54 protein-coding genes, 1 tRNA gene and 1 other RNA gene (1 of these 56 running past the window's edge) are annotated in these 55,273 nt (G+C 67.3%); 33 read left to right on the forward strand and 23 right to left on the reverse strand.

Going from position 1 to position 55,273, the window contains the following annotated elements:
• Nucleotides 1-230: 230 nt before the first annotated feature.
• The 5 genes from recG to gmk form a co-directional block, all read right to left on the reverse strand.
• Complete coding sequence (gene recG / locus ACM0PK_RS04245; RefSeq protein WP_414607403.1) at nucleotides 231-2,342, reverse strand: ATP-dependent DNA helicase RecG; 2,112 nt, start codon at nucleotides 2,340-2,342, stop codon at nucleotides 231-233.
• A gap of 7 nt (nucleotides 2,343-2,349) precedes the next feature.
• Entirely contained in the window at nucleotides 2,350-2,736 is a 387-nt protein-coding gene (locus ACM0PK_RS04250; RefSeq protein WP_005418954.1) for a RidA family protein, read from the reverse strand.
• Nucleotides 2,737-2,916: 180 nt separating this feature from the next.
• Complete coding sequence (locus tag ACM0PK_RS04255; RefSeq protein ID WP_414607404.1) at nucleotides 2,917-5,079, reverse strand: RelA/SpoT family protein; 2,163 nt, start codon at nucleotides 5,077-5,079, stop codon at nucleotides 2,917-2,919.
• Between the two features lie 106 nt (nucleotides 5,080-5,185).
• Nucleotides 5,186-5,485 carry a DNA-directed RNA polymerase subunit omega gene (gene rpoZ / locus ACM0PK_RS04260; protein WP_005410877.1) on the reverse strand — a complete coding sequence of 100 codons (300 nt, stop codon included), beginning with the start codon at nucleotides 5,483-5,485 and terminating at the stop codon, nucleotides 5,186-5,188.
• 110 nt (nucleotides 5,486-5,595) lie between these two features.
• Nucleotides 5,596-6,261, reverse strand: a complete 666-nt coding sequence (gene gmk / locus ACM0PK_RS04265) for a guanylate kinase (RefSeq protein WP_005410878.1) — start codon at nucleotides 6,259-6,261, stop codon at nucleotides 5,596-5,598.
• Between the two features lie 290 nt (nucleotides 6,262-6,551).
• Between gmk and fdnG the strand changes: the two genes are divergently transcribed.
• The 8 genes from fdnG to selD all read left to right on the forward strand — a co-directional run bounded on the left by fdnG (nucleotide 6,552) and on the right by selD (nucleotide 17,299).
• Nucleotides 6,552-9,620, forward strand: a complete 3,069-nt coding sequence (gene fdnG / locus ACM0PK_RS04270) for a formate dehydrogenase-N subunit alpha (RefSeq protein ID WP_146257839.1) — start codon at nucleotides 6,552-6,554, stop codon at nucleotides 9,618-9,620.
• A gap of 10 nt (nucleotides 9,621-9,630) precedes the next feature.
• On the forward strand, nucleotides 9,631-10,548 hold the full coding sequence (gene fdxH, locus ACM0PK_RS04275; protein WP_012481154.1) for a formate dehydrogenase subunit beta: 918 nt from the start codon (nucleotides 9,631-9,633) through the stop codon (nucleotides 10,546-10,548).
• Nucleotides 10,545-11,192 carry a formate dehydrogenase subunit gamma gene (locus tag ACM0PK_RS04280; RefSeq protein WP_049396154.1) on the forward strand — a complete coding sequence of 216 codons (648 nt, stop codon included), beginning with the start codon at nucleotides 10,545-10,547 and terminating at the stop codon, nucleotides 11,190-11,192. Before fdxH ends, ACM0PK_RS04280 begins: the two co-directional genes overlap by 4 nt.
• Nucleotides 11,193-11,733: 541 nt before the next feature.
• Complete coding sequence (fdhE, locus tag ACM0PK_RS04285; RefSeq protein ID WP_088497265.1) at nucleotides 11,734-12,717, forward strand: formate dehydrogenase accessory protein FdhE; 984 nt, start codon at nucleotides 11,734-11,736, stop codon at nucleotides 12,715-12,717.
• Between the two features lie 3 nt (nucleotides 12,718-12,720).
• Nucleotides 12,721-14,145 carry an L-seryl-tRNA(Sec) selenium transferase gene (gene selA / locus ACM0PK_RS04290; protein WP_414607405.1) on the forward strand — a complete coding sequence of 475 codons (1,425 nt, stop codon included), beginning with the start codon at nucleotides 12,721-12,723 and terminating at the stop codon, nucleotides 14,143-14,145.
• Nucleotides 14,142-16,073 (forward strand): selenocysteine-specific translation elongation factor, encoded by a 1,932-nt coding sequence (gene selB, locus ACM0PK_RS04295; protein WP_414607406.1) that lies wholly within the window; start codon nucleotides 14,142-14,144, stop codon nucleotides 16,071-16,073. The genes selA and selB overlap by 4 nt, the downstream gene beginning before the upstream one ends.
• Before the next feature lie 24 nt (nucleotides 16,074-16,097).
• Nucleotides 16,098-16,193, forward strand: a tRNA-Sec gene (locus tag ACM0PK_RS04300).
• Nucleotides 16,194-16,219: 26 nt separating this feature from the next.
• The gene (selD, locus tag ACM0PK_RS04305; RefSeq protein ID WP_414607407.1) at nucleotides 16,220-17,299 is read left to right on the forward strand and encodes a selenide, water dikinase SelD; all 1,080 of its coding nucleotides are present in this window, start codon (nucleotides 16,220-16,222) and stop codon (nucleotides 17,297-17,299) included.
• A 57-nt stretch (nucleotides 17,300-17,356) separates the two neighbouring features.
• Here selD and ACM0PK_RS04310 read toward each other — a convergent pair whose 3' ends face one another.
• Nucleotides 17,357-18,217, reverse strand: coding sequence for a YicC/YloC family endoribonuclease (locus ACM0PK_RS04310; protein WP_072168451.1), 861 nt, complete (start codon nucleotides 18,215-18,217; stop codon nucleotides 17,357-17,359).
• A gap of 124 nt (nucleotides 18,218-18,341) precedes the next feature.
• Here ACM0PK_RS04310 and rph point away from each other — a divergent pair, with 124 nt between their 5' ends.
• The 7 genes from rph (at nucleotide 18,342) to pepQ (ending at nucleotide 25,589) form a co-directional block, all read left to right on the forward strand.
• A complete protein-coding gene (rph, locus tag ACM0PK_RS04315; RefSeq protein ID WP_088497268.1) occupies nucleotides 18,342-19,067 on the forward strand; it encodes a ribonuclease PH in 726 nt (241 codons plus the stop codon).
• Nucleotides 19,064-19,453: a VOC family protein gene (locus ACM0PK_RS04320; RefSeq protein WP_111200687.1), complete on the forward strand. Its 390-nt coding sequence runs from the start codon at nucleotides 19,064-19,066 to the stop codon at nucleotides 19,451-19,453. The genes rph and ACM0PK_RS04320 overlap by 4 nt, the downstream gene beginning before the upstream one ends.
• The gene (gene rdgB / locus ACM0PK_RS04325; protein WP_005410891.1) at nucleotides 19,450-20,046 is read left to right on the forward strand and encodes an RdgB/HAM1 family non-canonical purine NTP pyrophosphatase; all 597 of its coding nucleotides are present in this window, start codon (nucleotides 19,450-19,452) and stop codon (nucleotides 20,044-20,046) included. The genes ACM0PK_RS04320 and rdgB overlap by 4 nt, the downstream gene beginning before the upstream one ends.
• Nucleotides 20,047-20,102: 56 nt before the next feature.
• Nucleotides 20,103-21,329 carry a radical SAM family heme chaperone HemW gene (gene hemW / locus ACM0PK_RS04330; protein ID WP_414607408.1) on the forward strand — a complete coding sequence of 409 codons (1,227 nt, stop codon included), beginning with the start codon at nucleotides 20,103-20,105 and terminating at the stop codon, nucleotides 21,327-21,329.
• 202 nt (nucleotides 21,330-21,531) lie between these two features.
• The gene (locus ACM0PK_RS04335; RefSeq protein WP_414607409.1) at nucleotides 21,532-23,811 is read left to right on the forward strand and encodes a DUF1631 family protein; all 2,280 of its coding nucleotides are present in this window, start codon (nucleotides 21,532-21,534) and stop codon (nucleotides 23,809-23,811) included.
• The gene (locus tag ACM0PK_RS04340; RefSeq protein WP_111200689.1) at nucleotides 23,808-24,182 is read left to right on the forward strand and encodes a PilZ domain-containing protein; all 375 of its coding nucleotides are present in this window, start codon (nucleotides 23,808-23,810) and stop codon (nucleotides 24,180-24,182) included. Before ACM0PK_RS04335 ends, ACM0PK_RS04340 begins: the two co-directional genes overlap by 4 nt.
• A gap of 75 nt (nucleotides 24,183-24,257) precedes the next feature.
• Complete coding sequence (gene pepQ / locus ACM0PK_RS04345) at nucleotides 24,258-25,589, forward strand: Xaa-Pro dipeptidase (protein WP_414607410.1); 1,332 nt, start codon at nucleotides 24,258-24,260, stop codon at nucleotides 25,587-25,589.
• 566 nt (nucleotides 25,590-26,155) lie between these two features.
• Here the strand turns inward: pepQ and ACM0PK_RS04350 are convergent.
• Nucleotides 26,156-27,478 (reverse strand): aminopeptidase P N-terminal domain-containing protein, encoded by a 1,323-nt coding sequence (locus tag ACM0PK_RS04350; RefSeq protein ID WP_414607467.1) that lies wholly within the window; start codon nucleotides 27,476-27,478, stop codon nucleotides 26,156-26,158.
• Between the two features lie 5 nt (nucleotides 27,479-27,483).
• Nucleotides 27,484-28,032: a UPF0149 family protein gene (locus tag ACM0PK_RS04355; RefSeq protein ID WP_005418994.1), complete on the reverse strand. Its 549-nt coding sequence runs from the start codon at nucleotides 28,030-28,032 to the stop codon at nucleotides 27,484-27,486.
• 154 nt (nucleotides 28,033-28,186) lie between these two features.
• On the opposite strand from ACM0PK_RS04355, the gene ACM0PK_RS04360 reads away from it, so the two are divergent.
• The 8 genes from ACM0PK_RS04360 to ACM0PK_RS04395 all read left to right on the forward strand — a co-directional run bounded on the left by ACM0PK_RS04360 (nucleotide 28,187) and on the right by ACM0PK_RS04395 (nucleotide 32,257).
• Nucleotides 28,187-28,408 carry a TIGR02449 family protein gene (locus ACM0PK_RS04360; RefSeq protein WP_005418996.1) on the forward strand — a complete coding sequence of 74 codons (222 nt, stop codon included), beginning with the start codon at nucleotides 28,187-28,189 and terminating at the stop codon, nucleotides 28,406-28,408.
• Complete coding sequence (locus tag ACM0PK_RS04365) at nucleotides 28,405-28,701, forward strand: cell division protein ZapA (protein WP_006467013.1); 297 nt, start codon at nucleotides 28,405-28,407, stop codon at nucleotides 28,699-28,701. The genes ACM0PK_RS04360 and ACM0PK_RS04365 overlap by 4 nt, the downstream gene beginning before the upstream one ends.
• A 97-nt stretch (nucleotides 28,702-28,798) precedes the next feature.
• Nucleotides 28,799-28,984: non-coding RNA, 6S RNA (gene ssrS / locus ACM0PK_RS04370), on the forward strand.
• An 83-nt stretch (nucleotides 28,985-29,067) separates the two neighbouring features.
• Entirely contained in the window at nucleotides 29,068-29,661 is a 594-nt protein-coding gene (locus tag ACM0PK_RS04375) for a 5-formyltetrahydrofolate cyclo-ligase (protein WP_414607466.1), read from the forward strand.
• Entirely contained in the window at nucleotides 29,658-30,137 is a 480-nt protein-coding gene (locus ACM0PK_RS04380; protein WP_005419001.1) for an EVE domain-containing protein, read from the forward strand. The genes ACM0PK_RS04375 and ACM0PK_RS04380 overlap by 4 nt, the downstream gene beginning before the upstream one ends.
• Nucleotides 30,138-30,160: 23 nt before the next feature.
• Entirely contained in the window at nucleotides 30,161-30,808 is a 648-nt protein-coding gene (gene rpiA / locus ACM0PK_RS04385; protein WP_005419003.1) for a ribose-5-phosphate isomerase RpiA, read from the forward strand.
• Nucleotides 30,809-30,829: 21 nt separating this feature from the next.
• Nucleotides 30,830-31,276 carry a DUF192 domain-containing protein gene (locus ACM0PK_RS04390; protein ID WP_005419005.1) on the forward strand — a complete coding sequence of 149 codons (447 nt, stop codon included), beginning with the start codon at nucleotides 30,830-30,832 and terminating at the stop codon, nucleotides 31,274-31,276.
• 135 nt (nucleotides 31,277-31,411) lie between these two features.
• Nucleotides 31,412-32,257: a SirB1 family protein gene (locus ACM0PK_RS04395; RefSeq protein WP_005419007.1), complete on the forward strand. Its 846-nt coding sequence runs from the start codon at nucleotides 31,412-31,414 to the stop codon at nucleotides 32,255-32,257.
• A gap of 37 nt (nucleotides 32,258-32,294) precedes the next feature.
• On the opposite strand, the gene ACM0PK_RS04400 is transcribed toward ACM0PK_RS04395, so the two are convergent.
• Nucleotides 32,295-32,522, reverse strand: coding sequence for a rubredoxin (locus tag ACM0PK_RS04400; RefSeq protein WP_080375060.1), 228 nt, complete (start codon nucleotides 32,520-32,522; stop codon nucleotides 32,295-32,297).
• Nucleotides 32,523-32,556: 34 nt separating this feature from the next.
• Between ACM0PK_RS04400 and thiE the strand changes: the two genes are divergently transcribed.
• Both thiE and hemL read left to right on the forward strand, forming a co-directional pair.
• On the forward strand, nucleotides 32,557-33,183 hold the full coding sequence (thiE, locus tag ACM0PK_RS04405) for a thiamine phosphate synthase (RefSeq protein WP_164229907.1): 627 nt from the start codon (nucleotides 32,557-32,559) through the stop codon (nucleotides 33,181-33,183).
• A gap of 16 nt (nucleotides 33,184-33,199) precedes the next feature.
• On the forward strand, nucleotides 33,200-34,489 hold the full coding sequence (gene hemL, locus ACM0PK_RS04410; RefSeq protein WP_414607465.1) for a glutamate-1-semialdehyde 2,1-aminomutase: 1,290 nt from the start codon (nucleotides 33,200-33,202) through the stop codon (nucleotides 34,487-34,489).
• Nucleotides 34,490-34,561: 72 nt separating this feature from the next.
• Here the strand turns inward: hemL and azu are convergent, their stop codons facing one another.
• The gene (azu, locus tag ACM0PK_RS04415; protein WP_088497615.1) at nucleotides 34,562-35,011 is read right to left on the reverse strand and encodes an azurin; all 450 of its coding nucleotides are present in this window, start codon (nucleotides 35,009-35,011) and stop codon (nucleotides 34,562-34,564) included.
• 123 nt (nucleotides 35,012-35,134) lie between these two features.
• Between azu and ACM0PK_RS04420 the strand changes: the two genes are divergently transcribed.
• Complete coding sequence (locus tag ACM0PK_RS04420; protein ID WP_414607464.1) at nucleotides 35,135-35,737, forward strand: HAD-IA family hydrolase; 603 nt, start codon at nucleotides 35,135-35,137, stop codon at nucleotides 35,735-35,737.
• 51 nt (nucleotides 35,738-35,788) lie between these two features.
• Here the strand turns inward: ACM0PK_RS04420 and ACM0PK_RS04425 are convergent, their stop codons facing one another.
• Nucleotides 35,789-37,015, reverse strand: coding sequence for an acetylornithine transaminase (locus ACM0PK_RS04425; protein WP_414607463.1), 1,227 nt, complete (start codon nucleotides 37,013-37,015; stop codon nucleotides 35,789-35,791).
• A 63-nt stretch (nucleotides 37,016-37,078) separates the two neighbouring features.
• Here ACM0PK_RS04425 and ACM0PK_RS04430 point away from each other — a divergent pair, with 63 nt between their 5' ends.
• On the forward strand, nucleotides 37,079-37,951 hold the full coding sequence (locus ACM0PK_RS04430) for an ion transporter (RefSeq protein WP_414607462.1): 873 nt from the start codon (nucleotides 37,079-37,081) through the stop codon (nucleotides 37,949-37,951).
• Between the two features lie 61 nt (nucleotides 37,952-38,012).
• Here the strand turns inward: ACM0PK_RS04430 and ACM0PK_RS04435 are convergent, their stop codons facing one another.
• From ACM0PK_RS04435 to ACM0PK_RS04445, 3 genes are all read right to left on the reverse strand, one after another.
• Nucleotides 38,013-38,963: a YiiG family protein gene (locus ACM0PK_RS04435; protein ID WP_065185337.1), complete on the reverse strand. Its 951-nt coding sequence runs from the start codon at nucleotides 38,961-38,963 to the stop codon at nucleotides 38,013-38,015.
• 159 nt (nucleotides 38,964-39,122) lie between these two features.
• A complete protein-coding gene (locus tag ACM0PK_RS04440) occupies nucleotides 39,123-40,115 on the reverse strand; it encodes a YiiG family protein (protein ID WP_414607461.1) in 993 nt (330 codons plus the stop codon).
• 93 nt (nucleotides 40,116-40,208) lie between these two features.
• Nucleotides 40,209-41,027 carry an SDR family oxidoreductase gene (locus ACM0PK_RS04445; protein WP_414607460.1) on the reverse strand — a complete coding sequence of 273 codons (819 nt, stop codon included), beginning with the start codon at nucleotides 41,025-41,027 and terminating at the stop codon, nucleotides 40,209-40,211.
• 108 nt (nucleotides 41,028-41,135) lie between these two features.
• Here ACM0PK_RS04445 and ACM0PK_RS04450 point away from each other — a divergent pair, with 108 nt between their 5' ends.
• On the forward strand, nucleotides 41,136-41,819 hold the full coding sequence (locus tag ACM0PK_RS04450; RefSeq protein ID WP_111200505.1) for a hypothetical protein: 684 nt from the start codon (nucleotides 41,136-41,138) through the stop codon (nucleotides 41,817-41,819).
• Nucleotides 41,820-41,928: 109 nt separating this feature from the next.
• Here ACM0PK_RS04450 and ACM0PK_RS04455 read toward each other — a convergent pair whose 3' ends face one another.
• Entirely contained in the window at nucleotides 41,929-42,435 is a 507-nt protein-coding gene (locus tag ACM0PK_RS04455; RefSeq protein ID WP_414607459.1) for a DUF2867 domain-containing protein, read from the reverse strand.
• Nucleotides 42,432-43,094, reverse strand: a complete 663-nt coding sequence (locus ACM0PK_RS04460; RefSeq protein WP_049413709.1) for a serine/threonine-protein kinase — start codon at nucleotides 43,092-43,094, stop codon at nucleotides 42,432-42,434. The genes ACM0PK_RS04455 and ACM0PK_RS04460 overlap by 4 nt, the downstream gene beginning before the upstream one ends.
• A gap of 85 nt (nucleotides 43,095-43,179) precedes the next feature.
• On the opposite strand from ACM0PK_RS04460, the gene ACM0PK_RS04465 reads away from it, so the two are divergent.
• Nucleotides 43,180-45,177 carry a bifunctional DedA family/phosphatase PAP2 family protein gene (locus ACM0PK_RS04465; protein ID WP_032954490.1) on the forward strand — a complete coding sequence of 666 codons (1,998 nt, stop codon included), beginning with the start codon at nucleotides 43,180-43,182 and terminating at the stop codon, nucleotides 45,175-45,177.
• A 177-nt stretch (nucleotides 45,178-45,354) separates the two neighbouring features.
• On the opposite strand, the gene ACM0PK_RS04470 is transcribed toward ACM0PK_RS04465, so the two are convergent.
• From ACM0PK_RS04470 to ACM0PK_RS04480, 3 genes are all read right to left on the reverse strand, one after another.
• Nucleotides 45,355-45,933, reverse strand: a complete 579-nt coding sequence (locus ACM0PK_RS04470; RefSeq protein ID WP_414607458.1) for an LON peptidase substrate-binding domain-containing protein — start codon at nucleotides 45,931-45,933, stop codon at nucleotides 45,355-45,357.
• Entirely contained in the window at nucleotides 45,930-47,294 is a 1,365-nt protein-coding gene (gene mpl / locus ACM0PK_RS04475) for a UDP-N-acetylmuramate:L-alanyl-gamma-D-glutamyl-meso-diaminopimelate ligase (RefSeq protein WP_414607457.1), read from the reverse strand. Before mpl ends, ACM0PK_RS04470 begins: the two co-directional genes overlap by 4 nt.
• A gap of 328 nt (nucleotides 47,295-47,622) precedes the next feature.
• Nucleotides 47,623-48,186, reverse strand: coding sequence for an adenylate kinase (locus ACM0PK_RS04480; RefSeq protein ID WP_005419045.1), 564 nt, complete (start codon nucleotides 48,184-48,186; stop codon nucleotides 47,623-47,625).
• A gap of 136 nt (nucleotides 48,187-48,322) precedes the next feature.
• Here ACM0PK_RS04480 and ACM0PK_RS04485 point away from each other — a divergent pair, with 136 nt between their 5' ends.
• Together ACM0PK_RS04485 and ACM0PK_RS04490 are read left to right on the forward strand one after the other, a co-directional pair.
• On the forward strand, nucleotides 48,323-49,579 hold the full coding sequence (locus ACM0PK_RS04485) for a 6-phosphofructokinase (RefSeq protein ID WP_005419049.1): 1,257 nt from the start codon (nucleotides 48,323-48,325) through the stop codon (nucleotides 49,577-49,579).
• Nucleotides 49,580-49,696: 117 nt separating this feature from the next.
• Nucleotides 49,697-50,086: a DUF488 domain-containing protein gene (locus tag ACM0PK_RS04490; protein WP_188240636.1), complete on the forward strand. Its 390-nt coding sequence runs from the start codon at nucleotides 49,697-49,699 to the stop codon at nucleotides 50,084-50,086.
• A 72-nt stretch (nucleotides 50,087-50,158) separates the two neighbouring features.
• Here ACM0PK_RS04490 and ACM0PK_RS04495 read toward each other — a convergent pair whose 3' ends face one another.
• Entirely contained in the window at nucleotides 50,159-50,662 is a 504-nt protein-coding gene (locus ACM0PK_RS04495) for a hypothetical protein (RefSeq protein WP_414607456.1), read from the reverse strand.
• A gap of 308 nt (nucleotides 50,663-50,970) precedes the next feature.
• On the opposite strand from ACM0PK_RS04495, the gene ACM0PK_RS04500 reads away from it, so the two are divergent.
• Complete coding sequence (locus ACM0PK_RS04500) at nucleotides 50,971-52,998, forward strand: sodium-translocating pyrophosphatase (RefSeq protein WP_134968683.1); 2,028 nt, start codon at nucleotides 50,971-50,973, stop codon at nucleotides 52,996-52,998.
• Between the two features lie 119 nt (nucleotides 52,999-53,117).
• Here the strand turns inward: ACM0PK_RS04500 and ACM0PK_RS04505 are convergent, their stop codons facing one another.
• Both ACM0PK_RS04505 and ACM0PK_RS04510 read right to left on the reverse strand, forming a co-directional pair.
• Entirely contained in the window at nucleotides 53,118-53,561 is a 444-nt protein-coding gene (locus ACM0PK_RS04505) for a YbaN family protein (protein ID WP_180884762.1), read from the reverse strand.
• A 31-nt stretch (nucleotides 53,562-53,592) separates the two neighbouring features.
• Nucleotides 53,593-54,180 (reverse strand): biliverdin-producing heme oxygenase, encoded by a 588-nt coding sequence (locus tag ACM0PK_RS04510; protein ID WP_134971406.1) that lies wholly within the window; start codon nucleotides 54,178-54,180, stop codon nucleotides 53,593-53,595.
• A 107-nt stretch (nucleotides 54,181-54,287) separates the two neighbouring features.
• Between ACM0PK_RS04510 and ACM0PK_RS04515 the strand changes: the two genes are divergently transcribed.
• Nucleotides 54,288-54,545, forward strand: coding sequence for a DUF2789 domain-containing protein (locus tag ACM0PK_RS04515; protein WP_005410930.1), 258 nt, complete (start codon nucleotides 54,288-54,290; stop codon nucleotides 54,543-54,545).
• Between the two features lie 95 nt (nucleotides 54,546-54,640).
• On the opposite strand, the gene ACM0PK_RS04520 is transcribed toward ACM0PK_RS04515, so the two are convergent.
• Nucleotides 54,641-55,273 carry the 3' end of a TonB-dependent receptor gene (locus ACM0PK_RS04520; RefSeq protein ID WP_414607455.1) on the reverse strand. Its footprint extends 2,286 nt past the window's final position, so only the last 633 of its 2,919 coding nucleotides appear in the window; its start codon lies off the right edge, out of view — the gene reads right to left on this strand; it ends in the stop codon at nucleotides 54,641-54,643.

Here is a 55,273-nt window from a genome sequence, read left to right on the forward strand (position 1 = left end):
AGTGCCGGCCGCTGGCCGGCAACTTCGACAGCAACGTCAAAAACGGGTTTCCCGCGGCTGGCGGGGAAGAGCTCTCTGTAGAGTCGAGCCATGCTCGACTCCCGCGCGCAGCGCGCACAGCAGCCGAGCGTGGGCTCGGCTCTACAGTGGATCCACGCCGTGCGTGGATGAGCGTCCCGGAAATGGGGTCAGAGGCCATTGCTGCGCAAAGGGCTCCGACCCCGGGGTGCCTACGCCGAGGCGTAGCGCACAGCGGTGCCGATCCAGCGCTGCACCACGCGATCGGCCAACGCGGGCTGCTGGGCCAGCAGGCGCTCGGCCAATTCATGCACGCCGGGCAGCAGGCCAGCGTCGCGGGCCAGGTCGGCAATGCGGAAACCGGCCAGGCCAGTCTGGCGCGTCCCGAGCAGTTCGCCGGGGCCGCGCAGTTCCAGGTCCTTCTCGGCGATGACGAAACCATCGTTGGTTTCGCGCATGGTCTGCAGGCGCTCACGCGCCATCTGCGAGAGTGGTGCCTGGTACAGCAGCACGCAGCGCGACACCGCCGAACCGCGGCCCACGCGGCCACGCAGCTGGTGCAGCTGGGCCAGGCCGAGGCGCTCGGCGTTCTCGATCACCATCAACGAAGCATTCGGCACGTCCACACCGACTTCGATGACCGTGGTCGCCACCAGCAGGTCGATCTCGCCGGCCTTGAACGCCACCATCGTCGCCAGCTTTTCAGCAGCCTTCAGGCGGCCATGCACCAGCCCCACGCGAACGCCCGGCAGCAGCGCTTGCAGTGATTCATAGGTGGCCTGCGCCGGGGTGGCATCCAGTTCTTCGCTTTCCTCGATGAGCGTGCACACCCAGTACACCTGCCGCCCTTCCTGGCAGGCCAGCGCAATGCGCTCGATCAGTTCCGGGCGACGGTCATTGTTCAAGGCCACGGTCTGCACAGGGGTGCGGCCCGGTGGCAGTTCGTCGATGGCCGATACATCCAGGTCTGCGTATTCGGACATCGCCAGCGTGCGCGGAATCGGCGTGGCGGTCATCACCAGCTGGTGCGGCACGCTGTTGCCGCCCGCGCCCTTGTCGCGCAGCGCCAAGCGCTGGTGCACGCCGAAGCGGTGCTGCTCGTCGACGATGGCCAGCGCCAGGTCCTGGAACACCACCGCCTCCTGCATCAGCGCGTGGGTTCCGACCACCACCTGCGCTTCGCCGTTGGCGACCTGCTCCATCACTTTGGCGCGCGCCTTGCCGGTGACCTTGCCGGCCAGCCAGGCGATGCGCACGCCGAGCGGTTCCAGCCAGCCACGCAGATTGTTGAGGTGCTGCTCGGCCAGCAACTCGGTGGGGGCGGCCAATGCGACCTGCTTGCCCTGCTCCACCGCCAGCATGGCGGCCAGCGCGGCCACCACCGTCTTGCCGGAGCCGACGTCGCCCTGCACCAGCCGCAGCATCGGGCTGGGCCGCGCAAGGTCCTCACGGATCTGCTTGAACACGCGTGCCTGCGCGCCGGTCAGCGCGAACGGCAACTGCTTCAGCAGCGCCTTGGCCAGTTTTCCGGGGCCGGCCAGCGGCGGCGCATGGTGCGCCTGCAATGCAATACGCTGGCGACGCAGGCTGAGGTGATGGGCCAGCAGTTCTTCCATCGCCAGGCGACGCTGCGCCGGGTGGGTACCAGCCGCCAACGCGGCCAGATCGGCATCCGGCGGTGGCCGGTGCACGGTCAGCAGCGCGCTGCGCAGCGGCGGCAGGCCCAGGCCATCGAGCCAACCGTTGGGCAGCAGTTCCAGCGTGCTTTCCTCGGGCAGGCGGTCCAGCGCCTGGCCGATCAATTTGCGCATGGTCATCGGGCCGACCCCTTCGACGGTGGGATACACCGGATCGAGGCGGTCGCCGAGTTCGGGATCGTCGTTGCGGCCCAGCACCTGGTAGCTGGGATGGACGATTTCCAGGCCGAGGTGGCCGGGCTTGGGCGTGCCGAAGCAGCGCAGCCGGGTGCCGACCGCGAACTGCCCGACCTGCTGCTGGCGGAAGTGGAAAAAGCGCAGCACCAGGGTGCCCTGCCCTTCGTCTTCCACCGCCACTTTCAGCATCGGCCGGTAGCGCATGCCACGCTCGACTGCGACCACCCGCCCTTCCACCTGCGCCGGCACGCCGTTGCGCAGGTCTTCGATGCGGGTCAGCCGGGTCCGGTCTTCATAGCGCAGCGGCAGGTGAAGCCAGAGATCCTGCAGGGTGGCCAGGCCACGTGCCTGCAGTTTGGCGGCCACGGCCGGACCGACGCCGCCAAGCATCGCCAGGGATGCTTCGCCGGACGGTGACAGGACCGGGGTGACCGCCGCCTTGCGTGCCACGTGGCGGTCAGTCGATGACCATCACCGCGTCGACCTCGAAGCTGGCGCCCTTCGGCAGGCCGGAGACTTCGATGGTGGAACGGGCCGGGTACGGGGCCTGGAAGTAGTCCTGCATGACCGCGTTGACCTTGGCGAACTCGCCCAGGTCGGTCAGGTACAGGCCCAGGCGCACGACCTTGTCCAGCGAGCCACCCGCCGCTTCGGCCACGGCCTTGAGGTTGTCGAAGGCGCGGCGGGCCTGTGCTTCGACGTCACCGGCGCCGACGATGTCGCCGGTGGCCGGGTCAAGCGGGATCTGGCCGGAGAAGTACACGGTGTTGCCGGCGCGCACGGCCTGCGAGTACGGGCCGATGGCGGCGGGGGCCTTTTCGGTGTTGATGATCTGGCGGGACATGGGTCGCTCCGGTGCTTGGGGGAAAACAGAGCGGTGATTGTACCGGCTGGGGGTGCATCCACGCATGGCGTGGATCTACCGCGCCGCCTCGGTAGTGCCGGCCGTTGGCCGGCAATCGCGATGCCGTCGCGGATCCATGGGTTGCCGGCCAGCGGCCGGCACTACCGGTACGCGCAGGACCTACTGGCGGCGTACCGATTGCACGACCGACAGGCGGCGCAGGCGGCGCATCACTTCGGCCAGGTGGTTGCGGTCGCGCACCTGGATGTTGAACGCCAGCACGGCGGCGTTGAAGTCGCGGTCCAGGTAGTCCACGCGTTCGATGTTGGAATGGCTCTGTGCGATGGCGGCGGCCAGCTGCGCCAGCACGCCGGTGCCGTTCTCCACTTCCACCACCAGCGAGGTGTCGTAGTCGCCGGAGACGGTGGTGTCCCAGCCAATCGGCACCCAGCGCTCGGGCGACTTGCGCAGCTCGGCCAGGTTCGGGCAGTCCATGCGGTGCACCACGATGCCCTTGCCGGCGGTGTGGTAGCCCATGATCTCGTCGCCGGGAATCGGCTGGCAGCAGCCGGCGAAGGTGACCACGCCGCGCTCGCTGCCGTTGATCAGGATCTTCTCCTGCGAGTGGTGGCGCGAATGCGGGCCGCCACGCAGTTCGGCGTAGGCCATCAGCGCCTGCGCGGCCTGGGTCGGCATCCAGTTGCCCAGTGCGACCTCGGCCAGCAGCGCTTCCAGGCGCGGGAAGCGGTGTTCGGCCAGGAACGCATCCAAGCGGCCTTTCGGCAGGCGCTCCAGCGACGAATCCATCGCTTCCAGCGCGCGGTCGAGCATGCGGTGGCCCAGCTGCACGGCATCTTCGTGCTCCAGGTGCTTGAGCTGGTGGCGGATGGCGGTGCGTGCCTTGCTGGTCACCACGAATTCCAGCCACTGCGGTTTCGGCGTGGCCGAGCGCGCGGTGATGATCTCCACCGACTGGCCCGACACCAGCTTGGTGCGCAGCGGCACCAGTTTCTTGTCCACGCGCGAAGCCACCGCCATGTTGCCCACGTCGGTATGCACGGCGTAGGCGAAATCGAGCGCGGTGGAGTTGCGCGGCAGGGCCAGGATCTTGCCCTTCGGGGTGAACAGGTAGACCTCGTCCGGGAACAGGTCGACCTTGACGTTGTCGAGGAATTCCAGCGAGGAACCGGCGGCGCGCTGCGAGTCGATCAGCTCGACGATCCACGCGTGGGCACGGCTCTGTGCGCTGTTGGGCGAATCGCCGCCGAACTTGTAGGTCCAGTGCGCGGCCACGCCGCGTTCGGCGATCAGGTCCATTTCCTCGGTACGGATCTGCACTTCGATCGGCGAGCCATACGGCCCGAACAGCACGGTGTGCAGCGACTGGTAACCGTTGGCCTTGGGAATGGCGATGAAATCGCGGAAGCGCCCATCCAGTGGCTTGAAGGTGGCGTGCACCGAGCCCAGCGCGTGGTAGCAGCTGGGCACACTGCGCACGACCAGGCGGAAGCCGAACACATCCATCACCTGGTCGAAGGATTTGTTCTCGTCGCGCATCTTGTTGTAGATGCTCCACGGGGTCTTGATGCGGCTGATCAGCCGATGCTCGATGCCCTCCTTGGCCAGGCGCTGCGACAGCTGCACTTCCACCTGCGCCATCGCTTCGCGGCGCACCACCGGCTGGCTGCGGATGTGTTTTTCGATGATGGCGTGGCGCCATGGGTAGAGCGCCTTGAACCCCAGGTTCTGCAGCTCGCTCTTGACCAGGCTCATGCCCAGGCGCTGGGCGATGGGCGCGTAGATCTCCAGCGTCTCGCGGGCGATGCGGCCACGCGCTTCGCGGCTCTGCGCGCCCAGCGTGCGCATGTTGTGCAGGCGGTCGGCCAGCTTGATCATGATCACGCGCAGGTCGCGCGACATCGCCAGCAGCATCTTGCGGAAGCTCTCGGCGGCCGCCTCCTGGCGGTCACGGAACTTCAGCTTGTCCAGCTTGGTGACACCGTCGACCAGTTCGGCCACGGCTTCGCCGAACTCGGCGGCCAGCGCCTCGCGGGTCAGCGGGGTGTCTTCGATGGTGTCGTGCAGGATCGCGGCGATCAGCGCTTCTACGTCCAGGCCGAGTTCGGCCAGCACCTGGGCCACGGCCACCGGATGGGTGATATAGGGCTCGCCCGACTTCCGCGTCTGCCCAGCGTGCGCGGAGGCCCCGACTTCCCAGGCACGGCGCAACAGCGGCAGCTGTTCCGGCGGCAGGTAATGGGCGGCGCGTTCGAGCTGGAGGACGTAGTCGGGTACGGCGGCAGTGGGGGCTGCGGCGACCTTGGCAGTGGGGCCTGGGTTCATGCCCGAAGCCTATTCCAGCGCGACGTTTACGGCAAATCCTGAATGCGAAACAGCCCGCACGGGGCGGGCTGTTCGGTGTATCCAACGATTACGTTGATCGATGCGATCAATCGTCGTTCTTGGACATGTCTTCGTCGGCGACCACTTCGGCGGCAGCCCACTCCAGCGCTTCGCGCTCGGCGCGCTCACGCTCGGCCTTCTCGACTTCGTCGATCAGGGCGTTGTCGATCTTGCGGGCGGCGATTTCGCGCAGCGCCAGCACGGTCGGCTTGTCCTCGGTCTCGCTGTTGTCCAGCGTGGCCTGCACGCCGTTGGCGAGCTGACGGGCACGCTTGGAAGCCATCATGACCAGTTCGAAACGGTTGTTAACGACTTCCAGGCAATCTTCTACGGTGATGCGGGCCATACGGGCTCCCGGCGACCGGTCGGCCGCTCAGTCGAATGAGGGAAAGGGGACGGAGTGTACTGGCAGGGGCTGGACAAAATCAAGCCAACCCCTACCCGATTCTTTTGGAATCAGTCAGTTGCACCCGGATCGGGGGTCAGCAGCGCCTGGATCAGGCCGGCGTGGCGGACCTTCTGGGCCTCCCGGCGCAGGCGGCTGGCAGTGAAGATGGCGCACAGCTCGTCCACGGCAGTGTCGAACACCTCGTTGACGATGACGTAGTCGAACTCGTTGAAGTGCAGCATTTCATCACGGGCCGCGCCCAGGCGCTGGGCGATGACCGCCTCGCTGTCCTGGCCGCGCTTGCGCATGCGGTCCTGCAAGGCCTGCTTGGACGGCGGCAGGATGAACACGGTGACCGTGCCCGGCACCAGCTGGCGCACCTGCTGCGCGCCCTGCCAGTCGATCTCCAGCAGCACATCCTGGCCGGCGGCCAGCTGCGGCTCCACCGACTGCCGGGCCGTGCCCTTCCAGTCGCCGTGCACCCAGGCGTGCTCGAAGAAGTCGCCGGCGGCGATCATCTGCTCGAACTTCTCGGCACTGACGAAGTGGTAATGCTGGCCGTTCACCTCACCGGGGCGCATCGCGCGCGAGGTGAAGGAGATCGACAGGGCGATCTGCGGGTCACGGGCCAGGGTGGCATTGACGATGCTGCTCTTGCCGGCGCCGGACGGGGCGGCCACGATGTACAGCGTGCCGCGCGCAACGGCGTCCGACGGCTTCGACGGGGCGCTCATGCGCGGAACCCAATTGGTTGATTTCGCAAAATTTTTCCTCGGTGTTCCAGATCCGGCGCGGAGGATCGCGCCAGGACGGCGGGGGCTGCGCGGAACATCCTGGAACCAGGCCCGGCAGACGCTTCCCCAGGGGGCGGGCACGCAACTTTACCAGAGCAGGCCCTTTCCGGGCCCGTCCGGCAGGCGCCGCGCCTTGTGCCACATGGGCGTCCGGGGGCCTGTGCTATAACCGGCCCGTACCCAACGACAGCCCGGAGGCCTGCGCCTCCCCGCCATCCCAGGAGAACGGCATGCCATCGATGAGCCGCCGCCAGTTCCTGAAAGTGACCGGGACAACCCTGGTCGGCTCCAGCCTGGCACTGATGGGCTTCGCGCCCGGCATCGCGCTCGCGGAGGTCAGGCAATACAAGCTGACCCGCGCGACCGAGACCCGCAACACCTGTACCTACTGTTCGGTGGCCTGCGGCATCCTGATGTACAGCCTCGGCGATGGCGCCAAGAACGCCGAGCCGAGCATTTTCCACATCGAGGGCGACCCGGACCATCCGGTCAACCGCGGCACGCTGTGCCCGAAGGGTGCCGGCCTGGCCGACATCATCCACAGCAAGTCGCGCCTGCTCTACCCCGAGTACCGGGCACCGGGCTCGAACGAGTGGAAGCGGCTGAGCTGGGACGATGCGCTGGATCGCATCGCGCGGCTGATGAAGGAAGACCGCGATGCCAACTTCGTGCAGAAGAACGAAGCCGGGCAGACGGTCAACCGCTGGCTGACCACTGGCATGCTGGCGGCCTCGGCCACCAGCAATGAAACCGCGGTGCTGACCCACAAGGTCGTCCGCTCCCTCGGCATGCTGGCATTCGACAACCAGGCACGTGTCTGACACGGCCCGACGGTGGCAGGTCTTGCCCCGACGCTAGGCCGTGGTGCGATGACGAATCACTGGGTCGACATCAAGAATGCCGACCTGATCCTGATCATGGGTGGCAACGCCGCCGAGGCGCATCCGTGCGGGTTCAAATGGGTGACCGAGGCCAAGGCCCACAACAAGGCCCGGCTGATCGTGGTCGATCCGCGCTTCAACCGCTCGGCCGCGGTTGCCGATGTGTACGCGCCGATCCGCACCGGTACCGACATCGTGTTCCTGGGCGGCCTGATCAACTACCTGCTGACCGAGGACCGCATCCAGCACGAGTACGTGCTGAACTACACCGACATGACGTTCCTGGTGAAGGACGAGTTCGCCTTCAAGGACGGCCTGTATTCGGGCTACAACGAAGAAAAGCGCAGCTACGACCGTTCCAGCTGGGACTACGCCTACGGTGACGATGGATTCGTGCGCAGCGACCCGACGCTGAAGGATCCGCGCTGCGTCTACAACCTGCTGAAACAACACTACGCGCGTTACACCGTGGAGATGGTCGAGCGCATCTGCGGCACGCCGGCCGACAGCATCCGCCAGGTGTGGGACATGATCGCGTCCACCGCCGGCAAGGACAAGGCGATGACCATCCTGTACGCACTGGGCTGGACGCAGCACTCGATCGGCGCGCAGAACGTGCGTGCCGGCACCATGGTGCAGCTGCTGCTGGGCAACATCGGCGTGGCCGGTGGTGGCATGAACGCGCTGCGCGGGCATTCCAACATCCAGGGCCTGACCGACATCGGCCTGATGTCCGACCTGCTGCCCGGCTACCTGACGCTGCCGAAACAGGATGAGCAGGACTACAACGCCTACATCGCCAAGCGCACGCAGAAGCCGCTGCGCGCCAACCAGATGTCGTTCTGGCAGAACTACCCGAAGTTCCACGTCAGCCTGATGAAGTCGTGGTGGGGCGACGCCGCCACCGCCGACAACAACTGGTGCTTTGATTACCTGCCCAAGCTGGACAAGCCGTACGACATGCTGCAGGCGTACGAGCTGATGAACGAGGGCAAGATCCATGGCTACATCTGCCAGGGCTTCAACCCCCTGGCCTCGGCGCCGAACAAGGGCAAGCTGATCAGTGCGTTCTCCAAGCTGAAGTTCATGGTCAGCATGGACCCGCTGGAAACCGAGACCATCGCCTTCTGGCAGAACCACGGTGCGTTGAACGACGTCGACCCGAGCACGATCCAGACCGAAGTATTCCGTCTGCCGACCACCTCCTTTGCCGAGGAGAACGGCGCGGTGGTGAATTCCTCGCGCTGGCTGCAGTGGCACTGGAAGGGGGCCAACCCACCGGGCGAAGCACGCAGCGACATCGAGATCATGTCCGAGCTGTTCCATCGCATCAAAGCGTTGTACGAGAAGGACGGCGGTGCGTGGTGGGAGCCGGTGCGCGACCTGGCCTGGAACTACGCCAACCCTGAGGTACCCACGCCCGAAGAACTGGCGATGGAATACAACGGCAAGGCGCTGGCCGACGTGTTCGATCCGAAGGACCCGACCAGGCTGGTGCGCAAGGCCGGCGAGCAGCTGGCCGCATTCGGCGACCTGCGCGACGACGGCAGCACCGCCTGCGGCTGCTGGATCTACATCGGTGCCTGGGGCCCGACCGGCAACATGATGGCGCGGCGTGACAACAGCGACCCCACCGGCATCGGCAACACGCTGGGCTGGGCCTGGGCGTGGCCGGCCAACCGCCGCGTGATGTACAACCGCGCCTCGTGCGACGTGGCCGGCCAACCGTTCGATCCGCGCCGCACGCTGCTGGCCTGGAACGGGAAGAACTGGGGCAACGTGGACGTGCCGGACTTCAAGGCCGACGAAGATCCTGCCGGTGGCATGGGCCCGTTCATCATGAACCCGGAAGGCATCGCCCGCTTCTTCGCCAAGGCCGGCATGGCCGAAGGCCCGTTCCCGGAGCACTACGAACCGTTCGATACCCCGCTGCGCAGCAACCCGCTCAGCCCCGGCCAGGCACTGACGCTGAACAACCCGGCGGCACGCGTATTCGCCAGCGATCGTGCACAGATCGGTTCGCCGGACGAGTTCCCGCATGTGGCCACCACCTACCGCCTGACCGAGCATTTCCACTTCTGGACCAAGCACGGCAAGCTCAACGCCATCATCCAGCCCGAGCAGTTCGTCGAGATCGGCGCGGCGTTGGCCGACGAGCTGGGCATCAACAACGGCAGCCGGGTGCGGGTCAGTTCCAAGCGCGGCCACATCGAAGCGGTCGCCATGGTGACCAAGCGCATCAAGGCCCTGCAGATCGATGGCCGGACCGTGCACCAGGTGGGCGTGCCGATCCACTGGGGTTTCCTCGGTGCGGCCAAGCCCGGCTACATCGCCAATACGCTGACCAACGCCATCGGTGACGGCAACTCGCAGACGCCCGAATCGAAGTGCATCCTGGTCAAGGTCGAGAAGGTGTAGGAGACACGCCATGTCACTGCAATCGCTGGACATCATCCGCCGCTCGGCCACCACCACGCCCTCGCCGGAGGCGCGTGGTGCGCACACCGGCCAGGTCGCCAAGCTGATCGATGTGAGCAAGTGCATCGGCTGCAAGGCCTGCCAGGTCGCCTGCATGGAGTGGAACGATCTGCGCGACGAGGTCGGTAGCTGCGTTGGCAGCTACGACAACCCACCCGACCTGAGCGAACAGTCGTGGACGGTGATGAAATTCCGCGAGTACGAGGACGAGAAGGGCAAGCTGGAGTGGCTGATCCGCAAGGAAGGCTGCATGCACTGCAGCGATCCGGGCTGCCTGAAGGCCTGCCCGTCGCCCGGTGCCATCATCCAGTACGCCAACGGCATCGTCGACTTCCAGGAAGAGAACTGCATCGGCTGCGGCTACTGCGTGACCGGTTGTCCGTTCGACGTGCCGCGCATCTCCAAGAAGGACCACAAGGCCTACAAGTGCACGCTGTGTTCGGACCGGGTGGCGGTGGGCCAGGAACCGGCCTGCGTGAAGACCTGCCCGACCGGCGCGATCACCTTCGGCAGCAAGCAGGCGATGACCGAGCACGCGGCCGGACGCGTGGAAGACCTGAAATCGCGCGGCTACGAGAATGCTGGCCTGTACGATCCGCAGGGCGTCGGCGGCACCCACGTGATGTACGTGCTGCAGCATGTGGACAAGCCCGAGCTGTACGCCGATCTGCCCAAGGACCCACGCATCAGCCCGATGGTGGAGGTCTGGAAGGGCGTGGCCAAGCCGCTGGGCGTGCTGGCGATCGCCGCCACCGCCTTCGCCGGCTTCCTGCATTACATCGGCATCGGCCGCAACACGGTCAATGACGAGGAAGAAGAGGAAGCCGAGCACGAGGCGAAGAAGATCGAAGAGGAGCAGCGGCCATGAAGTACGCCCCGCACCCGCGCCAGATCATCCGCTACCGCGCGCCGACCCGAATCAACCACTGGATCGTGGCGATCTGCTTCGTGCTGACCGCGCTGTCCGGGCTGGCGCTGTTCCACCCTGCCCTGTTCCCGTTGACCCAGCTGTTCGGTGGCGGCCCCTGGACGCGCATCCTGCATCCGTTCATCGGGCTGGCCATGGTGGTGGGCTTTGCGCTGCTGGCGTTCCGCATGTGGCGCGACAATCTGCCGACCGCCGACGATCGCGCATGGATGCGCGGCATGCGCGATGTACTGCGCAACGAGGATGAGAAGCTGCCGCCGGTGGGCCGTTTCAATGCGGGCCAGAAGCTGCTGTTCTGGGCCATCATCGGCTGCCTGTCGGCGCTGCTGCTGACCGGCTTCGTGATCTGGCGGCAGTATTTCAGCCACTTCTTCCCGATCGGGGTGATCCGCTTCTCGGTGCTGGCCCATGCGCTGTTCGGCTGGGTGCTGATCTGCGCGATCGTGGTGCACATCTATGCGGCGATCTGGATCAAGGGGTCGGTGCGGGCGATGACCCAGGGCAAGGTGACCTATGGGTGGGCGTACAAGCATCACCGGCAGTGGTTCCGGGACATCCTGCGCGGACGTCGGGAAGAGGGGTAGCGGCAGGGCCTGCGGCCCTGCATCTGCCGGATCAACGTCAAGAGCGGGCCTTCTGAGGGGTGGCGGGGTGGGCCCGGTTGCGGGGGACGCTGCAAGTACCCCTCCAGGGCCCGGCCCAGCCGCTGGCGGCTGTGCGTTCGGGCGCTTGCGAAGCAGTGCTTCGCAAGCAAAGCGCCCTCACCCATGTAGCTCGGTCGCCGCTTGCTCGTGTGCGCTGTCCCGCGCACACGGCAAGACCGGGGTTGGGCGTCCTGCCCAACCCGCCCGAGGCATGCCTCGGGCCCATGCGGCTCACGCCCCCGCAACCGACCCCACCCCGCCTTCGACAGTTGGCCGCGATCTGTCGGTGGGTGCCGACCGTTGGTCGGCACTGATCGAATCCCGACCAACGCTCGGGATCCACTTTCAACAACCGATGGGGTCAGATCCGTTTTCCTTTGGAAAACGGATCTGACCCCAACCTTTCAAATGGCCGGCAACACGCTGGACGCCAGCGCCGACAACAGCGAGGATGGAGCCTGGTTCTTCTGGCTGGCCCTGCATGGCGCAACGCATCCTTGAACCTGGTGAGATCGAGACGCTCGCCTCGCGCGATGTGCCGCGCATCATCCTGCCTGATACCGAGTCACTGTTTGCTACGCGCGCGGCACGCCTGCGCAGCCTCGCTGCGCACAGTGCCATCGGCGGCTACCTGCAGCTGCTGGCGGCGCTGGCCGATGCACAGCAGGCGCTGCTGGAGGATCTGACACCGCAGCAACGCGAGGACCTGCAGGCACAGGCGCGTGCACAGCAGTCGAGCGCGGCGGCCGGCGCCGGCATGCCATTGCGGCCGGCCAACTCGCTGCAACTGGATGGGCGCTGGCGCGACTGGCTGCGCACGCTGTGCCAGCACTGTGCCGACGAAACGGGCCTACCGGTGGAAACCCGGCAGGAGCTGCAACGCGTCGCGGCTGCTGATGATGCGTGGCTGGATGCACAGGCGCATGCGGTGCTGGAACGCGATGACGCGCCCTCGGTCGACGCCGTCGCTGCGCTGCTGGTGATGAACGCGCTGCAGGTGTACTGGGCGGTGCTCGCCGCCAGCTTCCATCCGACCGACCTGAAGCCGCTGGCCGATGCACCAGGGCTGTGCCCGCTCTGTGGCACGCTGCCGGTGGCCAGCGTGGTGCAGGCGCGCCCGCCCTACGCCGCCTATCGCTACCTGTCGTGCTCGCTGTGTGCCTGCCAGTGGCATTACGTGCGCGTGCAGTGCAGCCAGTGCGGCGCCGCAGGCAAGGACATTGCCTATCGCGCCCTGGCCGATGTGGACGGTGACCGCGGCGAGGCGGTGCGCGAGAGTGCGGTGCGCGCCGAGACCTGCGACCACTGCCACAGCTATCGCAAGATCCTGTACCTGGAGAAAGATCCGTCACTGGAGCCGGTGGCCGATGACCTCGGCACGCTGGCGCTGGACCTGCTGCTGGCCGAGGAAGGCTATGCGCGCGCCAGCCAGAACCCGCTGCTGTGGCAATCCGACGGCGACTGACCGATGCCACGCACGCACGCCACACCGGCATCGGCCGCCGCCCTGCCTTCGCTGGACCGGCTGCTGCGCCTGCCTGCGTTGTCGGCCATGATCGAATGCCACGGCCGCAGCCGCATCACCCAACTACTGCGCGCACACCTGCAGGAACTACGCGACCGTATCAGCGCCGCGCAGCTCTCGGCCGAACGCCTCGAACAGGCCATCAACGGCCCGTCGCTGGTCGCGGCGCTCGACGCCGCACTGGCGGCCGATGCACGGCTGGACCTGAAGCCGATGTTCAACCTGACCGGCACCGTGCTGCACACCAACCTGGGCCGCGCGCTGTTGCCCGATGCCGCCGTGCAGGCGGTCACCCGCGCAATGACAGCGCCGGTCGATCTGGAATTCGACATCACCCGCGGCCGCCGCGGCGACCGCGATGCACGGGTGCAGGCGCTGGTCTGCGAACTGACGGGCGCCGAAGCCGCCACCGTGGTCAACAACAATGCGGCGGCGGTCCTGCTGCTGCTCAACAGCCTGGCCAACCGCCGCGAGGTGGTCGTCTCGCGCGGCGAACTGGTGGAGATCGGCGGCGCCTTCCGCATTCCCGATGTGATGCGCAGCGCCGGCGCGCGACTGCTGGAAGTGGGCACCACCAACCGTACCCACCCGGCCGACTTCGCCCATGCCATCGGCGCCCGTACCGCGTTGCTGATGGAAGTGCATGCCAGCAACTACGCGATCACCGGTTTCACCGCCAAGGTCGACACTGCGGCAATGGCTGCGATCGCGCACGAGCACGGCCTGCCGCTGGTGGTGGACCTGGGCAGTGGCAGCCTGTACGACCTGGCGGCCTTCGGCCTGCCGCACGAGCCCACCGTGCAGGAAGCACTGGCGGCCGGCGCCGATCTGGTTTCGTTCAGTGGCGACAAACTGCTGGGCGGCCCCCAGGCCGGGATCATCGCCGGCCGCGCCGACCTGATCGCGCGGATCAACCGCAACCCGCTCAAGCGGGCGCTGCGCATGGACAAGATGGGCCTGGCCGCACTGGAAGCCGTGCTGGCCCTGTACCGCGAACCGGAACTGCTGGCACTGCGGCTGCCGACCCTGCGCAGCCTTTCGCGCCTGCGGGATGCCATCGACGAGCAGGCACAACGCCTGCTGCAGCCGATGCGCGCGTCGCTGGCCGCCGACTATGCGTTTGAACGGGCTTCGATGTACAGCCAGATCGGCAGCGGCGCGCAGCCACAGGCGCAGCTGGCCAGCGCCGGACTGCGCGTTACCAGCGCGCGCCGCGGCGGGCTGGATCGCTTGGCCAAGCGCTTGCGCCAGCTGCCGCGGCCGGTGCTGGGCCGCATTGCCGATGACGCGCTTTGGCTGGACCTGCGCTGCCTGGAACCCACCGACGAAGCCACCTTCCTCGCGCAATGGAGCACGCTGCAGGCATGATCGTCGGCACCGCCGGGCATATCGACCATGGCAAGACCAGCCTGGTGCGCGCGCTGACTGGCATCGAAACCGATCGCCTGCAGGAAGAACGCACGCGCGGCATCTCCATCGAGCTGGGCTATGCCTATGTCCCGGTGGAGAACACAGGCGGAGGGAATGCCGAGGCGACGCTGGGTTTCGTCGATGTGCCGGGCCATGAACGCTTCGTGCATACGATGGTGGCCGGCGCCACCGGCATCGATGTCGCCCTGCTGGTGATCGCCGCCGACGACGGTGTGATGCCGCAGACCCGCGAGCACCTGGCGATCCTGCAGTTGCTGGGCGTGGATCGCGGTGCAGTCGCCCTGACCAAGATCGACCGCGTGGACGCCGCGCGCATCGCCCGGGTCGAGATCGAGATCGCCGCGCTGCTGGCCGGAACGCCGCTGCAGGATTCCCCCGTATTCGCCTGCAACAGCACCGTACCCGACGATGCTGGCATCAACGCGCTGCGTACCCAGCTGCACGCGTGGGCGTCGGACGACGCCAACAAGCGCCAGGCCGAACTGCGCGGCGAGCTGTTCCGCATGCCGGTGGACCGCGTGTTCTCGCTGGCCGGCCACGGCACGCTGGTGACCGGCGCAGTGCACGGCGGCATCGCTGCCGTGGGTGAGCATCTGCAGCTGATGCCGGCCGCCACTGACGTGCGCGTACGCAGCATCCACGCGCAGAACCAGGCCAGCGAACACGCCATTGCCGGGCTGCGCTGCGCGTTGAACCTGGCTGCCATCGCCCGCGACGACCTCCACCGTGGCGACTGGATCGCCGACCCGCGCGCCCTGCTGGCGACCCGTCGCGTCGACGTGCGCCTGCGGCTTTCCGCACTGGCCACACCGTTGCACGACTGGGCGCCGCTGCACATCCACTGGGGCACGATGCACCGGCAGGCCCATGTGGTGCTGCTGGAGGATGTCGATCATGGCGACGGACAGTTGGTGCAACTGGTGTTCGATGCACCGGTCTGCGCGATGTGCGGTGATCGATTCATCGCCCGTGATTCAGCGGCCATCCGCACGCTGGGTGGTGGCATCGTGCTCGATCCGGACCCACCACAGCGGCGCCGGCGCAGCCCGGCACGGCTCGCCTGGCTGGGCGCACTGGAGCAGCTGGCCACAGGTGCTGGAATCGGTCCGCTGTTGCAGCAGGCTTCCTTCGGCATAGCCATGGCCGCCCTGCAACGCTACTGCCGGCGCGCGGCCGACCGGATCGATCTGCCTGCAGACACACGGCGCATCGTCACCCGCGAAGACACGGTGGTCATCCTTGCTTCGCACTGGCAGGCGCTTCGCGAACAGGTGATCACGTCGCTGCGCAGCTGGCACGAGCGACGTCCGGATGAACCCGGTGTTGATAGCGGGCGCCTGCAGCGCAGTACGCTGCCCGCGCTTGCAGCGAGCCTGTGGAATGCTCTGCTGCAGGGCCTGCTGGACGACGGCAGCGTGCAGCGCGTGGGCGCTTGGTGGCGCCTGCCCGGCCATGACCATGCGCCGCCGGAACGCGAGCGACTTCTGCTCGAACGCGTGCTGCCGCAACTGCACGCCGGTCGCTTCGATCCACCGTGGGTGCGCACGCTGGCCACCGACGCCGGTCTGGCCGAAGACGAGGTCCGCGCCGTCCTGCGCCGCGCCACCGCGCGTGGCGAACTGTTCCAGGTAGTGCCGGACCTGTTCTATGCACCGGCCCGCATTGCCGAGCTGGCCGCGATCGTCGCGCAGCTGTCGCAGGCCACCGGCACGGTGGATGCGGCCACCTTCCGCGATGCCATCGGCCTGGGCCGCAAGCGCAGCATCCAGATCTTGGAGTTCTTCAACCGCGTTGGCTACACTCGACGCGTCGGTGACCAGCATCGGCCGCGCGGCGACCTGCAGTGGAACGCAGCCCGCGAATGAGCCCACCGGTGCCGCCGTACTTTCGGAAGGCATGCGCATCCGGGCATGCGGCTGGGCTTCAAACCCAGTAGGGGGCGTCGATCGTTCCCTGGTAGGTTCGACTCCTGCTGCCTTCCGCCATTGGTGTTTCCGCAGGAGATGTCGGCATGGCCACGCACGCGCAGTCCCCCGCCCCTTCAACGGCCGATGCCCCGCAACGACTGACTTCGCTGGCACACGGCGGCGGCTGCGGCTGCAAGATCGCGCCGGGCGTGCTGTCCGAACTGCTGCGGGGCGTGCCAGCGCTTCCGGCACCGGCCGAACTGCTGGTCGGCCGCGAGACCAGCGACGACGCCGCGGTGTACCGCCTCGATGATCGCCAGGCAATCGTCGCCACCACCGATTTCTTCATGCCGATTGTGGACGACCCGTTCGACTTCGGCCGCATCGCCGCCACCAACGCGCTGTCGGACCTGTACGCGATGGGCGCACGACCATTGTTCGCACTGGCCATCGTCGGCATGCCGATCAACACGCTGCCGCAGGACACCATCCGCGGCATCCTGCAGGGCGGCGAACGCGCCTGCGCTGATGCCGGCATCGTGGTGGCTGGTGGCCACAGCATCGATTCGGTGGAACCCATCTACGGCCTGGCCGCGATCGGCGTGCTCGACCCGCAGCGTCTCAGGCGCAATGCTGATGCCCGCGCCGGTGACGTGCTGGTGCTGGGCAAGCCGTTGGGCGTGGGCGTGTATTCGTCAGCACTGAAGAAAGAAGTGCTGGACGCCGACGGCTACCAGCAGATGATCGCGTCGACCACCCGCCTGAATACCGTGGGCGTGCCGCTGGCCGCGCAGGACGGTGTGCACGCGATGACCGACATCACCGGTTTCGGCCTGCTCGGTCACCTGCTGGAGGTGTGCCGGGCCAGTGGCGTTGCCGCCGAAGTGGACAGCGCGCAGATCCCGCTGCTGCCGCAGGCCCTGGACCTGCTGCAGCGCGGCTGCTTGACCCGCGCCTCCAATCGCAACTGGGCCTCCTATGGCGCCGAGGTGCGCTTCGCCGATGGGTTGCCAGCCCACTGGCAACCGCTGCTGACCGATCCGCAGACCAGCGGCGGCCTGCTGGTGTCGTGTGCCCCGGAGGCAGTGGACGCGGTGCTGGCCTGCTTCCACGACGCTGGGTTCGGCCAGGCGGCTGTGGTGGGACGGTTGGGCGAGGGAACGCCGGGCGTCAGCGTCCGCTGAGGCGCTGGAACGGCAAGGGCGCCCGAAGGCGCCCCTGCTGTAGTGCTGGATGCAACATCACTCGATGTTCTGCACCTGTTCGCGGATCTGGTCGATCAGCACCTTCAGCTCCACCGCGGCATTGGACGTACGGCTGTCCACCGACTTCGAGCCCAGCGTATTGGCTTCGCGGTTGAACTCCTGCAGCAGGAAGTCCAGGCGACGACCGACCGGCTCGCGCTGCTTGAGCACGCGGCGGATCTCGACAATGTGGCTGCCAAGGCGATCCAGCTCCTCATCCACGTCCAGCTTCTGCAGCCAGAGCACCAGTTCCTGCTCGGCGCGGCCGGGATCGACCGGGTGCGGCAGGTCGGCCAGGCGTGCAGCCAGCTTGGCGCGCTGGCCGTCGCGAATGGCCGGAATCAGCGTGCGCACTTCAGTCGCGATGCGTTCGATGCCGTCCACGCGCTCGCTGATGGCGGCCGACAACTTGCCGCCTTCGCGCTCACGGGCCTCGACGAAGCCGTCCAGCACCTGGTCCAGCAGGGCCAGTGCCTCGGCCTGCAGGGCGGCGGCATCGGTGGCCTCGCCGCGGGTCACGCCGGGCAGCTGCAGCAACTCGGTGAAGCTGACCTGCAGATTGGGGAAATCCGAGGTCAGCCGGTGCGCCAGGCGGCCCAGCTGGCCCAGCAGGGCCTCGTCCACCTGCAGGTTGGCCGCTGCCTCCGGTGCACGCAGGCGCATCACCAGATCCAGCTTGCCACGGCTCAGGCGCGCGGCGATGCGCTCGCGCAGCTGCGGCTCCAGCGCCCGCAGTTCCTCGGGCAGGCGGGTGCCGACCTCCAGGAAGCGGTGGTTGACCGAGCGCAGCTCGCAGCCCAGCGTGCCCCACGGGGTGACCCGCTCGCCGCCGGCATAGGCGGTCATGCTTCGAATCATGGAATGTGTCCGGTGCGTGCAAAGGGGGAATGGTACCCTAGCGCCCTCACCAGAGCCCCCTTGCCCGCCCCGTGAAGGCCGCGGGCGTGGCGGCGTACTCCCTCGCCATTACGGAACCCGCACCATGTCCGATTCCCGCCCCAGCGGCCGCCAGCCCGACCAGCTCCGCCCGGTCGTCATCCAACGCGGCTTCACCCGCCACGCCGAAGGGTCGGTACTGGTGTGCTTCGGTGAAACCCGTGTGCTGTGCACCGCCAGCGTCGAGAACCGCGTGCCGGGCTTCCTGCGCGGCAAGGGCGAAGGCTGGGTCACCGCCGAGTACGGCATGCTGCCGCGCGCCACCCACACCCGCAGCGACCGCGAAGCGGCCCGTGGCAAGCAGGGCGGCCGCACGCTGGAGATCCAGCGCCTGATCGGCCGCAGCCTGCGTGCCTGCGTGGACCGCAACGCGCTGGGCGAGCGCACCATCACCCTGGACTGCGACGTGCTGCAGGCCGACGGTGGCACCCGCACCGCCGCCATCACCGGCGCCTACGTGGCCCTGGTCGATGCGGTGAACGTGCTGATGAAGCGTGGCGACATCAAGCGCAACCCGATCCTGGGCGCAGTGGCGGCGGTGTCGGTGGGCGTGTACCGCGGCACCCCGGTGCTGGACCTGGACTACGCCGAAGACAGCGACTGCGACACCGACATGAACGTGGTGATGAACGACGGTGGCGGCTTCATCGAACTGCAGGGCACCGCCGAAGGCCACGCCTTCCGTCGCGATGAACTGGACGCGCTGCTGGGCCTGGCCGAAACGGGCGTGGCCGAGCTGCTGGCCGCGCAGCAGGCGGCGCTGTCGGCATGAACCGGCGCCTTGCCCTGACCACCCTGGTGGTGGCCGACTATGACGAAGCCATTGCCTGGTACACCGGCAAGCTCGGCTTCACGCTGCTGGAAGACATCGACCAGGGCCACAAGCGTTGGGTGGTGGTCGGCCCGACCGACGGCAGCGCCGCCGCCCTGCTGCTGGCACGCGCCAGCGACGAGGAACAGCGCAGCCGCATCGGCAACCAGACCGGTGGCCGCGTTGCCTTCTTCCTCCACACCGACGACTTCCACCGCGACCACGCGGCGATGCTTGCCGCGGGCGTCGAATTCCTGGAAGCGCCGCGCGAAGAACCCTATGCAACGGTCGCGGTGTTCCGCGATCTGTATGGCAACACCTGGGACCTGCTGGAGCCCCGTCAATGAAGAAACTAGTACTGGCCAGCCACAACGCCGGCAAGCTGGTGGAGATGCAGGAGATCCTCGCCGACCTGCCGCTACAGATCACCTCGGCCGCCGAACTGGGCCTGGGCGACGTGGAAGAGACCGGCCTGACCTTCGTCGAGAATGCGCTGCTGAAGGCACGCGCGGCCTGCGAAGCGACCGGCCTGCCCGCACTGGCCGATGATTCGGGCCTGATCGTCGATGCACTCGGCGGCGCGCCCGGCCTGTACAGCGCGCGCTATGCCGGCCACCCGACCAACGCGGCGGCCAACAACGCCAAGCTGCTGGACGCGATGGCCGACATTCCCGACGGCCAGCGCAGCGCCCGCTTCTATGCGGTGATCGTGCTGCTGCGCCACGCCACCGACCCGCAGCCGTTGATCTGCGAAGGGCGCTGGGAAGGACAGATCATCCGCGAGCTGCGTGGCACGAATGGTTTTGGCTACAACCCGGTATTCCTGGACACCACCCACGGCCTGACCGCCGCGGAAATGGAGCCGGCACTGAAGAATGCCATCAGCCACCGTGCCATCGCCCTGCAGCAGCTCAAGCAGCAGCTGGCGACGCTGTACTGACGCCGCCTGATCGAACCAGGGAAGCCGGCCAGTGGCCGGCACTACCGATGAAGCCCATGCCGCACGCCCACGACCACTGCAACCACCTGCCCGGCGAAGCCTGCTCCGCTGACCACGACAGCCCGCCGCGACTGGTGCCGCCACCGCTGTCGCTGTACGTGCACCTGCCGTGGTGCGTGCGCAAATGCCCCTACTGCGATTTCAATTCGCACCAGGCCAAGGGCGAGCTGCCGTTCGACGCCTACATCGACGCGCTGCTACGTGACCTGGACCAGGACCTGCCGCTGGTCTGGGGCCGGGTGGTGCACAGCGTGTTCTTCGGCGGCGGCACCCCCAGCCTGTTCCCGCCGGAAGCGATCGACCGTTTCCTGCAGCAGGCCAGCGCGCGCCTGCGCTTCGCGCCCAATGCCGAAATCACCCTGGAAACCAACCCGGGCACCGCCGAGCATGGCCGCTTCGACCGCTACCGCGCGGCCGGCGTGAACCGCCTCAGCTTCGGCATCCAGAGTTTCGACGACTCCATGCTCAAGCGCCTGGGCCGCATCCACGACAGTGGCGAAGCCGAGCGCGCGGTGAAGATGGCGCAGGACGCGGGCTACGACAACTTCAACATCGACCTGATGTACGCGCTGCCGGAACAGACCCTGGCCGGTGCCGAGGCCGATCTGGAACGTGCATTTGCACTGCAACCAGCCCATATCTCGCACTACCAGCTGACCCTGGAACCGAATACGGTGTTCTTCGCGCGGCCGCCGCAGGGCATTCCCGATGAAGACAATGCCTGGGACATGCAAGAGCACTGCCAGGCGCTGCTGGCGCGGGCCGGTTTCAGCCAGTACGAAGTCAGCGCCTACGCACGCCCTGGCCGCCAGAGTGCGCACAACCTGAACTACTGGCGCTTCGGTGACTATCTGGGCATCGGCGCTGGCGCGCACGGCAAGATCAGCTCCGGTGCCGAGGAACACGTGCTGCGCCGCTGGAAACTGAAGCACCCGCAGGCCTACCTGGACAGCGCGGGCACCCCGGCCTCGTTCGGTGGCGACGACGTGATCGCACCCGAGCGCCTGCCGTTTGAGTACATGCTCAACCTGCTGCGCCTGCACGAAGGTTTCGGCCTGCGCGATTTCGAGTCGCGCACCGGGCTGCCGCGCAGCGTGCTGGACGCGCCCCTGGGCGAGGCCGTGCAGCGCGGCTGGCTGGACGTGGCGGATGGCCACGTACAGCCAACCGAGCTGGGCCGCCGATTCACCAACGATGTGGTGAGCCTGTTCCTGGAGGAATAGACCTTCCCGCCGTTAGCGGGTAGTGCCGGGCGCTGGCCCGCACTCCGGTGGAGACAGCGCTGCCGGCCAGTGACCTGCACCACCGCTCATCCGTCGTCCCCCCCAGCGGACGTGAGACACGTTCACCCTAAAGTAGCGCCGACTGCGGCCGACACGGTAGATTCACAAGATCGATCCGCGGGAATCCGGGTACCGCTCGCCGATGTCAGCTGTCTTTTCCATTACCTCTGCCGACAAAGCCCGCCTGGCCGCCAGCGACCTGCCACCGCGGGTGCGTGAGCTGCTGGGCGCGTTGATCGGCCTGTGCCGGCAGACGCTGGCCGCGCCGCTGATCCTGACCGTCGAAGCGTTGGAGCAGACGTTGCTGCACGACGCGGATCGCGCGCGCAATCCGCAGCTGCAGGCGGAGCTGATGGCCCAGCGCGGCCAGTTGCATGCCTTCTCCGGTCATTTCGCTGACCGCATGCTTGATGCCGTGGCCGATGCGCTGATACGGCTGCGCGAACCCACGGCCCACTTCAGCCCCGGTTCCACGCCGCCGCCGCTGCCCGGCATGCTCGGGCTGTCGCTGGTCGATGAGCATGAAGTGGACCGCGACCTGCTGCTGACCGAGATGGTGCGGCGGGAGACGCTGCGTTCGACCAACACGCTGAACCTGCTGGGCCAACGCCTGGGCGTACTGGCGGCAGCACCGGCCTTCGAGGCCGACACCCTGCCGCTGGCACCGCAGGCACTGTGCGCCATGCTGCGCCGGATTGCCGAACAGGATTCGCTCGCTGTCGACGTTCAGCTGGCGCTGTACCGCAGCTTCGAACGCCAAGTGCTGGAGCGCCTGGGCGACATCCTCGACCGTGCCAATGCCCTGTTGGCCCAGCACGGCGTGCTGCCCGGCCTGGTCTACACCCCCTACCTGGCGCGTTCATCGAGCACCCGGCGGATCATCACCCAGTCGGTGGGCGGTGGTCGCACCACGCAGCCGGCAAAGCGTGCCGCCGCGCCACTGACCGGCTGGAACGGATCGGCACCGGCCGGCTCCTGGTCGAGCCTGGTGCAGGACGCTTTCCAGGATGACAGCACGGCCGGCGCGGCCATGCCGGGCCTGACCACCTCCACGGGCAGCGCGCTGCATGCGCTGCTGCAGCAGGCACGCCATGCCAGCGCAGCACCTGCGGATCGCGATGCAGTGCCGAGCGCAGCCGTGGATGCGGTCCTCGCACGCCTGCAGGCGCAGTCCAGCGCCGCCACCGGCGTGGCCGACCTGCAGGCGGCCGTGGTAGCGCAACTGCGCAGCGAGCATGGCATGCAGGCCCAGCTGGGCAGCCACGACCGCGACAGCCTCGACCTGCTGCGCATGCTGATGCAGCAGGTGCAGCAGCAGCAGCGTCCGGACCCGGTGCCGGCCGCCCTGCTGGCGCGCCTGCAGGTACCGCTGGCACGTGCGGCAATGGCCGACCCCGGCTTCTTCGTGCGCGACGAGCACCCCGCGCGCGAACTGCTCAACCAGATTGCCGAAGTCGGCGCCAACTGGCTGGGCGACGATGATGTCGACCCGCAGTTGCTGCAGCGCATGGCACAGAGCGTGCAGGGCCTGCTGGGTCAGGATGCGCGGGCGCCGGAGGCCTTCGCCAGCGCGAACGAGGACGTGCAGCAGCATCAGCGCGCCGCAGCGCATCGCGCCGAGTTGGCCGAACGCCGCCATGTCGAAGCTGCACGCGGCAAGGAGCGGCTGGAACTCGCGCGGCGACAGGCCAGTGCACAGATCGACCAGTGCTGCGACGCGCAGCAGCCGCCCCGCTTCGTGCAGACCCTGCTGCGTCAGGCCTGGGCCGATGCCCTCACCCTGACCCGCCTGCGCCACGGCGACGATTCACCGCAGTGGCAGGAACGGCTGCAGCAGACCCAACGCATCGCCGCCATCACCGCGCAACCCGTTGATGCACCCGGCGGCACCGATGCAACGCTTGCTGCCGAGGTCGAGGCCGCCCTGCTGCAGGTCGGCTACCACGCCGAGGAAGCCGCCGCCGTCGCACGCAGGCTGGCCACGCCTGGCGGCGAGGACGAGAGCACCTCGCGTACCGAACTCAGTGCCCGCCTGAAGGCACGCGCGCGCCTGGGCGAGCACGCCGGTACGGCCGCCGGCACGACGCCCGCCACACCGCGCAGCAGTGCCGAGGAAGCCGCTTACCAGCAGCTGTCCTCCCTGCCCTTCGGCAGCTGGTTCGACATCGACACTGGCGATGGCACACTGCGCCGCCAGCGCCTGTCCTGGTACAGCCTGCTGACCGGCCACGCCCTGCTGGTCAATCCACGCGGGCAGAAGATCGCCGATACCGACCTGGATACGCTGGCCCGGCAGATCAGTGCCGGCCAGGCGCAGCTGGTCACTGAGGACAAGGCCCGGCTGGTTGACCGTGCCTGGGAGGCCAGCCTTGGCGCCTTGCGTGCACTGGCGGCCGGCCATACGCAGGAGACCTCCGCATGATCACCCAACCGCCGCAGGACACCCGCCGCGCACCGCGCCGCCAGGTCTCGGACCTGGTACCGGTCACCGACCAGATGCGCGAAAGCGTGGTGGGCCGGCTCGGCAATATCTCCGAAACCGGCATGCTGATGCTGGCCAGCGCACCGTTGCGCGAGGATGCGCTGTACCAGTTGCGCTTCCCCTTGCCGCTGGCCGACGGCCGCCACCAGGACATCGACGTGGGCGTGCACCTGCTGTGGAGCGAACCCGCACACGCCCCCGGACAGAGCTGGACCGGCTTCCGGTTCCTCACCCTGTCGCGCGAGCATCGGCAGCTGCTGCGCCAGTGGGTGGGCGAAGACAGCGACGAGGGGCCGGTTTCGACGGCCTGAGTGCCGGTTCCAGCACAGCGGTTTTTCCCGGTATGCGGCAGAATCTAGGGCCGTTTTCCGTGTCGAGCCACCGCAATGATCCAGCAAGACCCCGGCGCCCTGTATTCCGACCACCTGGCCGTGCTGTGCCGACGTGCCGAACAGGCGCTGGCCCGCGGCGGCTTCGATCACCTGGTGGTGCCCAGCGGCACCCTGCACTACCAGGTGTTCGACGATCGCGACTACCCGTACGCGGTCAATCCGCAGTTCAAGGCCTGGCTGCCGCTGACCCGCGTGCCCAACAGCTGGATCGTGTTCACCCCCGGCAAGCGCCCGGCGGTGATCTTCCACCAGCCCTTCGACTACTGGCACGTGGTGCCGGATGCCCCCAGCGGCTGGTGGGTGGAGCACTTCGACATCCACATCATCCGCAAGCCGGAAGACGCGCTGGCGCTGCTGCCGGCCGATCCATCGCGCTGCGCGATCCTCGGCGAGCCGCAGAGCGCGCTGGGCAGCTACGTGCCGAACAACCCGGCGCCGGTGGTGAACTACCTGGAATGGCACCGCGGCAGCAAGACACCGTATGAGATCGCACTGATGCGCGACGCCCAGGTGCTGGGCGTGCGCGGCCATCGCGCGGCCGAAGCCGCGTTCCGCAACGGCGCCGATGAGTTCAGCATCCACATGGCGTACTGCCAGGCCGTCGGCCAGGACGCCAACGAGCTGCCGTACGGCAACATCGTGGCGTTGAACGAACATGCCGCCGTGCTGCACTACACCGAGCTGGGCCGCAAGGCACCGCAACCGCTGCGCAGCTTCCTGATCGATGCCGGCGCCAGTGCCCACGGCTACGCCAGCGACATCACCCGCACCTACGCCGCGCAGGGCCACGACGAATTTGCGGCGATGATCGCCGCCGTCGACGCTGCCCAGCAGCGGATGTGCGCAGCGGTGCGCCCGGGCTTCGACTACAAGCAGCTGCACGTGGACGCACATCTTTCGCTGATGGGCGTACTGAAAGACTTCGGCGTGATCAAGGTCTCGCCGCAGACCGCGCTGGAGACCGGCGTCAGCGCCGCGTTCTTCCCGCATGGTATCGGCCACCTGATCGGCCTGCAGGTGCACGACGTGGCCGGTTTCGCGGCCAGCGACGAAGGCGGCCGCATCGAGCGCCCGGCCGGCCACCCGTACCTGCGCCTGACCCGCGTGCTGGAGCCGGGCATGGTGGTGACCATCGAACCGGGCCTGTACTTCATCGACATGCTGTTGAATGAAGTGAAGGACGCTGGCCACGGTGATGCGATCAACTGGGACCGCGTGGACTTCTTCCGTCCGTATGGCGGCATCCGCATCGAAGACGAAGTGCTGTGCACCGACGGCGAAGCGGACAACCTGACGCGACCGGCGTTTGCGGCGGCGAACGGCTGAGCCCCTCGTGGTTTGACGCTTGGAGCAAAAGCCGCGCTTGGTGGGGCGGGTGGGCCATGCAGGGGACGCTGCAAGTACGTCCCTGTAAGCTCGATGGCGCCATCCATGGCGCCAACGCCCCTGCATGGCCCACCCACCCCACCTTTGACAGTTTCCTGCGCGCGTCCAACCACGGAAAAGAAAAAGAAAAGCAAAAGCGGGTCGCTTGCTGCGCTCACTCTGTGTCGACCAAGGTCGACACCCACCAACAGCCGCGCGCGCCAACAACCGCAATTGCCAGTAGATTCACGCCATGCGTGGATGATTCATTCGATGTCAGACAGATGTGCCGACCAACGGTCGGCACCCACCGACAGCGCACGGGATCTGTCAGAGGCGGGGCGGTGTGGGTGGGCAGGACCGTTGGCGCCATGGATGGCGCCATCGAGCCCCCATGGATGGGTTTACGGCGTGTCCTGACCACCCACACCGCCCCGCCATCCCACGCAATGCCGCTCTTGCTTCGGCCGTTGCCGTTGCTTCGGCTTGCAGCGGGTGCAGGGCCGCAAGCCCTGCAGAAAAACACCCTACCCCGCCATCACCGCTTCGATCTCATCGGCGCTGCGCGCCAGGCCTTCGGTCAGCACGCGATGGCCGTCATCGGTGATCAGCACATCGTCTTCAGTGCGGATGCCGATACCGCGCCAACGCGGCTCCACCGTCGTGTCGTCCACGCCGATGTACAGCCCCGGCTCGATGGTGAACGCCATGCCAGGCTCCAGCAGGCGTGAATCACCGGCGAGGCGGTAATCGCCCACATCGTGCACGTCCAATCCGATCCAGTGGCCGGTCTTGTGCCGGTAGAAGCGCTGGTACAGGCCTTCGGACAGATTCTTTTCCAGCGTGCCCTTCAGCAGGCCCAGCCGCAGCAGGCCTTCGGTCAAGGTCTGCACTGCGGCCAGATGGCCGGCCTCGTAGGGCACGCCCGGTTTGGCCTGGGCCAGCGCCGCCGCCTGCGCTTCACCGACCAGGTCGTGCAGCGCGCGCTGCTCGGCACTGAAGCGGCCGTTCACCGGGAAGGTGCGGGTGATGTCGCTGGCGTAGCCGCGGTACTCGGCACCGGCATCGATCAGCACCAGCTCGCCATCGCGCGACCGCGCGTTGTTGTCGCGGTAATGCAGGATGCAGCCGTTGCGGCCGGCACCGACGATGCTGCAATACGCAGGCACCGCATCGCTGGCGCGGAACACGCGTTCCAGCTCGGCCTGCAGTTCATACTCGTGGATGCCGGCCCTGGCGGCCTTCATCGCCGCCAGATGCGCACGCACGCTGATCTGTGCGGCGTGGTGCATCAGTGCCACTTCGGCGCCGGATTTGAACAGGCGCTGCTCGTGCAGCAGGTGGCCCAGCTCCAGGAACTCATGTGGCGGCTGCGCACCGTGGCGTACCTGCGAACGCACGCGGTTGACCCAGCCGATCAGCTTCAGATCGAAGTCGGCGTCGCGGCCGAAGTGGTAGTAGACGCGCGAGCGCCCTTCCAACAGGCCCGGCAGGATGTCGTCCAGATCATTGATCGGGTAGGCATCGTCCATGCCGTACTGCGCCACCGCGCCTTCCTGGCCGGCGCGGCTGCCGTCCCATGCCTCGCGCTCGGCATCGCGCTCGCGGCAGAACAGGATGGCCTCGCCGTGGCGGCGGCCCGGAATCAGCACCAGCACCGCCTCCGGTTCCGGGAAGCCGCTCAGGTACTGGAAATCCGAATCCTGGCGGAACGGATAATGGGTATCGAGGCTGCGCACCTTCTCGGCTGCGGCCGGCAGCACCAGGATCGCATCCTCGCCAGCCATGTCCATCAGCTGGCGGCGGCGACGCTTGTATTCGCCGGCCGCGATGCCGGTGCGCTGCTTGATATCCATCAGTTCAGGCGCTGCCGATGGCGCGCGGCCAGCACCACGTCGCCGTGCAGCAGCAGCACCGCCACGCGGATGAACTCCTCGATCTCCGACAGGGCTTCGTCGTCGTCATCGCCGCCGGCCTCGAAATCCTCACTGGACGCACGCGCCAGGCTGGCCATGTCGGTCAGCGCTTCTTCGCCCTCTTCGGACAGGGCCGGGCGGCGGCCGCCACTGCCCAGGCCGAAGCCGCCCAGGAACGAGCGGGTCCAGCTGAACATGGCATCGGCCTGCGCGGACACGTCGTCGCTGTCGGCGAGCAGCAGTTCGAAGGCGAAGTCACGGTCTTCCAGCTGCTTGATGGTGGCCTGCAGCAGCTGCCCCAGCACGCTGTCGGCGGCCACCGGCGGCAGGGTGTCGTCGGCCAGCACGCGCGCCGGCCAATCGTTGCCGGGGGCGCCGCCGGCGGCCAGCCAGCCGCACAGCGCGCCGTGCAGCTCGGCAGCGGTAGCGCCCAGGCCCAGCGCCTGGCTGGCGCGGGTAACGTCGTCGACGGAGGGAAGTTCGGTCATCGTGCGGCTCGTTCGGAATAAGAAAACCCGGGGTGCGCACGCGCGCGCCCGTGAGACCCCGTAGTGTAGCAACCCTGCAGCATCCTCTCGTGGCCGTCCGGCCTTGCTGCGACAGCGCTTGACCGCCCTCACCCGGCTTGCCTATCGTGCCCGCATGGAACCCGCCGATCCCCTTGCCCAGCTGCAGGACTTTGCCGCCCGCGTGGACGCGTTGCTTGAACGCAACCAGCGTCTGGCCGAGGAGAACCGCAGCCTGCGCCACCAGCAGGAACAGCTGGTGGCCGAGCGCTCGACGCTGTTGGCCAAGAACGAGCAGGCACGCTCGCGGGTGGAAGCGATGATCAGCCGGCTCAAATCCCTGGAGCAGCACACATGAGCGCCGAACCGGTCAGTGTCCGCATCCTCGATCGTGAATACACCGTGGGCGTCGGCGGCGATGAGCGCGACAGCCTGATGGCCGCCGCACGCCTGCTCGATGCGCGCATGCGCGAGATCCGCGGCAGCAACCGCATGGCCGCCGTCGACCGCGTCGCCGTGCTGGCCGCGCTGAACCTGGCCCACGAACTGCAGCTGCTGCGCGACGAGAACGCCCGCCAGGCCGTGGCGCTGCAGCAGACGCTGGCCGACCTGAACCGGCGCCTGGACCGCGCGATCGACGGCGGCGCCTGAAGACCGTGCACAACGCGTCTTCTCATATCTGAATTGGCACGGACTGTTGCCGACGAACGGCCTATCCAGATCCTGCGTGCTGGCTATAATGGCCACGCGTTCTCTGCGGTACTCGACGGCATGTGCAAACATTCGCCTTGTCCCTTAAGAACGACACCGGGAGCGCGACAGCGCCGGGAGTGCAGGTCCGCCTTGTAGCGGGAAGCCCGATGGTTCTCCAGCGTTCCCACTTGAGCCCCCGGGTTCAAGGTCGTTTCGCATGCATCGACATTGCGGAGAATGCAATATTCCAGCAAGGGCGGCGTCTTCGGGCGTCGCCCTTGTTCTTTCCGGCACAATGGCGGCTGATCCTTGCCGCTCGCTGCCATGACCGACCCGCGCCAGGCCTTGCGCCACGACCTGCGGCAACGCCGCCGTGACCTTAACGCTGGTGAGCGCATCACCGCCGCCGAATCGCTTGCTGATGCCCTGCTCGCCCTGCCGTTCGCCCCGCGCGAAGGCGCGGTGGCCGGCTACTGGGCGCTGGATGGCGAAATCGCCCTGCACCGCTGGCAGCTGCAACTGCCCGAAGGACTCACCTACTGCCTGCCGGTGCTGGCCGGCGATGTGCTGCGCTTCGCACCATGGCGGCCCGGGCAGCCGCTGACCAGCAACCGCTATGGCATCCCCGAGCCGGACGTGACCGTGGAAGACACTCTGGAACCGGAACGGATGGCGCTGGTCGTGACCCCATTGGTGGGGTTCGACGCACAGTGCCGCCGGCTGGGCATGGGGGGCGGCTGGTATGATCGCAGCTTCGCCTTCCGCCACGACCGGCCGGCGCCGCCCTGGCTGGTCGGTGCTGCGTTCGCGGTGCAGCAGGTCGAGTCCTTGCCGGTGGCGTCGTGGGACGTGCCGGTGGATGCGATCTGCACCGAAGACGGCACCCTGTTCCCCTCCGCTGCCCCCGTGAACGCATGACCGCCCGCAAGCGCTACTGGCTGATGAAGTCCGAACCGGACGCCTTCTCCATCGATGATCTGGCCAAGGTCAAGGTCGAACCCTGGAACGGGGTGCGCAACTACCAGGCGCGCAATTTCATGCGCGATGGCATGCAGGTGGGCGACGGCATCCTGTTCTACCACTCCAACACCAAGGTGCCCGGCATCGTCGGCCTGGCCACCGTCGCCAGCCCAGCCTACCCGGACGACACCCAGTTCGACCCGAAATCCGACTACCACGACCCCAAGAGCACGCGCGAAAACCCGCGCTGGATGCTGGTGGACGTGGCCTTCGACCGCAAGCTCAAGCAGGTGATCGCGCTGGACGAGATCAAGCTGCACGCTGACGAGCTCGGCGAGGGCTTCCCGCTGGTTGCCAAGGGCAATCGCCTGTCGGTGTTCCCGGTGACCGCCGCGCAGTGGAAGCTGCTGCTGTCGCTGGAAAAGAAATCCTGATTCCCCGCCTGAGAGTTCTTCCCATGTCCGAAGCCAAGCGCCTGGCCGCCGAGAAAGCCATCGAGTACGTCGAAGACGGCATGATCGTCGGTGTCGGCACCGGTTCCACCGTGGCCTATTTCATCGATGCCCTGGCCCGCATCCAGCACCGCATCAAGGGCGCCGTGTCCAGCTCCGAGCAGAGCACCGCACGCCTGAAGCAGCACGGCATCGAGGTGATCGAGCTGAACCACAGTGGCAACCTGTCGCTGTACGTCGATGGCGCCGACGAGTGCGACCCGAACAAGTGCCTGATCAAGGGCGGCGGCGCCGCACTGACCCGCGAGAAGATCATTGCCGAGGCCAGCGAGCGCTTCATCTGCATCGTCGACCCGAGCAAGCAGGTGCCGGTGCTGGGCAAGTTCCCGCTGCCGGTGGAAGTGATCCCGATGGCGCGCAGCCTGGTCGCCCGCCAGATCCGCGACATGACCGGCGGCCAGCCGACCTGGCGCGAGGGCGTGGTCACCGACAACGGCAACCAGATCCTGGACATCCACAACCTGCAGATCACCGATCCGGAAAAGCTGGAGCGCGAGCTCAACCAGTTGCCGGGCGTGGTCTGCGTCGGCCTGTTCGCGCGCCGTCGCGCCGATGTGGTGATCGTCGGTGGCGAGCCGCCGGTCGTGCTCTGACCCTTCCCAAGGATCCTGACAATGTCGCTGTTGCGTTCGCTGCTGATGCTTCCGCTGCTGGCCCTGGCCGGCTGCGCCACCGACGCGGCCCGCCATTGGGTCGAGCTGGACGGCGCCCGCTACCAGGTCGAGCTGGCCACCAACGATGAAACCCGCGCGCGCGGGCTGATGTTCCGCGACCAGATGGCGGCCGACCACGGCATGCTGTTCATCCACGACCGCGAGGAAATGCAGGCGTACTGGATGAAGAACACCAAGATCGCGCTGGACATCCTTTACTTCGACAGCCAGCGCAAGCTGGTCAGCCAGCAGCGCGACGTACCGCCGTGCTCGGCCGGCGACATGTGCCCGCCCTATCCCAGCGGCGGCCCGGCGCGTTATGTGCTGGAACTCAACGCCGGCCAGGCCGAGAAGCTGCAGCTCAAGGACGGCACGGAGCTGAAATTCGGTCCGGGCATCGAAAAATAACGGTAGTGCCGGCCGCTGGCCGGCAATCCAACCCGACCGGGGTCAGATCCCTTTCGCAAGCGAAAGGGATCTGACCCCTGAATTTTTCACGCGACACCGCTTGAAACCGCCTGCGAATGACGCCAGTCTGTGGCCATGCAGGACCGGATCACACTCCCCGACTGGGATGCCTTGGCCGACCTCGAAGACGAGGCGCTGCCACTGTTGCCGACCGCGCTGCTGATCGCGCGCGATGAATACCCCGATCTGCAGCCGTCCACCTACGACGCGCTGATCCAGAGCCATGTCGAGCACCTCCGCTCGGAAGTGGAGAGCATCGACAACAGCCCGCTGAAGATGGCGGCGATCAACCGCCACCTGTTCGACGAGCTGGGCTACAGCGGCGACCACGACGAGTACTACGACCCGCGCAACAGCTACCTCAACCAGGTATTCGAGCGCCGCCTGGGCAACCCGATCTCGCTGGCGCTGGTGCAGATGGAAGTCGCGCGCCGGCTGGGTATTCCGCTCGATGGCGTGTCCTTCCCCGGCCACTTCCTGGTGCGCCTGCCGGTGGACGACGGCGTGCTGGTGATGGACCCGTTCAACGGCGGCCGGCCGCTGGACGTGGACGAACTGCGCGAGCGGGCCAAGTCACACCTGGGCGGGCAGATGCCCGACGACCAGGTGCTGGCGCAGATCCTCGACCCGGCACCCGCGCGCGCGATCCTGATGCGCATGCTGCGCAACCTGCACGGCGTGTATGCCGAAGCCGGCGAGTGGGACCGCGCCGCGCGCAGTGCCGACCGCCTGCTGAAGCTGGCCCCGGAGCAGGACGATGCGCTGCGCGACCGCGGCCTGGCCTACCTGCAGCTGGAGTACCTGGCCGGTGCCCGCCACGATCTGGGCCAGTACCTGAAGCGCAACCCGGAAGCCAGCGACGCGCAGTGGCTGCGCGAGAAGCTGATCGACCTCGGCGGGCCGATGCCGCGGCTGCATTGAGGGAGTCGGTGTGTGGACCGACAGTCCACGCCTGCCTTCATCCATCGACCTCGACCATCTCGAAATCGGCCTTGGTCACCCCGCAATCCGGGCAGGTCCAGGTCTCGGGAATGTCCTCCCAGCGCGTCCCTGGCGCGATGCCTTCCTCCGGCAAGCCTTCTGCTTCGCTGTACAGGAAGCCGCAGACCACGCACATCCAGGTGCGCAAAGTGGTGGGGGTGGCATCGCTCATCGGATAATCAGGACTGGATTCACGGGCCGCCATTGTCCCATCGCGGTCCACTCACCGGTAGCCATCGATGACTTCTGCTTCCCCGGCGCCCCGCGGCGTCTACCTGATCACCCCGGACGAGCCCGATACCGCACGCCTGCTGGCCCGTACCGCGCCGCTGCTGGCCGCGGGCGCCACCTGGCTGCAGTACCGCAACAAGACCGCAAGCGACGCGCTGCGGCGGGAGCAGGCCACCGCGCTGCAGGCACTGTGCGCAGACCACGGCGTACCGCTGATCGTCAACGACGACCCGGCGCTGGCCAAGGCCGTGGGCGCGGCGGGCGTGCACCTGGGCGGCACCGACGGCGACATCCCCAGCGCGCGCGCCCTGCTCGGCCCCGAGGCCATCATCGGCGCCTCCTGCTATGACCAGCTGGCCAATGCCGAGAGGGCCGTGGCCGCCGGCGCCAGCTACGTGGCCTTCGGCGCGTACTTCCCGACCACCACCAAGATCACCACCAGCCGCGCCCATACCGACCTGCTGCGGCAAAGCGCCGCACTGGGCGTGCCGCGGGTGGCGATCGGTGGCCTGACGCCGGACAATGTCGGTCCCATCATCGACGCCGGCGCCGATCTGGTCGCCGTGGTCAGCAGCGTGTTCGCCGCCGAAGACCCGGTCGCGACCCAGCGCGCCTACCTCGCCCAGTTCGCGTAATGCCCAGGAAAGCCCCATGAACCACGACCAGTCCCACGCCCTGTTCTCCCGCGCCCAGCAGCTGTTGCCGGGCGGCGTCAATTCGCCGGTGCGCGCGTTCAAGTCGGTCGGCGGCGAACCGTTCTTCGTCGAGCGCGCCGACGGCGCCTACCTGTACGACGTCGACGGCAACCGCTACATCGACTACGTCGGCTCCTGGGGCCCGATGATCGTCGGCCACAACCACCCGGCGGTACGCCAGGCGGTGAAGAAGGCGATCGACAACGGCCTGTCGTTCGGCGCGCCATGCGCGGCTGAAGTCACCATGGCCGAGACCATCACCCGCCTGGTGCCGTCGTGCGAGATGGTGCGCATGGTCAACTCCGGCACCGAGGCCACCCTGTCGGCGATCCGCCTGGCGCGTGGCGCCACCGGCCGCAACCGCATCGTCAAGTTCGAAGGCTGCTACCACGGCCACGGCGACTCGTTCCTGGTCAAGGCCGGCAGCGGCATGCTGACCCTGGGCGTGCCGACCTCGCCGGGCGTCCCGGCCGGGCTGAGCGAACTGACCCTGACCCTGCCCTACAACGACTTCGAAGCGGCCACTGCGCTGTTCGAGCAGCAGGGCGATGACATCGCCGGCCTGATCATCGAACCGGTGGTCGGCAACGCCAACTGCATCCCGCCGCGCGAGGGCTACCTGCAGCACCTGCGCGAACTGTGCACGAACCACGGCGCGCTGCTGATCTTCGACGAAGTGATGACCGGCTTCCGCGTTGCCCTCGGCGGTGCGCAGGCGCACTACGGCATCACCCCGGACCTGACCACCTTCGGCAAGATCATCGGCGGCGGCATGCCGGTGGGCGCCTACGGCGGGCGCCGCGAGCTGATGCAGCAGATCGCCCCGGCCGGCCCGATCTACCAGGCCGGCACGCTGAGCGGCAACCCGGTGGCGATGGCCGCTGGCCTGGCGATGCTGGAGCTGATCCAGCAGCCGGGCTTCCACGCCGACCTGGCCGAGCGCACTGCACGCCTGTGCGCCGGCCTGGAAGCGGCCGCCGCCGAAGCCAGCGTGGCGGTGACCACCACCCGCGTGGGTGCGATGTTCGGGCTGTTCTTCACCAGTGAGAAGGTGGAGACCTATGCGCAGGCCACCGCCTGTGACATCCCAGCGTTCAACCGCTTCTTCCACGCGATGCTGGAGCAGGGCGTGTTCCTGGCGCCGTCAGCGTACGAGGCCGGTTTCCTGTCCAGCGCGCACGATGATGCCGTGATCGAGGCCACCCTCGCCGCTGCACGCGTGGCATTCAAGGCCGCCAAGGGCTGATCGCAAAAAAAGGGGACGGAGGGGATTAAGTCGTTTGTGCATAAACGACTTAATCCCCTCCGTCCCCTTTTTTCAACCGAAGACGAACTTGCCCTTCATCATCGCGAAGTGGCCGGGGAACGAGCAGAAGAAGGTGTAGTCACCGCCCTTCTGCAGACCCTGGGTAGAGAAACGCACGCGCGTGATCTCGCCACCGCCGATCACCTTGGTGTGCGCCAGCACGCGCTTGTCGGCCTTCGGCAGGTAGCTGTCGGCCAGGGTCATGCGCATGCCCGCCATCGCCACCGGCTGGTAATCGGCCGTGCGGGTCAGCACCCAGTTGTGGCCCATCGCGGTAGCGGCGAGCTTGCCGGTATGGCGCAGGGTCAGGTCCACGGCAGTGCAGTCGGCGGCAAGCTTGATCTCGCGAGTGCTGAAGCTCATCTGGTCGGTGCTGTCGATGCTCACCGCACACACCCGCGCCATCGCCGACGGCGCCAGCATCAGCGCGCCCAGTCCCACTGCCACCCACCAAGCCTTCATCGTTGCCTCTCCTGCGGATTCAAGCACCATTCTAGGCAGGCCCCTGCGGCCGCGTCTGCGACCGTCTGTCGCATGCCTACTCCAGGGTTTCCCGCGCACTCACTGCAATGGCATGCTCGACCGATGCGGATCGACCTGTTGCTGCTGGATGTGGATGGCGTGCTGGTGCAGTACCAGCGCGCGCAGCGCGTGCTGCACCTGGCCCAGGCACTGCAGGTTCCGACGCAGGCCGTACAGGCCGCGCTGTATGACAGCGGACTGGAAGCGGCGCATGACAACGGCACGCTGGATGGCCCGGTCTATCTGGCGCAGCTGGGGGAGTGCCTGGGCAGGACCATCGATGTACCCAGCTGGATCGCCGCACGCCAAGCGGCCAGCCATCCGCAGCACGCGGTGCTGCAGCGGCTGCAGGTTCTGCAGCTGCCGCTGGCGGTACTGACCAACAATGGCGCGCTGATGGTGCAGGCGCTGCCCACCCTGCTGCCGGAACTGTTCCCTGCGCTGCAGGGACGCGTGTTCTGCAGCGCCGATTTCGGCCTGCGCAAACCCGCACCGGAGGTCTTCCTGCGCACGCTTGAGGCCCTCGGCGTGGCGCCTTCGCGCACGCTGTTCGTCGATGACCTGTTCGCCAATGTGCGCGGTGCACGCGCCGCCGGCCTGCACGCGGAAACCGTGCGCGATGGCCGTGGATTGGGCAAGGTGTTGAAGCGCTATCGGATTGCGTGAACCACTGTGGAGCCGAGCCCATGCTCGGCTCTACAGATGCCGCTGCCGGCTTCAGCGCGCGGCGATGAACGCCGCAATCGCTGCGCGCAGGCGCTTGAGGCCTTCGGCCACCTCTTCGTCGGTGATGTTCAACGACGGCACGAAGCGCAGCACGTCCGGGCCGGCCTGCAGGGTCAGCAGGCCGTGCTCGGCGGCATGGTCGAGGATCGCCCCGGCCTGGCCGGCGAAGTCCTTGCCCAGCACCGCGCCCAGCATCAGGCCGCGGCCACGCACGTCGCTGAACACACCGAACTCGTCGTTGATGCGGGCAAAGCCATCGCGCAGCGCCTTCGACTGGCGGCTGACATTGGCGGCGATCCCCGCCGAGGCCAGCTTGCGCAGTGCCACGCGGGCCACCGCAGCGGCCAGCGGGTTGCCGCCGAAGGTGGTGCCGTGCGCGCCGAACTGCATGGTCTCGGCCACCTTCGGGCCGGCCAGCATCGCGCCGATCGGGAAGCCGCCACCGAGTGCCTTGGCCAGGGTGACCATGTCCGGCACCACATCATCCTGCCAGTGCGCGAACAGCGTGCCGGTACGGCCCATGCCGGCCTGGATCTCGTCCAGCACCAGCAGTGCGTTGTGCTGGTCGCACAGTTCACGCACGCGCTTGAGGAAACCGGACTTGGCCGGCATCACGCCGCCCTCGCCCTGGATCGGCTCCAGCATCACCGCCGCCACGTCTCCGGCGGCCATCGCGGTTTCCAGCTGCACCTCATCGTTGAAATCGATGTAGCGGAAGCCACCGGGCAGCGGCTCGTAGCCTTCCTGGTACTTCGGCTGGGCGGTGGCGGTCACCGCGCCCATCGTGCGGCCGTGGAAGCTGCCACGGAAAGTGATGATCACCCGCTTGTCGGCGGGACGGCCCTGGCTGGAGGCCCACTTGCGGACCATCTTGATCGCCACTTCGTTGGCTTCGGCGCCGGAATTGCACAGGAACACGCGCTCGGCGAAGCGGCTGGCCTTCACCAGCTCCTCGGCCAGATGCAGCGGCGGTGCGCTGTAGAACACATTGCTGGTGTGCCAGAGCTTGCCGGCCTGCTCGACCAGCGCGGCCACCAGGTCCGGATCGTTGTGGCCCAGGCCACACACCGCGATACCCGCAGCCAGGTCGATGAACTCACGCCCCTGGCTGTCCCACACGCGGGCGCCCTGGCCTCGCTCCAGTACCACCTGGCGGGGCTTGTAGACCGGCAGGTAATAGTGCGAAAGGGAGATCAGCGGATCGGTCGCGGCGGTCATGGCAGTCGGCAGGATTCAGGAATGCCCATTCTCGCGCCGGAACCCCTGCGGCACAATGCGCCCATGCGACCGTTTTCCGCCCCCCAGCTGAATCCCGCCACCGAGACCGGCTGGCGTCGTCGGTGGTTCGACATCATCTACCGCCATGACTCGCGGCCCTCGCGCAACTTCGACCTGATCCTGGTGGTGGCGATCGTCGCCAGCATCCTGGTGGTGATGATCGACAGCGTGCAGCACCTGCATGCCGAGTGGTCCACCGGCCTGTACATCCTGGAATGGGGCTTCACCATCATCTTCACCGCCGAGTACCTGCTGCGGCTGGCGGTGGTCAAGCGGCCGCTGCGCTACGCGGTGAGCATCTGGGGCATCATCGACCTGCTGTCGATCCTGCCCGCCTACCTGTCGATGTTCATCCCCGGCGCGCAGAGCCTGCTGGTGGTGCGTGCGCTGCGCATCCTGCGGGTGTTCCGCATCCTCAAGCTGACCCGCTACATCGAGGAAAGCGGCGTCCTGATGACGTCGCTGTGGCGCAGCCGCCGCAAGGTGCTGGTGTTCCTGTTCACGGTGATCACCATCACCATCATCGCCGGCGCGTTGATGTACGTGATCGAGGGCCCCGAACACGGCTTCACCAACATCCCGGCCAGCATGTACTGGGCGGTGGTGACCATGGCCACGGTCGGCTTCGGCGACATCGTGCCGCAGACCGTGCTTGGCCGCTTCGTCACCTCGGTGCTGATCCTGATCGGCTACAGCATCATCGCCGTGCCCACCGGCATCTACACCGCCGAACTGGCCAGCACCATGCGCGAAGCCGAACTGGCCGCGCGCCGCGATGCGCGTGGCTGCCCGGAGTGTGGGCTGGAAGGCCACGAGCCGGATGCACGGTATTGCCGCAAGTGCGGCGGTCAGCTACCGGATCCGTTCAACCATTGAGGCGCATGCCGGCCAGCGGCCGGCACTACCCTTGGCGCTTATGCATGGATGCGCGCGCTGCTCATCGCAGGCGGTTGCTGGTGGAGACCAGATCGTTGTAGGCGTCCAGCAGAGTGGATTGCGCACCTTCCGGCGCCGAGGTGTCCCAGCTGCCGGAGGCCTTGCGCTCGGCAGCCAGCCCTTCGGCGGTGATCGGCTTGCCCTGCTGCAGACGCTCCACGCCGCGCCCGGCGGTGCGTACCAGCTTGTCCGCTGAACGCTGCACGTGGCCCCACATCGGGTCGTCCTTGCCCACCCCGGAGTTCTGGATTTCCGTCACCAGCGCCTGGTAATCGGCCAGCTGTACGCGCAACGCCGCCAGATCCGGTGCGTCGCCCTGGAAGGCCATGGCCAGCTGCTTGCCATCGCCCAGCAGGCGCAGATGGTAGTAGGCCAGCGAACGGCCTTCGCTCTCCTCGATCTGCTTCAGCTGTGCCGCGCGACGATCGTTCTCGTTCTTCTCCAGTGCCGCATCCAGTGCCTCGCTGGCCTTGAAGAACCCGGCATAGGCCTGCATCAACGGCGCGTGCTGGCTGCGCAGGCCTTCACCACCATCGCGGCGATAGTCCTCACGGGTGAAGTAGCCGTCGGCGCGTTCGATCAGCGCGTACAGCGACTGGAAGGCCTGCTGGTAGTCACGCGCCGGTGCATCCAGCGCGGTAGACGGGTTCTTTGCCAGCGCATCGGTCAGCGCCTGGCCGCAGTACTCCACGCGGTGCGACAGCACCTTGCCCGGTGAGCGCGGCTGCGTTTCCTTGCCGGTCGGACCGGCTTCGGGATCCTTCATCCAGCCGGTGTAGGTCTGGAAGCCTTCGTGGATGGGTTGTTCAACGCCGTTGTAGCACTCGATGTAGGCGTTGACCTTCTCCAGGCCGGGATCGGCCGCCGCCGGCCCCGGCACTTTGTCGCAACCGGCCGTACCGACCAGCGTGCCGAGCAGAAGAAGGGGAAGCAGGCGTACAGAAGCGTTCAAATCGATTCCTTGCAGAAAGAGGCGGTAGATATCCTCGCGCATGACGCAAGCACCCGCATCGGCGGCCTCGCAAAGGCCCTGCCGTTCGGAAGTGTGCGATGCGATGCGTCGCAATCGACCTGTTCGATTGCGACACAAATGACACGATGGACGCTGCGCTTACTGGCGGTTGCTCTGGAAAACCAGCGAGTTGTATTCCTGCATCAGCTTGCTGGCCGAGCCGCGTGGCGCCATCGAGGGCGAATCCAGCATGCGCCGTTCGAAATCGCTGTAGGGCGTCTTGCTGCTGACCCGCTGCAGCCGCTCCTTGCCTTCCCGACGGAAGTTCTCGGCTTCGCGCTCGAAGCTGTTCCAGTCCAGCTTGCCCGGCTCCTGATCGGCCACCTTGGCATGCGCCTCGTCGGAAATACGGTTGAAGGCGTCGAGTCGTTCACGGGCTTGGGCCGGATCAAAGTCGTCCTCGCTCATCAGCTCCACGATCGCTTTGGCTTCCAGCATCATCGCCAGACGGTAGTACTCGCGCGTTCGCCCCTCGGCCTGTTCCAATACCTTGAGCTGCTCGCGCTGGGCGGCGTCGTTCTGGCGCTCCAGCTCGGCATTGAACGTTTCGCTGGCAGCCACGAAATCCTTGAAGGCGACCATCAGGGGCGCGTGCAGCTGCTTGCCCTTGGCGAACTGGTCGTCTTCGTAGTCCTGGCGATCGTAGTAGTCGTGCGCGTCCTTGCTGATCGGCACCAGTGCCTTCAGCGCCTGCTGGTAGTGGCCAGCAGCAGCATCGAGTTCGGCCAGCACTGGCTTGGCAGCCATCGCCTCGGTCACGGGGGCATCGCACTGCTTCATGTCGTAATCGCTGATCTCGAACGGACCGTACACCTGTGTCTCGCGACCGGTCGGGCCGGCGGCGACATCCTTGATCCAGCGCGTATAGGACTCGATGCTGCCGTGGGTCTTCGAATCAAGCGCGTTGAAGCAGCCGATGTAGGCGTTGAGCTTGGCGGTCAACTGCTGCTGCGGGTCGGACGGCGCCGCGCTGGCGTCCGGCGTGCCGGAGGCAGCGGCGCCGCCCGCAGCGGCGGGTGCCTTGCCACCGCAGGCGACGAGGATCAACGACAGCGAAGCGACCAGCGCCGCGACCGAAAGAGTGCGTGACATGTGCTCACATCCCTGTTGAAAACGATTACAGCCGCGCATTCTAGCGCAGCAGGCCGAAGGTCGCAGCCCTCGGCCTCTTCCGGCGACGCGCGATCAATCCAGGAACAGATCCGGCAGCAACGGACGCGATGGATCCACTGCGTAGCCCGAAAGATCGGTGATACCCGCCTGCGCCAGCACGTCATCGTCGATCAGGAACTGGCCATGGAAGCCCGCCGCTTCGCGCACCAGCACCGCATGCGCGGCATCAGCCATGATCTGCGGCGTGCGGCAGCCGGCCGCATCCACGCCAGGGATCATGTTGATTGCATCGGTGGCGATCACCGTGCGCGGCCATAGCGCGTTCACCGCCACCCCCTGCGGGCCGAATTCCGCGGCCAGGCCGAGCGTGACGAAGCTCATGCCCATCTTCGCCAGCGTGTAGCCGGTATGCGCGCCCCACCACTTTGGTTCCAGGCTCGGCGGCGGCGCCAGGGTCAGGATGTGCGGATTCGGCGCCTGCAGCAGGTACGGCAGGCAGGCCTGCGCGCACAGGAAACTGCCGCGCGAATTGACCTGCTGCATCAGGTCGAAGCGTTTCATCGGCGTATCCAGCGTGCCACGCAGCCAGATCGCGCTGGCGTTGTTGATCAGGATGTCGATGCCCCCAAAGGTGTCGACCGTGGCCGCAACCGCGGCCTGCACCTGCTCTTCCTCGCGGATATCGCACTTCAGCGCCAGCCCCTGGCCACCCGCGGCTGTTACCGCTTCGGCCGCGGTATGGATGGTGCCCGGCAGCTTCGGGTTCGGCACCGCCGACTTGGCCGCAATGGCCACGTTGGCCCCGTCACGCGCAGCGCGCAGTGCGATGGCCAGGCCGATGCCACGCGAGGCACCCGTGATGAAAAGCGTTTTGCCCTGCAGACTGCCCACGTTCCACACTCCAGCGTATGCAATGAGCCGCCAGTATGCCGCGCCGACGCGGAGTTCACCCGCCCTTGACGATACTCGGGCCTCCAGCCAACGCACGAGGTCCACGCCATGCGCCGTTCCCGCCTGTTGCTGCCTGCCCTGGGGCTTGCCCTGCTGACCGCCTGCCAAGGCCGTTCGCCGGAACCCGGCAAGGAACCGTCGGCCGGTGACACGCCCAGCGCAGAAAAAGCCGCCGCGGACGGCAAGCTGCGCTGGAGCGAGGCAGTGGTGTGGGATGGCGACCTCAACGCCTGCCGCCAGGGCGAGAATGCGGCCACGCGTGAGTGCCTGCGCGATGCGATGCGCGCTGGTGGCGCCAGCGCCGATGCGATCATCGCCGCCGAACAGCTGTCCACCGGCGGCGAGCTGGCCTACGTGACGGCCTGGCATGAGAACGAAGGCCTGGGCATCGCCACGGTCGAGTATCCGTTCCGCGCCAACACCAACGAGGGCACCCGCCTGGTCGACGCCACCGGCAAGCGCATCGACGTGGATGCCGTGCAGCTGGACGACACCCTGCGTGCCGACCCCACCGTGCAGGCCCTGCTGAAGGACCACCCACAGGCCACGCCGTTCGCACCGGCGCAGTCGGCCGGAGCCACGCCGCTGGAGAACGGCGGCATCCGCCTGCTGTACCGCACGCCGCTGCGCGACTGCCACGCCTGCCCGGATGTGGGCCAGCTGCAGATCGCCTACGACTTCGACGCCAAGCGCAACTTCATCGGCCAGCAGGTAGTGCCGGCGACGCCGTAAGGTCACAAGCCTCTGTAGAGCCGAGCCATGCTCGGCTCATTGAATGCAGTCGAGCATGGCTCGGCTCTACAATACGGTTCTCCCCGGCGCATCCACGCATCGCGTGGATCTACCGGTACGCCTGCGCCTGCTTCCTCAGCAGATGCGGCACGATCAGCTGATGCACGGGTGCAACCGGCAGCATGTACATGCGCCCGAACGCGTTGTGCGTATGCACCACGGTCGCCACTTCCAGCACGTCACCCTGCCATTGCAGGGCCAGCTGCACACGCAGGTGGCGGTCGTCGTCTTCCAGCACGATGGCATCGTCACTGAGCGACTGCAGGGTGAAGATGCCCAACCGCTGCCCGGGTTGAGGATCCGCAACATCCTGCACCGCGCGCAACGAGCCCAGGTGCTTCATGCCGAGCAGGCGCATGCCGTGGTTGCGCAGCGCCATCAGCCCATCGAACCAGCCGGGAATGGTCGCGGCCATATCGCGATAGGCCTGCAAGGCCGAGCGCCCATCACGATGGGTCGTTGCCTGGCAGGCGTGCACGAAGTCGGCGCCGGCCAGCTGTGGGTGCAGGACGCTGCCCGCACTCGGTGGGCCGGTCACTACCTGCAGTGGACTCACGGCTTGGGCCCCTGCCCCTCGTTGTCTTCCCAATGCAGGATGCGACGGGTAACGAAGCGGTAGACCGGCTTGCCGGTGGCGAACCACAGTTCGCGCACCCATGAGGTGCGCTTGAGCACCCGCTTTTCCACTGGGGTGAGCGACTCACGGCAGTACATGCGCTTGTGCTTGAGCAGGTGGCGCAAGTCCTCGCGGGCCAGTAGGCGCATCCAGCGCGAGCGCGGGTTGCCGATCACTGCCAGCTGGAAATCGATCAATGCCGGGCGGCCGTCTTCGGTCACCAGCCAGTTGGCTTCCTTGGCCAGGTCGTTGTGGGCCACGCCGCGCCGATGCAGCTGCTGCAGCAGCCGACGCGCAGCGCGGAACCAGGCCAGGTCGCCACGCGGTGGGCGCTGGTACATGGCGTCGCCGGCCATGAAACTGCGGTCGAGATGATGCCCATTCCACGCCAGCAGCTGCGGCACGTCGGCCATGCCGTGGATATGGCGCAGCGCGCGCGCTTCGCGGCGGGCCAGCCACCAGGCCGGCAGCCGCAACCACAGCGGCGTGGCGCCCAGGTCACGGCGTACGAAGGGGCCGGCAGGCCCTTCCACACGGAGGATGCGACCGAAGCTATCGGCCTTCAAAGCATGCGGTGGCGTGTCTGGCGTATGCGGCATGGGCCCATTCTAGGCGATGGCGCCGGTTGCAAACGGTCACCAAGCGGCTGGGAACCAGTCACCTTCACGCCCCTATAATCGGGCAATGGACTCTTCATGGATCGACGCCACGCTTGCGTGGATTGCCGCTCACCCCGTGCTGGCGGGTGCCGTTATCTTCCTCATCGCCTTCTGCGATGCGGTGATCATTCTCGGCGCCATCGTGCCGGCGCTGCCGCTGCTGTTCGCGGTAGGCGTGTTCATCGGCCTGGGCCAGATCTCCGGACCGTACGCGGTGGCGGCGGCCGCACTGGGCGCATTCGCCGGCGATGGCATCAGTTACTGGATCGGGCGCCGCTGGGGAGACCGCCTGCGTGGCGTCTGGCCGTTCAGCCGTTACCCGCAGCTGCTCGACCGCGGCGAGAACCTGTTCCGTCGCAATGCGTTCAAGAGCATTCTGGTGGCACGCTACGTCGGCGCGATCCGGCCGTTCGTGCCCGCCATCGCGGGCATGATGAAGATGCCAGCCAGCCGCTATGTACAGGCCAGTGGTATCGCCAGCATTTCATGGGCGGTGCTGTTCCTGGCCCCGGGCTGGATTCTTGGCGAGGCCTATGACGCGGTGGCCGCGGTAGCCGGTCGGCTGGTGGTGGTGGTCGGCCTGCTGGCGGTGATCCTCGGCCTGGTCTGGGCCATCGTGCTGTACGGCTACCGCTGGTCGGCCGCGCGCATGGACAACTGGCTGGCGCGGCTGCTGGACTGGTCCAACCGCCATCCGACGCTGGGCCGCTACACCGTCGGTGTGCTGGACCCGAAGCGGCGCGAGTCGGTGCCGCTGGCGATGCTGGCACTGATGCTGCTGGTACTGGGCTGGGGCTGGTTCGCGCTGCTGACCGTGGTGGTTGCGCATGGCGAGCCGCTGGCGATCGACCTGCTGGTACACCAGGCCATGCTGGCCCTGCGCAACCCCCTGGCCGATTACCCGATGGCCGCGCTGGCGTCGCTGGGCGCCTGGCAGGTACTGCTGCCGGCCACTGCGGCGGCGATGGGCTACTTGGTCTGGCGCCGGCGCTGGATGGCGGCCGCGCACTGGCTGGCCGCGCTGGCTTTCGGCCTGGCACTGACCATGCTGCTCGGCGCTACCGTCGATGTGGTGCGCCCGGTCGACGCCAGCAGTGGCTTCGGCTTCCCGTCGGTGTCGGTGACGATGGCCACCATCACCTTCGGCTTCTTCGCGGTGCTGATCGCCCGCGAGATGCCCGGCCGTACCCGCGTCTGGCCGTACCTGGTGTCGGGCATCGTGGTCAGCCTGATCGGTTTCTCGCGCCTGTACCTGGGCGCGCATTGGCTGAGCGATGTAATCGGCGGCATGCTGTTCGGCACGTTCTGGCTGCTGGTGCTGGGCATCGCCTACCGCCGCCGCTTCAACCGCTCGTTCTGGGTGAAGCCGGTGGCATGGCTGTTCTACGGCGTCTTCGCCGTCGCCGCGATGTGGTACGCACCGCGCAACATCCCGGTGAAGCTGGAACGCTTCGAGCCGACCTTGCCGGCCCCGCAGGCAATGGACACGCAGGCCTGGTGGCAGCACGACTGGGCGACACTGCCGGCGCGCCGCAACGAGTTCGATGACGACCAGCGCTGGCCGCTGGACGTGCAGGTGGCCGGTCCGCTGGCACCGCTGCAGGCGCAACTGGAAGCGCGCGGCTGGAAGCGGCAGGAGCAGGCTGGCTGGCAGCAGGCGCTGCTGATGCTGGACAAGAACACCGGCGCCGATGAACTGCCGGTGCTGCCGGCGACGTTGGAAACCCGCGTGGAAGCGCTGTTGATGGTACGCCCGGGTACACACCGTGATGAGCGCTACGTACTGCGCCTGTGGCCGGCCCCTGCGCAGTTGCAGCCGGGCAACACGCCGCTGTGGCTGGGCAGTGCACAGACCCTGCGCTACGAACGCCATTTCGAGTGGATCGGCATGTGGCACCCGCTGCGTGGTGTCGACCCGGCATTGAATGCCGTGAAGGACGCCGTGCAGGACCTGCCGCAGCGCGAGGACGTGCACAGCGAAACCGGGTTGCCGGTGCTGCGGCTGAAGACCACCACGCCCTGACGGATACCGGTGCGCGATCACCCACTGTAGCGCCGAGTCCATGCTCGGCTGCGCTTCGCACGACCCAACACGCCGAGCATGGGCTCGGCGCTGCAGTAGATCCACGCGATGCGTGGATGGCATTGCACGCATGCCCCAGCATGTGCACCAAGGTGCACAGCGACCCGAGGCAGGCTGCTACGGCATCCAGCCCAGCAGCTGCTGCAATCGCTGGTGCGGGTCGTCCATCTGCAGCAGCTGAAGGCGCTGCTGCTCGCTCAGCGGCAGCAGCTCGGCCAGCCGCCAGCCGACCCAGCTGGTCTGGTCCAGCAGCGCCGGATTGGCCGGCGCATAGGCCTCGCCGGCCTGCTCGATGATGTGCCCCAGCACCGTGGCCAGCAGTGCATGCTGCGGCCGCAGTTCGTCATCGGGGTCTTCCTCGCACCAGCGCACATCAGCCACCACCAGGCCGTTGTCGCGCACGCGGGTGCGCTCGACATGGAAGCGGCGGGTGCCGCGCAGGCGCAGCTGCAGCACGCCGTCGGCGCCGACATCGAAGTCTTCGATGCGTACCTGCACGCCAAAGGCGGCCGGTGTCGCCGGTGCGCCGACCTCCTCGCCCTCGAGGATCAGGCAGACGCCAAATCCCTCACCACTGCGGCCGCTGTCGCGGACCAGGTCCAGATAGCGCCGCTCGAACACGCGCAGGCCTACCGCTGCACCCGGTACCAGCGCGGTGTGCAGCGGGAACAGCGGCAGCGAGCCGTCGCCGCTCATCGGGCCTGCAGCGCGGCGAGGAAGCGGCGCGGGGCACCGTCGAAGCCACCGTTGGACATGAATACCACGTGGTCGCCACTGCGCGCGCTGGCCTGCAGCTGCGTCAGCAATGCGTCGGTATCGGGCACCGCGTGGGCTTCGCCACGCACCGCGGCGATCACCGCCGCAGCATCCCAGGCCAGTTCCGGGCGATGCAGGAACACCACTTCATCGGCCAGCGCCAGCGAGGGAGCCAGCGCCTGCGCATGTGCGCCCAGCCGCATCGAGTTGCTGCGCGGCTCCATCGCGACCACGATGCGCGCATCACCCACCTTGGAACGCAGGCCCTCCAGCGTGGTGGCGATCGCAGTCGGATGGTGGGCGAAATCGTCATAGACGGTGATGCCGTCATGGCTGCCGATCACTTCCATGCGGCGCTTGACGCTGCGGAAGCGTGCCAGCGCCGGAATAACCTGGGCAGGTGCCACGCCCACTGCATGCGCGGCGGCCAGCGCGGCCAATCCATTGAGCACGTTGTGGCGGCCCAGCAGCGACCACTGCACATCACCCAGCGCCTGCCCACGATGGTGCACGCGGAACGCGCTGCCATCGGCGGCCAGCAGCTCGGCATGCCATTCCAGCGACGGATCGAAGCCGAAGCGCTCGACCGGGGTCCAGCAGCCCATCGCCAGCACTTCGGCCAGGTACTGATCCTCGCCGTTGACGATCAGCCGGCCACGTGCGGGTACGGTACGCACCAGATGGTGGAACTGGCGCTGGATCGCGGCCACGTCCGGGAAGATGTCGGCATGGTCGTACTCAAGGTTGTTGAGGATGGCCACCAGCGGCCGGTAGTGCACGAACTTGCTGCGCTTGTCGAAGAAGGCCGTGTCGTACTCATCGGCCTCGACCACGAACTCGCGCCCCTGGCCCAGGCGGGCGGAGACACCGAAATCCTCGGCGACACCGCCGATCAGGAAGCCCGGCGAGCGCCCTGCACTTTCCAGCAGCCAGGTGAGGATGGTGGTGGTGGTAGTCTTGCCATGGGTACCGGCCACGGCCAGCGTGTCGCGGCCCGGCAGCACCTGCTCGGACAGCCACTGCGCGCCGGAGATATAGCGCTGGCCGGCATCGAGCACGGCTTCCACGGCGGCATTGCCGCGCGACAGCGCGTTGCCGATCACCACCTCGTCGGTACCGGCCGGCACGCTGTCGGCACGGTAGCCCTGGTCCAGTGTGATGCCCAGCTGTTCGAGCTGGGTCGACATCGGCGGGTAGATGGCCTGGTCGCTGCCGCTGACGGAATGCCCAAGTTCCCGCGCCAGGGCGGCCACGCCGCCCATGAAGGTGCCGGCAATTGCAAGGATATGTACGCTGCTCATGACCGAGGATTGTGACCGATGACGGCTGTATAGGGCCAATGTCCGCTATCGGGTAAGACAACCCCTACACGGGATGTGAGAAAACTCCAATCAGCTGTCAGGGAATTCCCGATAGCGATGTTCTGTGAACCCGGACACAATTCGAACTGCCAGCCGCAGTACCCGAACCGGTCCTACTCCCCAAGAGGCCATCCCCAAGGGAGCTCATACTGCGGGGCCCTGAGCAAGCCCTTCGCTGGCGCCTATCAAACGACACAGGCCTGATCCTCGCGGACCAGGCCTGTGTTTTTTGCGCCCGAAGGACCGGAAGCATGCCGGCCCCGCCGGATCAGGCCTTGATCGCTGCCAGGATGCGGGCTTCGATCTCGTCCAGCTCACCGACGCCATCGACGCGGGCCAGGGTGCCACGGCCGGCGTAGAAATCGACCACCGGGGCGGTCTGGTCGTTGTAGACCTGCAGGCGCTGGCGCACCGCTTCCGGGTTGTCATCGGCGCGGCCCTGCTCCTTGGCGCGGCCGGCGATGCGGTCGACCAGCAGCTCGGTGGGCACATCCAGCTGCACCACCGCGTCCAGCGGCTGGCCGATCTTGGCCAGCAGGCCATCCATCGCATTGGCCTGGGCCACATTGCGCGGATAGCCATCGAGGATGAAGCCCTTGGCGACATCAGCCTGGGTCAGGCGCGACTCCAGCATGCCCAGCAGGATGTCGTCCGACACCAGGTTGCCGGCATCCATCACCGTCTTGGCCTGCTTGCCCAGCTCGGTGCCGGCGGCGATTTCCGCGCGCAGCATGTCACCGGTCGAAATGTGGGCGATCCCCAGCTTTTCCTTCAGGCGCGTCGCCTGTGTCCCCTTGCCCGAACCGGGCGGTCCCAACAGAACCAATCGCATTGACCTGACTCCAACGTGTTGAAAACAAAGAAGGTTCGCGTCCCGGACGGTCCGGTATCGCTGCACCGCAATAGCGCCACTTTACCGCATCCGGGTAATGTCCCTGCAATGTCCCCTCCCCCGAGCAGGTAGAAGCATGCGCAACGGTACTCTCCTTTACGCCCAGTCCGGCGGTGTCACCGCCGTCATCAATGCCACGGCGGCAGCGGTGATCGAGCAGGCCCGGGCCAAGGGCATCAAGGTCCTGGCCGCGCGCAACGGCATCCTCGGCGCGCTGCGCGAGGAGCTGATCGACACCAGCAGGGAGAGTGCCGCCGCGATCCGCGCCCTCGCCCATACCCCGGGCGGCGCCTTCGGCTCGTGCCGGGTCAAGCTGAAATCGCTCGACGCCGACCGCGCCCGCTATGACCGCCTGCTGGAGGTGCTGCAGGCCCACGACGTGCGCTGGTTCCTCTACAACGGCGGCAACGACTCGGCCGACACCGCACTGAAGGTCTCGCAGCTGGCCAAGGCCTCCGGCTACGACCTGACCTGTATCGGCGTGCCCAAGACCATCGACAACGACCTTGCCGTTACCGATACCTGCCCCGGCTTCGGATCAGCGGCCAAGTACACCGCGGTCTCGGTGCGCGAGGCGGCACTGGACGTGGCGGCGATGGCCGAAACCTCCACCCGTGTCTTCATCTACGAAGCGATGGGTCGCCACGCTGGCTGGCTGGCCGCCGCCGCCGGCCTGGCCGGCAACGGTGATGACGAAGCGCCGCACATCATCCTGCTGCCTGAGCGCGCCTACGACGAGGCCACGTTCCTGGCCAAGGTGAAAGCCGTGGTCGAGCGCGTCGGCTACTGCGTGGTGGTGGCGTCGGAAGGCATTGCCACCGCCGATGGCCGCTTCGTTGCCGATGCCGGCGGTGGCAAGGACTCGTTCGGTCATTCGCAGCTCGGGGGCGTGGCGGCGCACCTGGCCGGCCGGGTCAAGGATCAGCTGGGCCTGAAGGTGCACTGGGCACTGCCCGATTACCTGCAGCGCTCGGCCCGCCACCTGGCCAGCAGGACCGACTGGGAGCAGGCGCAGGCAGTGGGCAAGGCCGCGGTGCAGCTGGCACTGAAGGGCCAGAATGGCGTAATGCCGGTGATCGTGCGCAGCAGCGATGCGCCCTATCGCTGGAAGATCGAAGCGGCGCCGCTGTCGAAGATCGCCAACCACGAGAAGAAAATGCCGGCCGGCTTCATCCGCCGCGATGGCTTCGGCATCACGGCCAGGGCGCGCGCCTACCTGTCGCCATTGATCAAGGGCGAAGCACCGCTTCCCTATGGCACCGATGGCCTGCCGAAGTACGTCACCCTGAAGAACGTGGCGGTGAAGCAGAAACTGCCGGCCTTCGAAGGCTGACCTGAAAATGGGGACGGAGGGGATTAAGTCGCATCCGCCCCTCTGTCATCTCCAACAGCATCAGCAGTGGGTCGGATACGACTTAATCCCCTCCGTCCCCTTTTCATGGAGATCAGCATGGCACTGCGTGTTGTTCGACTCGGTACGCCGCGCCAACCCGGCGAGGGACTGCGCATCGGCACGGTGCGGCGGCCGCCGCGCGGCGTGCCGCGCAGCGAGTTCGCCCGACAGGACTGGTACGACGTCTGGTTTCCGACCCTGTCACCCAGCGCGGAGCTGGTGAAGCGGGCACATGAGGCAACGACGGCGGCCGACTGGACCGCCTTCTTCCGCCATTACAAGGCCGAGATGAAGGCGCCCGATGCCGCCCACGCGCTGGACCTTCTGGCCGCGATGTCGCAACACAGCGACATCAGCGTGGGCTGCTACTGCGAGGATGAAGCGCACTGCCACCGCAAGGCATTGCGCGAGCTGCTGGTGGCGCGCGGGGCAATGCTGGCGGAGTGATCAGCCGGATGCCGGCCAGCGGCCGGCACTACCACGCGTGGATGACGGCGTGGGCGCAGCGCCCGCGCCACCTCAATTGCAAGCCTTGCCTTCCATCTGCAACTGCGCGGCGAACATCGTCACCTGCGGAATCTGGCCGGCGGCGGCCTGCTTCTTCGCCTCTTCCAGATAGATGCGCGACTGGCCCTGCCCATCCAGCTCGACCTTGTGGCTCGACGGCAGGCGCCACACCCGCACCACCGCCTGCTGCGCCGGGCACGCGGCGTTGGGCACGCGGATCACATCATTGAGCTTCCAGCCCTTGTCGGCACTCGGCTGCGCCTTGGTGTAATCGACGAAGCGCGCGCGTGGCTGGCATTGCTCGCTGGTCCGGACGGCGGAGAAGCGATATGGCGCGACGGCATCACCGGTGAACGCACCTTCCAGCCGCGCGCAGGCCTCGGGGATCTGCCGCAGCGTATGCACCGCGCCCACCGCCTGCGGCGCACCGACCGCACGCTGCAGTTCCGGCGTTTCCGCAGCAAAGGCCGGTGCGGCCGGGACCAGGGCGGCAAGCATCAACAGGGACAGGCGCATGGGGGATCTCCTACGGGGCTGTGCGCAGGCTTGCAGAGGCTGCCTTAACGGGGTGCAAAGGCCGTTGGCTCGCCAATCATGCCCAGGGCCCGACGGCATGCGCCGCGGCTCCCAGGAGCCAGTCGAGCATGGCTCGACTCTACAAGTGGCGGCACGCATACTGCGGGCACCAGGGAATGCTGAACACCGCCATACGTCGGACGACCGCCCAGGTCGGTACGGGTTGGTTCCAGGCTGCAGCCCGTCGTCCCCCTCGTGGTGCCGTTCATCGCCACTGGATGCCTACATCCATTCTGCGGAGGGGTCTAATGCTGGAACGTCACGGGCTGTCACTGGCGCTGGGCTGCGCCATTCTCGCGATCCTGTTCGGAATCGTCTCGGCGCGCTGGATCCTGCGCCAACCCACCGGCAATGCGCGCATGATCGCGATCGCCACCGCGATCCAGGAAGGTGCGCGTGCATATCTCAACCGCCAGTACCTGACCATCGGCATCGCCGGCGTGGTGCTGTTCGTGCTGGTCGGTGTGTTCCTCAGCTGGTACACCGCGATCGGCTTCGCGGTCGGCGCGGTGCTGTCCGGCGCGGCCGGCTACATCGGCATGAACGTGTCCGTACGCGCCAACGTGCGTACCGCAGAGGCGGCGCGCAACGGCATCAGCGCGGCGATGGACGTCGCCTTCCGCGGCGGCGCGATCACCGGCATGCTGGTGGTCGGGCTGGGCCTGCTGGGCGTGGCCGGCTACTACGCACTACTGTTGCAGATGGGCCTGCCGATGGAACAGGCGCTGCACGCGCTGGTCGGCCTGGCCTTCGGCTCTTCACTGATCTCGATCTTCGCGCGGTTGGGCGGTGGCATCTTCACCAAGGGCGCCGACGTGGGCGCCGACCTGGTCGGCAAGGTCGAAGCCGGCATTCCCGAGGACGATCCACGCAACCCGGCGGTGATCGCCGACAACGTCGGTGACAACGTCGGCGATTGCGCCGGCATGGCGGCCGACCTCTTTGAAACCTATGCAGTGACCGTCATCGCCACCATGCTGCTGGGCAGCCTGATGCTGGCCGAAGCCGGTGCCAATGCCGTGCTGTATCCGCTGGTACTGGGCGGCGTGTCGATCATCGCGTCGATCATCGGCGCGCTGTTCGTCAAGGTGAAGCCCGGCGGCTCGATCATGGGCGCGCTGTACAAGGGCGTGATCGTTTCCGGCGTGCTGGCCGCCATCGCCTTCTACCCGATCACCACCGGACTGATGTCCGACAACGTGCATGGACCGACGGCGCTGTATGGCTGCGCGCTGATCGGCCTGGTCCTGACCGGCCTGATCGTGTGGATCACCGAGTACTACACCGGCACCCAGTACAAGCCGGTGCAGCACGTGGCGCAGGCCTCGACCACCGGCCACGGCACCAACATCATCGCCGGACTCGGCATCTCGATGAAATCCACCGCGCTGCCGGTGGTGGCGGTGTGTGCGGCGATCTGGGGTGCGTTCGCACTGGGCGGTCTGTACGGCATCGCCATCGCCGCAACCGCGATGCTGTCGATGGCAGGGATGATCGTCGCCCTCGATGCCTACGGCCCGATCACCGACAACGCCGGTGGCATCGCCGAAATGGCCGAGCTGCCTTCGGAGATCCGCGACATCACCGATCCGCTGGATGCGGTGGGCAACACCACCAAGGCCGTGACCAAGGGCTATGCGATCGGCTCGGCGGCGCTGGCGGCACTGGTGCTGTTCGCCGACTACACCCACAACCTGCAGGCAGCCAATCCCGGCCAGGAGTTCCGCTTCGATCTCAGCGACCACACGGTGATCATCGGCCTGTTGATCGGCGGCCTGATTCCCTACCTGTTCGGTGCGATGGCGATGGAAGCGGTCGGCCGCGCGGCAGGCGCAGTGGTGGAAGAAGTGCGCCGCCAGTTCCGCGAGATCCCCGGCATCATGCAGGGCACCGGCAAGCCGCAGTACGACAAGGCGGTGGACATGCTGACCCGCTCGGCGATCCGCGAAATGATCGTGCCCTCGCTGTTGCCGGTCGCCGTGCCGGTAGTGGTCGGCCTGCTGCTGGGGCCGCGCGCACTGGGCGGCCTGCTGATCGGCACGATCGTCACCGGCCTGTTCGTGGCCATTTCGATGACCACCGGCGGCGGCGCCTGGGACAATGCCAAGAAATACATCGAGGATGGCCACTTCGGTGGCAAGGGCAGCGAAGCGCACAAAGCCGCGGTGACCGGCGACACTGTTGGTGACCCGTACAAGGACACCGCCGGCCCGGCAATCAATCCGCTGATCAAGATCATCAACATCGTGGCGCTGCTGCTGGTGCCGCTGCTGTAGATCCACGCGACGCGTGGATGGCAGGCTCGACGGGGTCAGAACCCTTTCCTGCGGAAAGGGATCCGACCCCGATGGAGATCACCGCCCGCGCAGGAAGAACCACACGGGCACCATCACGTTCACCGGGCCGCCGGCCACCTCGGGCGGCGGCGGGCCGCGCGAGGATCATTGGCGTCGTCCACTTCCACGACCGGATTGGACTCCAGCCGTGGTGCGGGTCGGCTCAGCACGTAACCGGCGCTGGCGGCAAAGAACAGGCCCACGCCGAGCAACAGGCGCCACGACGGATGCGCGCCCCAGCAGAACAGGGCAAAGCCCGCCGCCATGCCTGCGCTGGCAAACGCCTTGCCCTTGCCCGACACGGCGCCCTGCTCGCGCCACAGCCGCAGCGACGGGCCGTAGCGTGGATGCGCCAGCAGGCGCTGCTCGAACGTCGGCGAGCTGCGCGCGAAGCAGCCCACCGCGAGGATCAGGAAGATGGTGGTCGGCATGACTGGCAGCAATGCGCCGATCACCCCGAGGCCGACCATCAGCCAGCCCAGCGCGAACCAGAGCCAGCGCATCAGCGCTGCACCTGTGGGCACGCGCCGCGCATCAGGCGAACTCCACTTCGACGTGGCGATGCACGCTGCGGAACGCAGCGTCGGCTGCATCGATCACCTGCTGGTCCTGCTCGGCACTCAGCGGCACCGCGTCCAGCGCAGCGGTGAACTCGCGCCAGTGGCGCGCTGCGCCATCGGGATGGGCGGCCAGGTGGCGGGCGCCGAAATCACGGTTCAGGCCGAGCTTGGCCGCCATCTTGTACAGGATGGTGCCGCCCAGATTGGAGCCTTCGGCCACGTACAGCCAACCCAACGCAGTCGGCAGCGCGAGGTCCGAGGGCAGCGCGTCGATGTCCGCGCCCGGGAGCGTCTGCTCCAGATCCTGCAGGTCGCGCGCGACCTGTCTCAGTCGGCGGCGCGCGCCCAGATCGGGCAGCAGTGCGCCCAGCGCAGGATTGACATACAGCGCATCGATGCTGCGGTGGAAGCGATACTGGACGCGCAGGAAACGGGCGAAGTTGCTGCGGTCGGCGAAGATGTCACCGGCCATGATGCGCTTGTCCAGCGCACCGTGGCTGTCGCGGGTGGCGGCCTTGAGCCGCAGGCTGCGGCTGTCTTCGGGAGCGATGTGTGCGTTCATGGGGGAATGCCAGGAGGGTCGTCCTGCTGTAGACGTCTGCCACGGGGCTTTCCCCAAGGCCGTCTACACCGATAATGGGCCATCCCCTTGTCCATCCGGAACCGACGATGATCACCACCGAACCGCGCATGACCAACCTGTTCCTGCAGCTGGGCCTGGATGCCAGCGCCGAGGGCATCGCCCGCTTCATCCGCGAGCACCAGCTGGCCACCGACGTCGAAGTGGTCGAGGCGCCGTACTGGAATGATGCCCAGCGCCAGTTCCTGTCCGAGTCGCTGCAGGCCGATGCGGCATGGACCACCGTGGTGGATGAGCTGAACGAGTCGCTGCACGAAGATGCGGTGAAGGCGTCGAGCGGGCTGTAAGTGCCCTGATGGGGGCGCCGGGCATGGCCCGGCGCTACCGTTGTCTCCCGCTGGGGTCAGAGCCCTTCCGCAGGAAAGGGATCCGACCCCGCAGATCAGTACTTCCAGGTCAACGCCAGCCTTGCGGTGCGACCCGGCGCCGGCATCACGCCCAGAGCCAGCGGATCCAGGTAATAGCGGTCGGTCAGGTTGTCCACGCCGGCTTCCACCGACAGCTGGTCGTTGAAGCTCCAGCTGGCGAACAGGTCTACCAAGGTGTTCGGCCGGTACAGCTGTTGGATCGCCGACAGGCCCACGTTCCAGTCCTTGTCCAGCGTGCTGATCGGGCCGGCGTTGTGGACCACGCGGGTGCCGAAGGTCAGGCGCTCGTCGAACAGGCGCGAGCCCAGGGTCAGGTTGACCATGTAGCGCGGCGGGTTCTGGGTGTTGGTGTACGACCCCTCGAAGCCGCCGTCCACGCAGTTAGGCGTGTGGGCCAGCTCATCGTTCCTGCGCTGTGCGCCATAGGCCCGGCGCTCGGCGGCGATGTCCGGCGCGCAGGTCTTGGCTTTGAAGTAGTAGTGCGCGGACAGGTCGGCGAAGACCTTGCCGCTGTCATAGCTGGACTGGAACTCCATGCCGGAGACCTTGAACTGGTCGACGTTGCGGATCAGGCCGGCCGACAGCGTGCGGTAATCGCGGGTGATCAGGTCGTCGATGCGGGTGTCGAAATACGCCAGCTTCAGCGC

This window comes from Stenotrophomonas sp. FR010, assembly GCF_047520755.2.
GTDB classification, from domain to species: domain Bacteria; phylum Pseudomonadota; class Gammaproteobacteria; order Xanthomonadales; family Xanthomonadaceae; genus Stenotrophomonas; species Stenotrophomonas sepilia.

Bases quoted from the DNA above. Each gene is read 5' to 3' on its own strand.
- ACM0PK_RS04250 (WP_005418954.1), bottom strand. From the start codon at position 2,736: ATGTCCCGCCAGATCATCAACACCGAAAAGGCCCCCGCCGCCATCGGC.
- ACM0PK_RS04255 (WP_414607404.1), bottom strand. From the start codon at position 5,079: ATGAACCCAGGCCCCACTGCCAAGGTCGCCGCAGCCCCCACTGCCGCC.
- rpoZ (WP_005410877.1), bottom strand. From the start codon at position 5,485: ATGGCCCGCATCACCGTAGAAGATTGCCTGGAAGTCGTTAACAACCGT.
- gmk (WP_005410878.1), bottom strand. From the start codon at position 6,261: ATGAGCGCCCCGTCGAAGCCGTCGGACGCCGTTGCGCGCGGCACGCTG.
- fdxH (WP_012481154.1), top strand. From the start codon at position 9,631: ATGTCACTGCAATCGCTGGACATCATCCGCCGCTCGGCCACCACCACG.
- ACM0PK_RS04280 (WP_049396154.1), top strand. From the start codon at position 10,545: ATGAAGTACGCCCCGCACCCGCGCCAGATCATCCGCTACCGCGCGCCG.
- fdhE (WP_088497265.1), top strand. From the start codon at position 11,734: ATGGCGCAACGCATCCTTGAACCTGGTGAGATCGAGACGCTCGCCTCG.
- selA (WP_414607405.1), top strand. From the start codon at position 12,721: ATGCCACGCACGCACGCCACACCGGCATCGGCCGCCGCCCTGCCTTCG.
- selB (WP_414607406.1), top strand. From the start codon at position 14,142: ATGATCGTCGGCACCGCCGGGCATATCGACCATGGCAAGACCAGCCTG.
- selD (WP_414607407.1), top strand. From the start codon at position 16,220: ATGGCCACGCACGCGCAGTCCCCCGCCCCTTCAACGGCCGATGCCCCG.
- ACM0PK_RS04310 (WP_072168451.1), bottom strand. From the start codon at position 18,217: ATGATTCGAAGCATGACCGCCTATGCCGGCGGCGAGCGGGTCACCCCG.
- rph (WP_088497268.1), top strand. From the start codon at position 18,342: ATGTCCGATTCCCGCCCCAGCGGCCGCCAGCCCGACCAGCTCCGCCCG.
- ACM0PK_RS04320 (WP_111200687.1), top strand. From the start codon at position 19,064: ATGAACCGGCGCCTTGCCCTGACCACCCTGGTGGTGGCCGACTATGAC.
- rdgB (WP_005410891.1), top strand. From the start codon at position 19,450: ATGAAGAAACTAGTACTGGCCAGCCACAACGCCGGCAAGCTGGTGGAG.
- hemW (WP_414607408.1), top strand. From the start codon at position 20,103: ATGCCGCACGCCCACGACCACTGCAACCACCTGCCCGGCGAAGCCTGC.
- ACM0PK_RS04335 (WP_414607409.1), top strand. From the start codon at position 21,532: ATGTCAGCTGTCTTTTCCATTACCTCTGCCGACAAAGCCCGCCTGGCC.
- ACM0PK_RS04340 (WP_111200689.1), top strand. From the start codon at position 23,808: ATGATCACCCAACCGCCGCAGGACACCCGCCGCGCACCGCGCCGCCAG.
- pepQ (WP_414607410.1), top strand. From the start codon at position 24,258: ATGATCCAGCAAGACCCCGGCGCCCTGTATTCCGACCACCTGGCCGTG.
- ACM0PK_RS04355 (WP_005418994.1), bottom strand. From the start codon at position 28,032: ATGACCGAACTTCCCTCCGTCGACGACGTTACCCGCGCCAGCCAGGCG.
- ACM0PK_RS04360 (WP_005418996.1), top strand. From the start codon at position 28,187: ATGGAACCCGCCGATCCCCTTGCCCAGCTGCAGGACTTTGCCGCCCGC.
- ACM0PK_RS04365 (WP_006467013.1), top strand. From the start codon at position 28,405: ATGAGCGCCGAACCGGTCAGTGTCCGCATCCTCGATCGTGAATACACC.
- ACM0PK_RS04375 (WP_414607466.1), top strand. From the start codon at position 29,068: ATGACCGACCCGCGCCAGGCCTTGCGCCACGACCTGCGGCAACGCCGC.
- ACM0PK_RS04380 (WP_005419001.1), top strand. From the start codon at position 29,658: ATGACCGCCCGCAAGCGCTACTGGCTGATGAAGTCCGAACCGGACGCC.
- rpiA (WP_005419003.1), top strand. From the start codon at position 30,161: ATGTCCGAAGCCAAGCGCCTGGCCGCCGAGAAAGCCATCGAGTACGTC.
- ACM0PK_RS04390 (WP_005419005.1), top strand. From the start codon at position 30,830: ATGTCGCTGTTGCGTTCGCTGCTGATGCTTCCGCTGCTGGCCCTGGCC.
- ACM0PK_RS04395 (WP_005419007.1), top strand. From the start codon at position 31,412: ATGCAGGACCGGATCACACTCCCCGACTGGGATGCCTTGGCCGACCTC.
- ACM0PK_RS04400 (WP_080375060.1), bottom strand. From the start codon at position 32,522: ATGGCGGCCCGTGAATCCAGTCCTGATTATCCGATGAGCGATGCCACC.
- thiE (WP_164229907.1), top strand. From the start codon at position 32,557: ATGACTTCTGCTTCCCCGGCGCCCCGCGGCGTCTACCTGATCACCCCG.
- hemL (WP_414607465.1), top strand. From the start codon at position 33,200: ATGAACCACGACCAGTCCCACGCCCTGTTCTCCCGCGCCCAGCAGCTG.
- azu (WP_088497615.1), bottom strand. From the start codon at position 35,011: ATGAAGGCTTGGTGGGTGGCAGTGGGACTGGGCGCGCTGATGCTGGCG.
- ACM0PK_RS04420 (WP_414607464.1), top strand. From the start codon at position 35,135: ATGCGGATCGACCTGTTGCTGCTGGATGTGGATGGCGTGCTGGTGCAG.
- ACM0PK_RS04425 (WP_414607463.1), bottom strand. From the start codon at position 37,015: ATGACCGCCGCGACCGATCCGCTGATCTCCCTTTCGCACTATTACCTG.
- ACM0PK_RS04430 (WP_414607462.1), top strand. From the start codon at position 37,079: ATGCGACCGTTTTCCGCCCCCCAGCTGAATCCCGCCACCGAGACCGGC.
- ACM0PK_RS04440 (WP_414607461.1), bottom strand. From the start codon at position 40,115: ATGTCACGCACTCTTTCGGTCGCGGCGCTGGTCGCTTCGCTGTCGTTG.
- ACM0PK_RS04450 (WP_111200505.1), top strand. From the start codon at position 41,136: ATGCGCCGTTCCCGCCTGTTGCTGCCTGCCCTGGGGCTTGCCCTGCTG.
- ACM0PK_RS04460 (WP_049413709.1), bottom strand. From the start codon at position 43,094: ATGCCGCATACGCCAGACACGCCACCGCATGCTTTGAAGGCCGATAGC.
- ACM0PK_RS04465 (WP_032954490.1), top strand. From the start codon at position 43,180: ATGGACTCTTCATGGATCGACGCCACGCTTGCGTGGATTGCCGCTCAC.
- ACM0PK_RS04470 (WP_414607458.1), bottom strand. From the start codon at position 45,933: ATGAGCGGCGACGGCTCGCTGCCGCTGTTCCCGCTGCACACCGCGCTG.
- mpl (WP_414607457.1), bottom strand. From the start codon at position 47,294: ATGAGCAGCGTACATATCCTTGCAATTGCCGGCACCTTCATGGGCGGC.
- ACM0PK_RS04480 (WP_005419045.1), bottom strand. From the start codon at position 48,186: ATGCGATTGGTTCTGTTGGGACCGCCCGGTTCGGGCAAGGGGACACAG.
- ACM0PK_RS04485 (WP_005419049.1), top strand. From the start codon at position 48,323: ATGCGCAACGGTACTCTCCTTTACGCCCAGTCCGGCGGTGTCACCGCC.
- ACM0PK_RS04490 (WP_188240636.1), top strand. From the start codon at position 49,697: ATGGCACTGCGTGTTGTTCGACTCGGTACGCCGCGCCAACCCGGCGAG.
- ACM0PK_RS04495 (WP_414607456.1), bottom strand. From the start codon at position 50,662: ATGCGCCTGTCCCTGTTGATGCTTGCCGCCCTGGTCCCGGCCGCACCG.
- ACM0PK_RS04500 (WP_134968683.1), top strand. From the start codon at position 50,971: ATGCTGGAACGTCACGGGCTGTCACTGGCGCTGGGCTGCGCCATTCTC.
- ACM0PK_RS04505 (WP_180884762.1), bottom strand. From the start codon at position 53,561: ATGCGCTGGCTCTGGTTCGCGCTGGGCTGGCTGATGGTCGGCCTCGGG.
- ACM0PK_RS04510 (WP_134971406.1), bottom strand. From the start codon at position 54,180: ATGAACGCACACATCGCTCCCGAAGACAGCCGCAGCCTGCGGCTCAAG.
- ACM0PK_RS04515 (WP_005410930.1), top strand. From the start codon at position 54,288: ATGATCACCACCGAACCGCGCATGACCAACCTGTTCCTGCAGCTGGGC.